The following is a 56,082-nucleotide window of genomic DNA, read 5'->3' as shown; positions in this document are numbered from 1 at the left end:
GAGCTGTTCGTTCAGCCGCGGTTCATCCGGGCGAATGGCCAGCTCCGCGCGCAGGACCCCTGCCGCCTGGCTGTGCAGTTCCAGCGACCGCAGAACGAGCCGACGGCGCTCCGCGCCTTCTGCCCGCTGAGCTTGCGCGCGGGCCTCCACGCCTTGCCGGTAGAGCTCGTACACCGGCGACTGCCAGCCGTCGGCCGACGAAGCCATCGAATCCCCCTGCGCCTCTGGAGGCGCCCACCGTACTCGGACACCCGAGCGTCCAGGGGGCCTTCTGGGATCCGCTCAACGATCTCGATGGAGTCCCGGTGCCCTGATGCGGCCGCGACGGAACCGGCATGCCGGAAAATGCGCGGGAGCCGTGGGCCGGGCGGGCTACCGTGCATGCCACGGTCGTTGGCGCTGTAGGTGAGCTACTGCCGGATGCGGGCCGTTCGACAACGGCCACCGCAGGCAACCGGTCTGCACGGCCGGGCTGGGCACGGAAAGGCGGACATCCCTTGAGCTGGTCGATGTTCAGGTTCCGCGAGCACTGGGCACACGCGCACGATGTCCAGCAAGAGACGTTCATGGCGCTGGCGGCGATGTACGTCGAGGCCAACCCCACCTATCGCGCGGTGCCGTGGCTGCGCGAATGGCAGGCTTTTTGGCTGAGGTCGATCGGGCGGCAGCCCAACGGCCTCACGGACGTGTGCGCCGACGAGTATCTGACCGACGACGGGCGTGTCGCGCAGTTCCGGGAATTCCTTCGCGACTACCGGTCGTGGCTGGTTGCCTCGGAGGGGCCGCTGCACACGGCCGCCGGGCTGGGCGCCGAAAAACTCGTCGAGTTCACCCAGACCGTCGATGCCGTGCTCGCCGGCGACGACGCACACCCCAGTGTTCAGCTCGTCCAGCGGTGAGGAGCCAACCGCCGCCGCCCGGAGAGGGGGTCGCCACGGCCGCGCCGCATAGCGCTTCCGTGAGAGCGCGATATTGATGTGAGCACGGCGGTTTCAACGTGGTGGCCTTTTGCAGGGGCACGCCGGCGCGTCAGCGGGTGCGGGTGCCTGCACGAGGGCGACGAACTGCTCCAGGGCGAGATCGGTGCGCTCGCATTTCCCGGTGGTGGTCAGGTCGTACAGCAGCCCCCAGGCCGAGAACATCGTCCACGGCTGACGTCCACGGAGCCCCGTGTAGGGTGGTACCACCGACGCGGGGTGGAGCAGCTCGGTAGCTCGCTGGGCTCATAACCCAGAGGTCGCAGGTTCAAATCCTGTCCCCGCTACGAAGGAGGGGCCCGGCGCCAGCCGGGCCCCTCTCATGTTTCCTGGCCGCCAGTCTGTCTTGTGCCACCGCCTTCACTGCCATCGCGGCGCCGGAGGGGCTGCGGTGGCGATCGGCTCACACGGTTCTCCTCCGCTTCCGCGCCCACCGCCCCGGCCCGTGCTCGGTGAGCTTCCAGTCGGCATCCTGGAGCTGTTCGGTAACCTCGGGGCCCCTTTGGGGGGGAGGGGGGGGGGCCGATGCCAAGGGGTCGGCGTCGTGAGAGGCCTGCGTCCAGCGGGTGTGGCTTTCGGCCGGCCTTCTGCGTGGGCGCGCACCAACGTGACGTCCGTTTCCTGCCAGCAACCGCCCGTGCGTCGATCCAGCATGGGCACATGACCAGATACACCGTGCTCCCCATTGACACAGCCATCCTGAAGGAACTGCGGGCTGTCGACGACGCGGGCCGTCCCTGCGCCCCGTACACCGCGACCGGCGCGGACGTGGGCTCTCCGCTGCGCTGCTGCCTGCGCCCCACCACGCTCGGCGAGCGGATCGCCCTTGTTTCGTACGCCCCGTTGCGTCGCTGGGCCGCCACGAGGGGTACCGATCCCGGCGCGTACGACGAACAGGGGCCCGTCTTCATCCATGCCGATGACTGCGGCGGGTCCACTCCTGGCGAGAACTACCCCTTCGCTCGGCCGGGCGCCCTGCGAACCGTGCGCCGCTATGACGCCCGGGGCCATATCGCAGGCGGCCGCCTTCTGGAGATTCCCGCCGACGTCACGACCGGCTTCGATGCAGCCTTCGACGACGCCTTCAACGACCCGGACGTGGTGCTCGTACACGTCAGGGCACTGGAATACGGATGCTTCCACTTCGAGGTGCGACGGCCCTCCGCCAAGGAGCAGTAGCAGCCGTACCACCTGAATGATCGACTTCTGGGGATCGGCCGCGCGAGTCCAACACGGGTGTGTGACAACGGAGTTGGGATCAGTGGCCGCACTCTATGTGAAGACCGATGACCTGCTGAAGGCACCACCGCATATCGCCCGTGGCGGCCCGCAGTAGGCATCGTGCCGCAGCTGACCGACGCCGAACTGGTCACTCTCGCCCATGATGCAGGCCATGCTGGGCTTTTCCTCCGACGCCTCCGGCGGCGCAGTTGGTAGCCGTGCAGCGATACCTCGGCCAGGAATCCCAGGATAGCGAGTTCGAGTATGCTGCTACTCTCGCACATCGAAACGAGGTACCTCGAATCGATGTAGGAGGCGGGAATGACGTATACCGAGGAATGGGTGACCGCACGGGCACAGAACGCCTACGAGCACGGCCGGGCATCGTTCGACATACAGCCCGAACAGACGGCGCTGCTGGTCATCGACATGCAGGACGAATTCGTCCGGCCCGGATGGAGCCCCTACTGGGTGCCCGCGGCCACTCGGATGGCACCCCGGCTGCGGCAGTTGGTCGAGGTATGCCGCACCGCCTCCGTCCCGGTGATCTGGACCATCTTCGACGACACCCATCTCGGACTGGACCGGCCGCACGCCCTGCGGTTCCTCCCACACGCCGACACCGACTGGCGTCGGCCCAGCCCTGCCGAGGTATGGGCCCCGATGGACCACCGCCCCGACGAGGCCCTGATCCGCAAGCCCTCCTACGGCGCGTTCTACGACACCCCGCTCGACACGATGCTGCGCAACCTCGCCCGCGACACGGTCATCGTCACGGGAACGCTCACCAACTACTGCTGCGGCACCACCGCCCGTCAGGCATACGAACGTGGCTACAAGGTCGTCGTCGGATGTGACGTCACGGCCACCGACGACGAGTCCCGGCAGGAACCAGAACTCGCCGTCCTACGCAAAGGGTTCGCGCTCGTGCTGTCCGCAGAAGAGATCGCGAACCGACTGACCACAGTCACCCCTGCCTCAGAGGACCGGGACCGGGCGAACGTTGCCTGATGCGGACTACATAGGCAGCTGCGGCTCAACGGCTGCACCCCGGACATGCTCGACCGTGTCATCAACGGCAGGGCCGCCGACCAACTGCTCCGCCAAGGACGTCCTGTCCAGATCGTCATCAACGCCCTGCGCGAGACTCACTCGTCCCACGCGTCCACCTGCACCGCTCGGGCCATCATCGTGTCCGTACCAGTGGAGCGTGCGATCCAACCCGTTCTCTGACGGCCGTCGGCGTCACCCCTGAGAGGGCCAACTTGTAATCGCTCAACGCTGCGACCTGTGACGTAGCTGTCGGTGGTTGTCGGCGTTGCTCGTCGTTGAGGCCCCTGTAACGGCCCCGGGACGGCCCGTCAAGCGGTGCTGTCAGAACAGTGGATGCTCGTGTGGCAGTGGCTCCCGCACGAACTGGGTGCACCGCTCGTCGCATGCCCCTGGCGTGCATGGGGCCCGCCCTCAGGGCCGCGGTTCACGTTGACGAAGGGTTTGGTCACGGCCGCATCCTGGCGAAGCCCCGCTGCCTGCGCATCAAGATATGCAGCCCATCCCTGCTGGATGTGCCGCATCGGCGACCTACGTGCGCACTTGGTACGCCATGTGTACGCTTTACGACACATCAGCGGTGCCTGGCAGGCCGGGCTTGGTGGTGGTCATGTCCATCGCATGCCGATGGCGGCCAGCTGCTCCACGCGGTCGGGGGAGAGGGACGAGGGACGCGGCTCTGGATCGTTGGTTGCTGACCCATGCTCCTAGTCGCAAGTGGTGTTCTTCCGCCCCCTCACATCCGGCGTTACGGTCGTTTCGATGTGGCTTCTTGGTACGTGCCCATTTGTCGGCTTGGCTGCGCCGTGGCCGGGGTTTCTCGTCATCGGCTGCGGTGATCCCGAGGATGTGCTCCAGCATCCATTGCTGCACACCGGTGAGTTTGTCGTAGCCGAGCTGCTGCGTGCGTACCCATCGTCCGAGGTCTTCGCCCTGGCGTACAACCGCACCTGGTGTCGCGGGGAGTGTGCCGCCGCTGATCGCGCCGTTCCTCCGACAGGGCCCCGGCCGACGACTGAACGGGCAGGCCCTCGGCGCGCCGCTGCTCGTCCACTGCCGCTCGCCGAGCTGCGGCCCGCGCGTTCTTCAGGAATTCGCCTACGCGATAACCCCGGTAGGTGGCGTCCCTACGAGCTCGTAACACGATCTTGTTGATGTGTCCTGGTTGGGTGTGACCGATGTGACGATTCGGCCGTTCGGGATGGTGTGAGTACTCGGCCGTGGACCGTCGATGACGACTTGTGGGCACTGATCGAACCCCTGCTGCCGCCCTGGCCGGAGCGGTCGCCGGGGCCGCGGCCGGTGGCGGACCGGCTCTGCCTGCAGGGCGTCCTGTACGTCCTCTACAACGACGTAGCCTGGCAACTCCTGCCCCCGGAGCTGGGGTTCGGCTCCGGGCAGACCTGTTGGCGCAGGCTGGAGCGATGGCAGCAGGCCGATGTCTTCGATCAGTTGCACCGCATCCTGCTCGCCGAACTGAACGCCGCCGGCGAGCTCGACTGGTCGAGAGCGTGTGTGGACGGCTCCCACATCCGCGCGAAAAAGGGGGCCCCGACACCGGCCAGTCGCCGGTCGACCGGCGGAAAACGGGCAGCAAACACCACCTGATCTGTGACGGACGCGGCACCCCGCTCAAAGTCATCACCACGGCGGCCAACGTCAACGACATCACCCAGACCCTCGCCCTCGTCGACGGCATCCCGCCCGTCGCAGGCCGTCCCGGCAGACCACGCCGTTGCCCCGACGCCCTGCTCGGCGACAAGGGCTACGACTCCCAGGCCAACCGCCTCGAACTGCGCAAGCGCCGGATCCTGCCCGTCATCCCCCGCAGAGGAGCACCGAGCGTCCAGGGCCTGGGCAAACTCCGCTACGTCGTGGAGCAGACCTTCGCCCTGCTCCACCACTTCAAACGCCTTGCCGTGCGATGGGAACGCCGCACCGAACTTCACGACGCCTTCGTCTCCCTCGCCTGCAGCCTCATCTGCTGGCGACGGCTTCGGAAGCCCAAGAGCGACTGACCGGTGTCAGGGCAGGCAGGACGCCAGCAGGCTGCTTCAGCACGTTGGTACTCTCCGCATCTACGGCGAGGAGGGGAGATGATCGTGGGAGCAGAGCCGTCGAGTCCTCCGAGCCGCTGGTTCAGAGGAACTGGCTTTGGGATCCTCTTCGGTGGACTGACCGCAGTGATGTCCACTGCTGCCATTGGGAATGCATGGGCTGTATGTGACATCGGCAACGGCGTAACCAATGGCATGACCTTGCTGTTTCTTGTCCCTCTCATATGGATCGCCGCTGCGGTTCCGTGGGTGATCCTGCACAGCACCATTGGAAGACGTCATCGCAGGACAGCCCTGACTGCAGGGCTCATCTTCACCCTGTGGTTCACCTGGTTCCTTGTCACATGGCTCGGCATGCCGGACTCCTACCCTGCACCGTTGTGCCCGGGCAACGTCCCACCTTGGTGGCCGAGCTTCATCCCTGCATGACTCCGGCGAAGCCTGTGAAACTTGGCAGCGGCACCCTACTCAACAGCACCCCCGACCAGCCGCTGCACGCCAGCAAGATCGTGTTACGAGTTCTACGCGATAACCCCGGTAGGTGGCGTCGGTCGGTGCTGCGACGTGCCCGATTCCTTTGCCCATCCGCGGGCGGCGGCGAGTCCTTCTTCCCAGGCGACGTCGTAGTGGGACCAGATCATGCCGAGTTTCTCCAGCTGCGCCACGCGCTCAGGACTCATGTCGCCGCGGGCGTAAGCCCTTCGTGCGTCGGCGGCCCATTGTCCTAGCGGGAACGCGGCGAAGGAGGCCGGCCACCCCTCGCCGCCCTCCACCTCCGCTTCCCGGTCGTCGCCCGCGACGGGCATGCGGGTACCACGCCGGGGAGCCCGAGCCGCCGCCCCGGCCGCCGGGCGTCTCCGCTAGCCTGGCCGCTGCTCGCCCACGGGGGCTGCAACGAGGCTGGGAGAGAAGACGTCGTGGTGAAAGTCCTGATCGCCGGGGGAGCCGGATACATCGGCAGTACGGTCGCCTCGGCCTGTCTGGACGCGGGTATCACCCCCGTCATCCTCGACAACCTGGTCCGTGGCCGCCGCGAGTTCACCGAGGGCCGCACCTTCTACGAGGGCGACATCGCGGACGGCCCCCTGGTCGACCGGATCTTCTCCGACCACCCGGAGATCGCCGCAGTGGTGCACTGCGCGGCGCTGATCGTGGTGCCCGAGTCCGTCGCGGACCCGATCGGCTACTACGAGGCGAACGTGGCCAAGAGCCTCGCCTTCGTACGTCACCTGCACCGCAACGGCTGCGACCGGCTCATCTTCAGCAGTTCGGCCTCCATCTACCAGTCCGAGGACGGCTCACCGGTCGACGAGGACTCGCCGCTGGCGCCGCAGAGCCCCTACGCGCGCACCAAAGCGGTGTGCGAGGAGATGTTCGCCGACATCGCCCTGGCAGGGCCGCGCGTACTGTCGCTGCGCTACTTCAACCCCGTCGGCGCCGACCCCCGGCTGCGCACCGGACTCCAGCTCAAGCGGCCGAGTCACGCCCTGGGCGTGCTCGTCCAGGCTCACCAGGAAGGGCGTCCCTTCCCCATCACCGGGACCGACTACCCCACCCGCGACGGCTCGGGCATCAGGGACTACGTGCACGTCTGGGATCTCGCCGCCGCCCACATCGCGGCGATCGAGCGCTTCGACTCCGTCGTCGCCGGCCCGCGGCGCTCCATCGCGATCAACCTGGGCACCGGCTCGGGCACCACGGTCAGGGAGCTGTGCGCCGCGTTCAACAACGTCGTCAGCACACCCTTGACGACCGTGGACACCGACAGACGGCCCGGTGACGTCGCCGGCAGTTACACCAAGAGCGACCGGGCGGCCGAACTGCTGGGCTGGACACCGAAGCTGTCCCTGGAGGACGGCATCCGCTCCGCCCTGGACTGGATGCCGGTACGCGACGAGTTGCTCAAGGACTGACCCCCTTCCCCTCCGGGGGCGTGCCTCAGCCCGCTGCCGGTACCGCCGACGATCGACCTCGCGGGCGAAGCAGAGCCAAGCCCTGGCGGCGACGTGCCCGCGCAGTGCCGATCCCCGCACCTACGACGAGAAGTACGCGCACGGGTGCGAGCCGTGCCTCCTTCACGAACGAACCCGTCAAGGTCGTCACCCCGCCGAGGAGGATGAGTTCAAGGCGCCCCCGAGCGTCTTGCTGAAGCCCGTGTCCGCAGCGGCGCTTTCGTCGCCGATGGTGTTGTGTGCCGTTCATGGACCGGCGGGGGCCACGTCGTGGGGGCTGAAGGTGCGGCGGTAGGCGGCGGGGGAGACGCCGAAGGCGGTGCGCATGTGGGCGCGCAGTGAGTTCGCGGAGCCGAAGCCGGCCCGGTGCGCGACCAGGTCGATGGGCAGGTCGCTGGTCTCCAGCAACTGCTTGGCCAGTTCCAGGCGTTGAGCGGTGAGCCACTGCACGGGGGTCATGCCCACCTCGTCACGGAACCGGCGGGTGAAGGAGCGCAGACTCATCCGGGCGTGTTCCGCGAGCTGGGTGAGGGTCAGTGGCTCGCCGAGGTGCTCCAGAGCCCAGGCCCGGGTGGCGGTGGTGCTGGCGACGGTGGGCTCCGGGACCGGGCGGTCGATGTACTGGGCCTGCCCTCCGTCCCGCCACGGCGGGACGACGCACATGCGGGCGGCCCGGTTGGCGGCGGCCGCTCCGTGGTCGCGGCGGATCATGTGCAGGCACAGGTCGACGCCGGCGGCCACGCCCGCGGAGGTCAGCACGTCGCCGTCGTCCACGAACAGGACGTCCTCGTCGACCTTGACGCGCGGATAGGCGCGGCGGAACTCCGGGGCCAGGTTCCAGTGGGTGGTGGCGGGACGGCCGTCGAGCAGCCCGGCGGCGGCCAGGACGTAGGAGCCGGTGCAGATGGACACCAGCCGCGTGCCGGGGCGGATACCGGCGATGGCGGCGGTGACCGCCGGCGGCAGTGGGCCGCCACGGCCCAGCTCCGGCATGGCGTGCGTGGGCGGCACGATCACGGTGTCCGCGGCGGCCAGCGCCTCGGGACCGGCCGCGGGCTGCACACTGAACCCGGCGTCGCTGAGCACGGGCGCGCCGTCGGCGGTGCAGACGGTCACGTCGTAGAGCGGGCGGCCCTCGGCGTCCGCGACGCTGCCGAACACGCGGGAAGGGATCCCGAGCTCGAAGGGCGGCACGCCGGGCAGGGCGAGCACGGCGATCCGGTGCCGCCGCCGCGCCCCGCGCGACGCCCGACCCGGCGCCCCTTCGACCCGCTCGGGCGAGCACGACGGCCGTGGGCCGTCCTGCCGCTCCCACCCGTCGCCGATGTCTGTCTCCCGCATTCCGCTCATGGCCAGATCCTGTCACATGGTGGCCAGACGGCCAACACCACGGGCGGCCGCGGTGCCCGATCGTTGACTGCGTCGCCACGGAAAGCGCTGTGGCGGCGACCGAACCGAACCGGCGGCATCGGCTCCGGGCCGATCCGAGCCGATCCCGAAGAAAGACGAGGCAGACAGCATGCGCGCGGTGATCGTGGAGCAGTGGGGCGGACCCGAGACCCTCATCGAGAAGGACGTCGAACGCCCCGAGCCGGGCTTCAACGAGGTCCTGGTACGAGTGCACGCGGCCGGAGTGAACCCCGTGGACTGGAAGACCCGCGCCAGTGGGGCACTGATCGACTGGGGCACCGTCCCCGCGGTCGGCTGGGACGTCTCCGGCACCGTCGAGGCCGTCGGCCCCGGGGTGAGCCTGTACCGTCCCGGCGACGAGGTCTTCGGCATGCCGCTGTTCCCGCGCCAGGCGGGCGGCTACGCCGAGTACGTCGTCGCACCGGCCCGCCACTTCGCGCCGAAGCCGACGGGACTCACGCACGTGGAGGCGGCGGCCCTGCCGCTGGCCGCCCTCACCGCCTGGCAGGCCCTGGTGGACACCGCCGGGGTGCGCCCCGGTGAGCGGGTGCTGGTGCACGCGGCGGCCGGCGGGGTCGGCCACCTGGCGGTACAGATCGCGAAGGCCCGCGGTGCGTACGTGATCGGCACGGCCAGCGCGGGCAAGCACGACCTGGTGAAGGAGCTGGGCGCCGACGAGGTGATCGACTACCGCGCGGTGCGGTTCGAGGACGTGGTGGGCGACGTCGACGTGGTGCTGGACGGCCTCGGCGGTCAGAACGCCGAGCGGTCCCTGAAGATCCTCAAGGCGGGTGGCCGGCTGATCACCCTGCCCGGCCCCGACGACGTCCCCGCCGCCCCGGAAGGCGTCCGTGCGGTCTGGATGCTGGTCGAACCCGACCACCTGGGCCTGCGTGAGATCGCCGCCCTGGTCGAGCGGGGCGCGCTGAAGCCGGTCGTCGACACGGTCCTGCCGCTGGCCGAGGCGGCGAAGGCCCACGAGATCGGCGAGCAGGGCCGCACCACCGGGAAGATCGTCCTGACGGTCGCCTGAGTCCGGCGGCAGCGACCGGCCGGCCCTCGAGCGGGCCGGCCGCCGGCAGCGGGGCGCAGGTGCCGGTTCCGGTGCCGCTGGCGGGGGAGTGGCGCCGACACGCGGGGGGAGCGGGTCGGCACCGGCAGCCGGGGCCGACCGGGGCCGACGACCCAGGCGTGTTCCTCATGGCGGAGAGGGCAGGATTCGAACCTGCGTGGGCCCCAAGGGGGCCCGACCGTGAGCTGTGCTCGTTGGTCCCCGATCAACCACTCCGGGCACCTCTCCTCGCTCCCGATCCGCCCCTGCGGGCGGCCCGTTCACATGGAGAACACTGCCAGGCTCCCCTGACGCATCGCTGACGCCCATCTGACGCAGCCGCCCCGTCCGGCTGTACGCCGCCGCCAGAATCCAGGACCGCCTCGTTAGCCTGGAGGCTCGGCCGACCGTCCGGCGCCCACGCCACTGCCTCGCGTCCTGCGCTGAGCCACGCCGTCGTGCCCCTGCCGCCAGCGGGCATGGAGCGAATCCGACCTGCCGCTTACGCCGTCGAGTGTGCCGCGGCGGATGCCTACGGAAGCCGGTCGTAGGTCCTGAAGGTGTACGAGGCGTCGTAGGACAGCAAGTTGCCGGTGGCCGCCGGCAGGCCGAGGCGTCTGCCGAGGAAGCCTGTCAGCGGTCCGCAGCGTTCGGGAGCGGGCGCGCTGAAGGTGTCGTCGTACGCCGAGAACTCGATCACCGGTGGGTCCTGGGAGACCCACTTCGAGGGCCCCGAGCGCTTCACCTGGAAGTCGACCGGCTCGCCGGCTCCGATGGTGCAGGTCCGCGGCAGCAGCGGGCTCAGCAGACGGAAGCGCAGGCTGAGCCGGCCGGTGTAGAAGTCCGAGCGTCCGCCGTACTCGGGCTGTATCGCAAGGCCGGTGATCGGGGAGTGCGCACCCGTCGGTGTGCCGGTCAGGCCACCTGGTACGGCGGTCGGCGCACTGTGCATCGCGCCCCACACCCCTCCGTCGGTGCCGTCCGGAAGGGGGCCTTCGGCGTGCGTCATGGTGATCGGTGCGAGCGCCAGCGTGATCTTGCCCATGGCCAGCTTCGGCGCCGCCGTGTGCACCTCGCATCTCCAGCGTGCCGGATCCACGCCCTCGGGAAGCGCCGGGCAGTCGGTGTAATCAGTGGCGGACGGGGTGTCTGCCGGCGCGGCGTGGGCGGCACCCGCTGCCCAGACCCCGGCCGCGCCCGCCAGGAGTGCGGCAGCGGTGGCGGGGGCGACGAGACGGCGGAGGAGTGAGGGACCGCGGCGAGCGGCGGTGGTTTCCGACATGTCATCAGCGTGCCGCCCCTGACGCACCGGCCACATCGGTGACTCCCCCCACCTCGACCCGGACATACCCCTGACGGCACGTCAGGGTGTTCCGCCGCTACCAGGGCATGACGGTGGCCGATGCCGAAAACACTTTGTGGGGGCGTACCGTCGCCGCCTACTGTCGGCTCATCGACGTGTAGCTCAGCAGCAGAGCACCGGGCTCTACACCCGGAGGGCGCGGGGGCGGGACCCGCCACGTCGGCTATGAACGACGACGCTGAGCAGCAGCACCTTGCCCAGGCGAACCCCGGATACGCGGCCGGTCAGCTGGCCGCCGCGTTTCGCGCGGCCGTCGCCCACCCGGATCCGGAGACCCGCCGACGCGGCGCCGAACGCGGACGCAGGTGGCGGGCGGTGCTGGACGGGATGGCCAACGGACTGCTGACCATCGGTTCCCGCACGCCCGTGGCCGGACTGCCCGCGTGGGTCACGCCCGAGGTGGTCCGGGGCGGCTTCGCCACCGGCGAGCCGAGCGCGGGCGGCCCGCTGCTCGAACACGAGATCGCCACCGCACGTCGCGTCGATGTGACCGAGAACCGGCGGGCGCTCTTCGCGTACTTCCTGTCCGAGGACGGGCTCGCGCATCTCCACGCCCTGCTCGACAACGGCCGCTACGAGGTGACCGTTCCCGAGGAGGCCGCGCTGCTCACCGTCGCCTGGCTGGTCCGGGCCGGGGAGCCGGACGCCGCGCTCGACCTGGTGCAGGAACTCGCGCCGTTCGCCGACCGGCTCCGTTTCGGCCCGCGGCCGGCCGACCGGCCCGCGCCCCCGCCCGACGCCGTGCACCGCTCCACCGTCGCGGACGCCCGTGCGGCGCTCGCCGCCCGCTGCCCCAGCACGGCCGTCGAGACGCAGCGCGAGGCGCTTGCCGTCTGGCAGCCCTTCGGTGACGAACTGCTGGCGCACTGGCTGGAAGTGACAGACCCGCAGGGCCGCATACGCCTTCCCGGCCCCGCCGACCTCTGGCACCAGCGCTCCGGCGCGCTGCTGCACCGCTACCGCGACCTCGTCCGGCGCCACACGTACTGCACCAAGCACCTGAGGCCCAAGGAGAACCTCGCCGTCCTGCGCGGCGCGCTGGAGGAGGTCGTCGCCGCGGGGGAGCTCGCGCCGCGGCGGCTCGGGCTGCTGCGGCACGCCGTGTCCGCCATGGTCCGCAAGCGCGGGCTGCCTGGCTCCGCGGAGCACTCCGCACTGCGCCGACGGCAGGCCGCCCACGCAGCGCTGCCCTCGCACCACGCGCTGGCCGGAGTCGTACTGGGCCGTCTGTCCGGCCTGCCACGGGACGGTGGGGTCGACGAGGTGGAGCCCCTCCTGGCCCCGGTGAGCGAGCGGGAAGCGCACGAGACCGGTGTGCCCGCGGGCGCCGTCGTCCCCGCCGCCGTGCGCCGGCCCGTGGAGGCGGCGCTCAGCGCGCCCGTCGGCACTCTCGTGGAGCGCGGCGTCGTACCGTCGGCGGAGGTCCTGGCCGAGCTGGTCCCCCAGGTCGTCGCCGCCACCACCGCCGAGCTCCACAGCGACCCGGTTCTGCGGTCACTGGCCGCCGCCCACTACCGCGCCTTCCGCAACCGCCGCTCCCTGCTGCTGCTCAACCTTCAGCGGCAGGTCCGGGTCGAGGAACTGCCTTGGGTTCGGGCTGTGGCGGCCGAACGGACCGGCTCCGGCGCGGATGAGGCGGCGGTTGAGGCGCTGCGGCAGCTCGGCGGACTCGCGGTGCGCGCCTTCCCCGGGACGATCCTGCCCAACCCGCTCGTCCGCGAGCTGGCCGTGCTGACCCGCCAGGCGGAACTGGGCGCGCCCTTCGTCGAGGAACTCGCGGCCGACATCTTCATGGGCACGTTCACCCCGAAGTTCCTCACCGCCGCACGGATCGCGGCCGAACTCCTGGGCGGGGGCTCCCTGTACGAGCGGTACTACGCCATCGACTACGCGGCGGTGCGCAACCTCGCCGTCATCGAGGCGGCCGACTCCTCCCTTCGGCCGGAGAGGGCCCGTACGTCGGCCGGGTTCGCCGCGCTGTGCCGGCAGCGGGCGGCGCAGTTCGCGCCGGGCACGGGGCGGTCCGGTTCCTGGGTCGCGGGGAACGGCACGGTGATCGAGCAGGCGCAGATCCTCACCACCCACAACCTGGCCACCCTGGTCCACCGGGTCGGCATCGATCCCGGAGCGGGCTGGGACGACCTGGCCCTGCGGTGCTTCGACACGGTGTGCCGGCTGACCGGGCGCGTCCACCGCAACCCGCGGCCGCTCGGCACCATCAAGGACGCCGCCTATGCCTGGCGGCAGATGGTGTTCCACCTGTCCCTGTGCTCGCCCGACCAGCAGCGGCACGCCCTGGAGCGTGTGGTGCGCGCATGCGCGCAGCAGCCCTGGCACATCGCCGGACGGCTCAGCCCCGCACTCACGGGACTCCGGCAGGTCCTCTCCGGCGGTCAGGCGGACGACGGTACAGGGCGCCGTCTGCTGGGATGGAGCACGGGCGGCCACTGGCTCAGGGAGGAGCCGGCACCCGGTCCGCACGTACGCCGGGCGGCGGCACGACGGCCGTGACTCCGGGCATGTGGACGCCGGAGGCCGGGGACCTGCCAGGGGAAGGGCGACCGCGGGCCGGATGTCCCGACCACTGAGGGACGTGAACCGGCGCGGCTTGCCCTTGCCGGGATGGTCGGCCGCGGGCGACGGGGTCGAGGAGAGCGGTGTCAGGCATCTGTCGGCGCTGAGCGCGATCTGTCGGTGTCGTGTCGGCGGGGGGTGCGACCTTGGGCGGGTCGGTGCTCCCCCCGTGAGCATGCCGCCCCAGAGCGCAAGGAGCCTATCATCGTGTCTTCGTCTTCCTCGTCCCAGAACCGGCCGTGGGACGTTCACCGGCTGCCGCGCGCCGAGGGCAGGGTCGTCCTGGTCACCGGGGGTAATGCCGGGATCGGCTACTTCGTCGCGGAACAGCTCGCCGCCACCGGCGCCGTCGTCGTCCTCGGCAGCCGGGACCGCGCGAAGGCCGACGCCGCCATGGTCTCGATCCGCTCGCGCGTCCCCGGCGCGCGCGTGCGGCACCTGCGACTGGACCTCGCCGACCTGTCGTCCCTGAAGACGGCCGTGGAGGGGCTGGCCCTCGACCATCTCGACGCGGTGGTCCACAACGCGGGGGTCGCGCTCGACGACCCGCCGCGTCGGGAGACCGAGGACGGCCACGAGCTGATGTTCGGCACCAACCACCTCGGCCACTTCGCGCTGACCCAGTGGCTGGCCCCCCTGCTGTCCGCGGCGCCGGCCGGCCGCGTCGTGACCGTGGGAAGCTTCGCGGCGCGATCCGAGCGACTGGACCTGGACGATCTCCAGTCGACGCGGGACTACCGGCCCAAGCGCACCTACGGCCGATCGAAGCTGGCGCAGATGTGCTTCGGCTTCGAACTCGATCGCCGACTGCGTGCCCTCGGCAGCACGGTGCTCAGTGTGGTCGCCCACCCTGGCGGCGCACTGGACTCACTCACCCCGTCCCGCCCGCCGGTATGCGTGACAACCCCCGGCGAGCGGCTGCGCGCCTTGCCTTCCCGGCTCCTGGTGCAGGGCAAGGACGCTGGAGCATGGTCCGTCGTCCGTGCCGTCATCGACCCCGAGGCGCGGGGCGGGCAGTTGTGGGGACCGAGGGTCTTCGGCCTCCGGGGCGTACCGCGGCTCGAGCCCGTCCCCTCCCACATGGCCGACCCGGTCGTCGCCGCTCACCTGTGGGATGCCGGCGGTGAGCTGGTGGGCGCCGATCCGTACCTCGGCTTCCGGTAGGCGCGCGGCCGCGCCCCGGGCGGACGTCCGGTGGCCGACGGCGACGGTCGGCTCGGACAGCCGGGCTCACTCCCGGTGAAGCGTCGGTCGCAGGGGTGTGACGACGTCGTCGGGCGTGAAAAGGCGTGCCTGGCCGGGGTCGAATCCGGCGTCGGTGCCCGGTAGCACGAGATATGCGCCTCTGCGCTGCTCGTACAGCGGCGCGTAGACGACCGCGTCCGCGTGAGCGTCGCCGTTGACGTCGAGCAACGGTGGCCGGTGGCCGAAGGCGTTCCAGTGAGAGGGGTTCGGGCTTCCGGGCAGTCCGTCGCTCTCGGCGTCGATCTCCTGTTCCCCCTCCAGGGACTGGGCTCCGTCCGTACCGCCGTACAGCAGGGTCACCTTGCCGTCGTGGCGCCGGAAGCCCGGGGTGTTGACCACGACATCCGGTCTGCCGTCCCCGTTCACGTCGCCGACGGTCGGCGTGGAGCCGAAGTCGACACGGCGCCGGTCGGCGGGGCGCGTACCACCGACCACGGTCGGCACGCGGCCGGTGCCCAGACCGGTCTTCGCTCCGTACAGGATGGTCAGAGCACCGCCCGCACCCGGCATGTCCGCCGGCGCTACGGTCAGTTGAGTGGGCACCAGCAGGTCGGTGAGGCCGTCGCCGTCCGCGTCGCCGGCGGCCGGGGCGCGCACACCGTCCTGGGTCGCCGCCAGGTGCTCGATGGCCGCCTCCTGGCGACCGTCCCGTACGAGTCCGTGCTCGCTGCCCTCGTACACGCCGACCGAGTGAAGGCCCGTGGGCACAGTCTCCTCATCGTCCTCCTCGGCGACGTAGGGGTACGTCAGCACCACCTCGGCCCTGCCGTCGCCGTCGAAGTCACCAGTGGTCGCCGTGGCGGGCGTGACACCGCGGCGGCCCAGATCGAGCTCGGCCTGCCTGGCCGATGCCCCGGCCCGGTCGATGGGGCCGTAAAGGATCCGGCCCTCTTGGCTCCGCCCGGTGCTGTCGGGGTCGCCGTGCCCGCCGTCGAGCAGGTCCGCGGCGCCGTCGCCGTCGAAGTCGGCGGCGGCCAAAGGGTGAAAGCCGGCGGGCAGGCCGATCCGGCGGGCGGTGCCCAGCCCGTGCGCGCCGCCGAACAGAGCGAACGACTCGGAGTCGGTCACGCTCACCCCACGGCTGCCGACCAGGTCCGTGAAGCCGTCGCCGTCCAGGTCGGCACGCAGCGGCGGCGACAGGAAGGTCGCGTTCCGTCCGCTGCCGGCCGGCGTCCGCCGTGCCGTGGCCGTGTCCAAGCCCGCTCGCGACCCGTAGACCACGAGCAGATGCGCCGCGTACCGCTCGCCGTCGGCCGCCTTCGATTCCACGACGTCCACGAAGTCGTCGTAGCCGTCGCCGTTGAAGTCTCCTGGGTCAGGGTGCTCGGCGGGCTCACCGGCGGCGGGCCGGGCGACCGGGTGGCCGGCCGTTGGGTGGTGCGCGCCGCTGCCCGCGACCGTGAGCAACAGGGCACATCCCATGACGGAAGCGGACCGGCGGCGCATACGCATGGTGGACTCCAGGAGAACCTGCACGAACAGGGACGGCACCCAAGGGCTTTCGCGGGATTGACTTCCGAAGCACTCACAAGGTTGTCCCGCTGTTACGTCAGCCCGCCGAGCGCCCCTTCTCCGAGGTGTTTCCGAGGCGGGCCCGACCGGGAGCCCACCACGGAGAAGCCCTCAAGCACCCACCCACGAACCGGTAGTGTCCGCGGTGATGGACGGCTCAGGGGGAGAAGCGCAGCCGCCGTGGGATGCCGTGGCCGGGCTGGTGCGGGCGGCGCGGGCGGGTGACGCGTTGGCCATGGACGAGGTGCTGAGCGTGGTGACGCCGTACGTGACCCGGCTGTGCCGGCCGATCGCCCTGACGGATTCCGAGGATGCCGTTCAGGAGGCGCTGACCGCGGTCTTCGTCGGGATGCGGGGGCTGCGCGATCCGCAGGCCTTCTACGGGTGGGTGCGTACGGTGACCGTGCGCGAGGCGGTGCGGGTGGCGCGGCGAACGGCCGTCGAGCGGGCCGTCGATCCCGGCGAAGTCGCCCGCCTGAGCGGCCTCGTCAGTGTCGGTGAGGGCGAGCTGTCGGCACAGGTGCGGGACGTGCTCGCACGCATGCCCGTGCACCATCGGGCCGTGCTCGTCCTGCGGGAGCTTGAGGAGCTTGATGAGCGAACCGCAGCCGAGATATTGGATGTCGCGCCGGGCACGGTCAAGTCCCGCCTGCACCGCGCCCGTTCGGCCTTCCGGAAGGCGTGGCAGCCATGAGCGTTGACGCCGTGACCCGGCTGCGGTTGATGGCCGCGGGCCTGCACACCACGCTGTACGCGGAGGAGCACCTGGACCTGCCGTACGAGAAGGTGTGGGCGGTCGCTTCGGATCTGGCGGGTGAACTGCCGCACTTCGTACCCCTGTTGCGCGAGTTCCGTGTCCCGCCCGGTGACGCGGATCGCAAGCGCGCCCTGGCGGTGGGACCACTGGGCAGCTGTAGCGCTTTCGACGTGCGGCTGGCTCCCGGCTGGTGCCTGATGCAGTCGCGGTTCGTGGTGGGGGGCATGGCCGCCGTACCGGAGAGTGACGGCACGCGCTTCGCCGTGCTCGGCGCGGCGCGTCCCGCCGCCCTGCGGCCGATCCAGAGGGCGTACGCCTTCGGGGTCCGGCGCAGGCGGGCCTTCATCCGGAAGGTCGCAGGGCGGGCGGCCTTGCGCCCCTAGCCGTTCAACGCCTCCTCGCGAACAGCTCCTTCATCGCCTCGGCGACCACGTGGGGCCTCTCTCGGGGCAGGAAGTGGCCCGCGCCCGGCACGATCCGTACGCTGAGGTCGTCCGCGTGGCGCTCGCCGCCGGCCAGCATGGACGGCGGTATCACGTTGTCCCGCTCGCCTCCCAGCAGCACGGTCGGGACGGTCAGCCGCTGCTCGCGCCCCCTGCCGCGCAGCAGCGCCGGGATCTCCCGGACCACGTACTGCCAGAACATGGCCTGCCCGGCATGCGCGCCGGCCTGGGTCGCGGCGCTGAACTCCGCGAGCTCGTCGGCCTGCCACAGCGACCGGTCGGCGACCTGGTGGCGCAGCAGGAAGCGGGTGAACGCCGGCCAGCGGCGCAGCACGGCACGGCCGATCACCGGATACTCGACGAAGGCGGTGTACCACTGCCGCCACAGGTTCGGCAGGACAGCCCGGTGCCGGGCCCACGGGTGCGCCATGTTGAGAGCCAGGTAGCCGCTGAAGCGCTCCGGTGCTCGCAGGCAGAGCCGGAAGCCGACGTGGGCGCCCCAGTCGTGCCCCACCAGATGCACGCGGTCCAGCCCGAGTACGTCCAGCAGCGCGAGCATGTCGTCGGCCAAGCCGTCGATGTCGTATCCGCGCGGGGTCTGCTCCGACCAACCGAATCCCCGCAGGTCAGGGCAGATCAGTCGTTGGCCGGCGGCCACCTGGACGGCGACCCGGTGCCAGGCGAACCAGTGCTGCGGGAAGCCGTGCAGCAACAGGACCGGCGCCCCGCTGCCGTACTCGGCGATGTGCAGCCTGATGTCGCGCACCTCAAGCCGGCTGTGCTTCGCGCCCTCGGCGTGCGGCAGCGGTCTGCCGCCCGCGGGCGCCACCGACGTCGTGCTCGATGTCATGGGAAACACCTCTCACCTTCGGCGGGCCTCCGGAGGGCCCGCTTCGGCATGCCAGGAGGCGGGGCCGAGCGAAAAGGTTCCCCGGCGAATGCGTCGAAAGGTGACCTGTACTCACCCGTCACGGCGTCGCCCGGGACTCCCGATGGCGGTTGTGCCACGCGATGGCGCGTCGGATCTCCGGCTCGTGCAGGCCGGTACGGCACCCGAGTTCCTCCACGGAGAGGACGGGCGGCCCGTGGGTGAGCGCGCGGGTGATCTTGGCGGCCCACAACTCCTCCTGCGTGTAGGGCCGACGCCGGTAGATCTCCCGCAGGACGTCGAGGTGGTCCGGCCCGCACGCCGTGACGAGCCTGAGGCCGTCGAACCAGTCGTTGTGCCGGCTCACCGAGGACGAGTCGGGTACGTGGCGGCGCACCACATCGTCTTCCGGGAAGGTGGCCCCGCACAGATCGCACAGCTCGAGACGGATCACTCGCGCCTTCTCCGGCTGCCGTCTGCGTTTCCTCTTCCTCATCGCCTCTCGCCACCGCTGCGGTCGGGGAAAATCTGTCCGATCCCGTACGTCGTACGACGCGGTCCGGGAGGACAACAGAGGGCTACCCGCGGCCGCCGACGCCGAAGCGGGGACGGGCCGCGGCCACTCTTACGCAGGAGCCAGGAGTCCCAGGCAGCAGAGGACCCGGCTGGGGTGGCTCCTGTTCGCCGGCCCGGTCAGGTGGGCGGTGTGCCGTACACGCGGTAGCGCTCGGCGTCCGGCCATTTGATGTCCAGGCCGAGACCGGGCAGGGAGGGGTCGGGCCGCAGGGCACCGCCGTCGGGGGAGAGCGTGCCGTCGAACAGCAGGCTCTCGAAACGCACATGGTCGTGGAAGTACTCCAGGTGCCGCAGTCGGCGCACGGCACAGAAAGCGTGGGCCGAGAGAGCCGGTGCGCAGTGGGCGGACAGGTCAAGGTGGTGGGCGGCGGACAGGCCGGCTGTCTCCAGCAGGCCGGTGATGCCCCCGCAGCGGGTGACGTCGGCCTGCAGGCAGTCCACGGCACTGCCCTGTACGAGGTTGACGAAGCCCTGTGTCGTGTAGGCGTATTCGCCCGCCGTGATCTCCAGACGCTCGGGCCCCCGCTCGCTGAGCATGCGCAGGCCCTCCAGGTCGGCCGAGCTGACGGGCTCCTCGAACCACCGCACGTCCCACTCCTCGTGGAACCGGTGCGCCCAGTACAGCGCCTGCTTGCGGCCCAGTGCCCCGTTGGCGTCGGTGAAGATCTCCGGCTCGTCACCGATGGCCTTGCGGACGGCAGCGAGGCGCCTCGGGTCGCTCTCAGGGTCCCGGGACGTCTTCAGCTTGACGCGCGGGATGCCTTGTTGGACCCAGCCGCCGAGCTGATCGGTGAGGCGGTCCAGGGAGTAGTTGGTGAAGCCGCCACTGCCGTAGACCGGCACCCTGTCGTGCCAGGACGGGAGGAGACGGATCAGCGGCAGTTCGAGCAGCCGGGCCTTGAGGTCCCACAGGGCCACGTCCACGGCGGACACCGCCATGGCGCCCGCTCCGGGACGGCCGGCGTTGCGGATCTGCCGGCCCATCAGTTCCCAGAGCGCGGCGGGCGAGGAGGCGCTCCGCCCACGTACGACGTCAGCGAGTTCGGACTCTATGAAGGAGGCGACCGACACATCGCCGTAGGTGTAGCCGAGGCCCGTACGGCCGCCGGCGTGCACCCGCACCAGGACCATGGTGGTGGAGTCCCACTCCAGGGTCCCGTCCTCCTCCTTGCCGTCCGGCCCGTCGGTAGGCAGCTGGAAGGCGTGGACCTCGACCGAGTCGATCCGGCAGGACACCGACTCGTCTCCGGTGCCGGCGGCGCTCATCAGCGCCGCCCCGGCAGATGCGCGACCACTCGGGTGAGCTCCTGACGGGCTCCCGGGGTGGTGATGCCCACCCGTTCCGGGGCCTGTGCAACCGCCTCAGCGGCCTTCTTGTCGGCGACCAGCGTCATGACCCGCTCCCTCGGACGCGCACCTCTCGCACCGGTACTGGGTGACCCCTGGCCGGTGCGAGTAAACCGTCGGCGCGTGCATGTCGGGGACGGTCACAGTGGCGCCCACGGTGGACCTCAGCCGGAGCGGGGGCTCACTGCGGGTCCAGCGCTGCCGCGTCCCGGGTTCCCGCCGACGTCGGATCATCGAGGTCGTCGGTCAGGGTCACTTCGAGGCCGCCGCTGAACCGCGCGGTGTAGTTGTTCATGAAGCCGTACAGACAGCCCACGGCCGTGCCCAGGAGGATCTCCAGCGCGATGACCACGGTGCCGACGACCAGCGTCTGCGACGGTGTCGGCCCCTGGCCGGGAGCCACGATGTCGAGGATCACCGACGTGGCGAGCACGGCGCCGAGGACACACACCCCCAGAGCCCCGAGGAAGAGGAAGCACATCAGCGTGACCGCCCAGGGGTTGGTCTCGGATATGCGCATTCGAGTGAACCGCGGGGGAGGGTGCGGGAGGGTGTGATCCCGTGCCGGCGCCGACCCGGGCGACTCGGATTCGGGTGTCGCCACGATGCGGGACGCGATCCTCGACGCCTGCTGACGAGCCGCCGCGCTGAAGGATTTATTGCGTTTCGTTCGCCTCATGTCCACTCCCGTAGCTGGCCCCCACCTGCGACGTTATGCGCAGATGTGCGACCGTGCACCCCCGACGATCACGGTGAGTGACAGGGGCGGGGTTCACCTCCGGCGATGAGTTCACCGTCCTCGGACGGTCTACCGGCGATACGACCGTTTCGACAGGAGTGCCATGTCCACCATTCAGCCAGTGATCCTGACCGCTGACCACGACGCCCTGTTCGGCTTCTACACGAAACTGTTCGGCGCCGAGCAGATCTTCCGGGTCCCGGAGGAAGGGCCGGTCTTCTACCTCGGCCTGCGCATCGGCGACACCGACCTCGGACTGGTGGCCAAGGAGGAGGACCCGGGGGCCGGGGCGACACCACGGATCCTGCTCAGCATCAGTGTCGACGATGTCGACGAGACGCTCGGCCGGGTGGTGGCCCTGGGCGGCTCGGTCCGCGGCGGCCCCAACGACATGCCATGGGGACAGCGTGTCGCCCACATCCTGGACCCCGACGGCAACCCGGTGAACCTCACTCAGCCGATCCCCGCCGGGTGACGGCACCCCCCTGTCGATCTGTGTCGGAGGCAGCCGGCGAGCGGGGTCCGGTCGTGGCGCCGCGGGTCGCGTTGCTCTGTCGTGGCAGGGGCCGGTGCGGTGATCAGTGCGGCTGGGCGAGCGCGGCAGGCTCGCCCAGCTCGGCGGCCGCTGCGCGCCAGGCCGCCGTCACCGCGCTGTGTGCCTTCGCGGTGCTCGCGGCCCGGTCGCCGCCGAGGAGGATCGGTTGCCCGACGTGGACGTGCAGAGCCGGGCGGCGAAACGGCGCGCTCACGAGGCCCGCCAGCTGCTTGGCCGCGTTCCCCGAGGTGATCCGGCGGGCCCCTGCCTGGCCGACGGGGACGACGGGCGATCCGGTGCGCTCGGCAAGCCGCGCCAGGCCGGTGCGGAAAGTGCTCGGCGCGGTCTCGGCGGCATCCTCGCGCGACGGCAGTCCGCCCTCACCGTAGATGAGCACCAGCCGGCCCTCTCCCAGCGCGGCCGCGGCAAGGTCGAGGCAACGACCGGCGCGCCCATCGTGGCGGTGCACGGGTATGTGGCCCTCACGGGCGAGGACGCGGCCCAGCAAGGGCGTACGCCACAGTCCCGCGGCTGCCATGACGACCGGCTCGGCGCCGAGCCGGTGCAGCGCCGCGAGGACGACGGCGGGGTCGGCGAACGAGGTGTGGTTGGCGGCGATGATGCTCCCCGGCGCCAGGACGGCCGCGGGATCCGTGGTCACGGTGAGTCGGCCGACGGCCGGCATCACGGCGTGGGCGAGGCGGCTGAGCATCTGGTCTCCCGGTCCTGACGATGAGGATCTACATCATGCGAGGAAGAATCCGGCCGGGCCTGAGCTCTCGTACTCAACTCCACCCGTGCAAGGCACCCAATCCGGCGGTGTGAGGGCGTGTCTCGGGCGACGCACCTTCACGGACGAGACACGTGCGCCGCCGCGGTCCGGAAGCCGGAGCCGGAGCCGGGGTTGAAGGCGGAGCCGGAGCTGAAGGCGGAGACCAAGCCGTGCGGGCGTCGGCGCGGCACGGATAGCCTGCGCGGATGAAGCGGATCCAGCGGGCCGCCGGCGTGATCGTCGGGTCAGCGGTGGGGGACGCGCTGGGCGGCCCGTTCGAGTTCGGTCCCGAGGGAGCGTTCTCCGCGCGATTCCCCGTTCCCGGTGCCGGCGGCGAGATGTGCGGAGGCGGCGGCTGGGACCCCGGCGAGGCGACCGACGACACGCAGATGGCCGTCCTGGTCGCGGAGTCACTGCTGGAGCGGGAGGGACTGGATCTGCCGGACATCTTCACCCGCTTCCAGCGGTGGGCGGCCTCGGAACCGAAGGACATCGGCTTGCAGACCGAGGACGTCCTGACCAACGGCATGCCCTGGGACTGTGCGGCCGCGATCCACTTCCAGGTCAATCAACGAGCGGCGGGCAACGGCTCCTTGATGCGGGCATCGACCTCCGCGGTCCACTTCGCGGCCGCCGGCCAAGAAGCCACCATGGACGCGGCCCGCCACATCGCTGCCCTCACCCACGGCGACCGCGCGGCCTGGGAAGGCACCGCGATCTTTCACGAGCTCATCCGCGTCGCCCTCCAGGGCACCGAACCTCTCACCGCGCTGCCGGTCGCCCTGGCCCTCGTCCACCCCGACCACCGCGGCCGCTACGCCACCGTCCTCGCACCCGACTGGCACCCCGATCAGGCGACCGAGTTCAACGGTGCCGTCTGGCCCTGCCTGGGCTCCGCCGTCTGGGCCCTGCGCACCACCACCAGCTTCGAGGACGCGCTACGCGCGGCGATCGACCTCGGCGGTGACACGGACACCGTCGCCGCGGTGACCGGAGGTCTCGCTGGGGCGTACTACGGGCTGGACGCGATCCCTGCCCGATGGACCGAGCCGCTCCACGTCCCGCTCCCCGGCTTCGACGGACGGGTGCTGCGCCTGGCAGATCTGCTGCACCTCGCACACCGCCTCGAAGGGCGACGTTTCAGCGGAGGTCGAGGGCTCCGAGGGGCGTGACCGTTCCGACGGCGTCGCCCCCCGGCACCCGTCACCGTAGCGGCCCCTCGCGGTAGCGTCAGTTCAGGTAGTCGGCGACGAGCACGGCGAACTCGTCGGGGGTGGCGAGACGGACGCCGAGGTCTTCGGCTTTGGTGCGCTTGGAGCCGGCGCCTTCGCCGGCGACCACCAGGGTGGTCCTCTTGGAGACGCTCGAGGAGGACCGACCGCCGGCGCGTTCGATGAGTTCGTTCATCTGATTGCGGCCGAGCTTCTCCAGCGGCCCGGTCATCCCGCCGGTGACCACGACCGTCATCCCGGCGAGCGGGCCGGCGGCTGGGGCGGCGGTGGTCTCGGCACCGTCGGCACCCGCGCCCGCGTCCGCGGTCTGCGTGGACGGGGGAGTGGCGCCGGGCTCGGTCATGTTCACCCCTGCTGCGACGAGTTTGTCGATCAGCGGGGCGAGCTCGGCGAGTTCCGCGACTATCGACGGCGCCTTCTCGGGGCCGATGCCGTCGACCTGCTGCAGAGCTTCGGCGTCCGCGGCGCGGACGGCGTCCATCGTGGCGAAGTGCCGCGCGATGCGCCGGGACATGGACCGGCCCGTGCCGCGGACGCCGAGCGCGCACAGCACCCGCGACAGCGGCTGCGCCCTGGCTGCGGCCAGGGCGTTGAGCAGGTTGTCGGAACTTGTCTCGCCCATCCGCTCCAGGGACAGGAGTTGTTCGCGGGTGAGGGCGAACAGATCGGCGAGGTCGGTGACGAGGCCGGCCTCGACGAGTTGCACGACGCGGGTGGCGCCCAGGCCCTCGATGTCGAGCTGGTCGCGGCCCGCCGCGTAGGAGAGGGAAGCCACCAGATGACAGTTGCGGCCCTGCTCGCAACGCCAGCGTTCCTGACCGGTGTCGATGCCGAAGCCGCATCGGGGGCACACCTCGGGGAACACGATCGGCTGTTCAGTGCCGGTGCGCAGGTGGGCGACCGGGGCTTCGATACGGGGAATCACGTCACCGGCGCGGTGGACCATCACATGGTCACCCAGGCGCAGATCACGGCGAGTGATGTCGGCCGGGTTGTGCAGCGTGGCGTAGGTGATGGTGGAGCCGTCGATCTCGACCGGTTCGAGGACGCCGCGCGGGGCGATGATGCCGGTACGGCCCACGTTCCACTCCACTTCGAGAAGCCGGGTGATCTTCTCGACGGCGGGCAGCTTGTAGGCGATCGCCCACCGAGGGGCACGCGATCCGGATCCCGCTGCCTGCTGATCGGCGGCGAGATCGGCCTTGATGACGATGCCGTCGATGCCGAACGGCAGCTCGGCACGCAGCGCGGCGATCTCCGTGACGCGGGTGAGCACGTCGTCAGTGGTGGCGGCGGTGACACCGGGCACCAAGGTGGTGCCGGTCGTGTTGACGCCCAGCTCGGCTGCCAGGGCCATCAGTTCACTGTGCGCGAGGCCGGTGAGACGTACGGCCAGGGCGTCGTCGGTGTCGGGCAGCGGCAGGAGGCCGTAGCCGAAGAAGGTCATCGGCACCGTGTAGGCGCGGTCCTTGGCGCGCAGGGTGCCGGCCGCCGCGTTGCGCGGGTTGGCGAACGGCTGCCCGCCGTGTGCGGTGCGCGCCTCGTTGGCCTGCTCGAACTGGTCGGTGGTCATCAGCACTTCACCGCGTACCTCCACCGTGACCGGCTCCGACAGCCGGTCCGGCAGGCCCTCGATGGTGCCTATCGCGTGGGAGACGTCCTCCCCGGCCGTCCCGTCGCCACGCGTGATCAGCCTGGCGAGCCGGCCCTCGGTGTAGCGGGCGGCGACGGCCAGCCCGTCGAGCTTCGGCTCGACGCTGAAGCGCTCCGTCTCATGGCCGATCCGTCGGGACAGCGAGGCCGCCCATGCGGAGAACTGCTCCGGCGAGAACACGTTGTCCAGGCTCAGCATCGCCACCGTGTGCGGCACGTCGCCCTCGGCCGCTCCGCCGGCGACCTTACCGGTCGGCGAGTCGGGCAGCACCTGCTCGGGGTGGTCGGCCTCCCACGCGGCGATACCCCGCACGAGCCGGTCGTAGGTGTCGTCATCCAGAGATGAGGTGCCGCCCGCGTAGTAGGCGGCCGCGGCCTTGACCGCCTCCTCGACCGCCTGCGCATAGGCGGCGGCATCCACGATCAGCGCGATGGGTGTCGTCATGTCCGCCATCTTGCCTGCCACCACTGACAATGCCCCGGGGCCCGGATCGCCGGGGGAAGGGAGGCCGGAGGCAGCACAGCTTGCAGGAGGGCGGAGCGTGACGGCGTCGGCTCGCCCCCGCGTTCCGGGCCTGGGAGGCTTGGCGCGGCCGCGGGCCCGCCCGTTGGGCCTGAGGAGCTTGACGGTTCGGACGGCGGGCTGGACGGTTCGGACGGGCCACCGAGCCGGCCCGCCGTAGGGAGCCTGCCGGATGGTGCCCTCCGGACGGCGTCGCGAGCGCGCTCGTCGGAGGAGTCCCGGCTGCGCTCTTCACCGCTGCGGCTGTGTGCGGGGCCCGTCGAGAATGAGCGCCAGCATGCGGGGTGAGCGGTCCTCGGGGCCTGATGCGGCGCGCCAGAGTGCACCGGTGAGCTGGAGGAAGTCGCCGGGATCGGCGTCCGTAAGGATGCTTCCGTCCTTCTTTCCGGCGTCGAGGGTCGCCGATCGCGATCGGTGCCATGACCGAGGCGAGCCCGACCGGGGGCATCCTGTCTGGTCCGAAAGGTGAGGAAGACGCGCGACCGCTACTGTCGCGCCCTCCGCACTTGTCAAGCCCCGACTTTCCGTGACGTGAGTCGATGCCGCCGGCGAGGCGTAATGGAGTCGTGAGCACGGCAGAACGCGGACAGACCGTCCACTGTCTCCCCCAGCTCCCCCTGACCCGCAAAGGAACCACTGAAATGAACCGCATGTGCCATCGAGGTTGCGCCTCCGTCCTGGCCACGCCCGACTCGGCGCCCGGTCACCCTCCCTAACCCTGCCGCTGCCCCGGGCGCTTCTTGAAACAGGGGCTGCTCGGCGAGCATCAGATGTCCATCTACGAACTTCTCAGCAGCGGCGCCAGTGCCGCACTCGTCCTTGCCTGCACCGTGGCAGGCTCCTACGTGCTGCTTGTACTGATCGTGCTGATCAGCCCTGGCAGCCTGAGGGGAAAGGCCGCCAGGGACCTCCTGGGCCTGCACCCCTTCTCAAAGAAGGACCAGGACCAGAAGGGCAGCGGCGACTGAACCCGGCGCGACCTGGGACCACGACCCAGCGGGCCTCGGGCACGGTCGTGGAGGCGGGTCCGTATCAGCTTCTGGCTCCAAAGCTCTGGCCACGTGATCATGCGATGCCTCAGCCGCTTTGGGCTCCCACACTGCCCCGATGCGAGGGAACCGCTCAGAGGACGGCGAACGACGTGGTGCGGATCGAGCGGGTGGCTGGCCTGACACCAGATCAACGGTGCCAGGCCGCCGCCCTGGCATGTGGCGGTGGCGTGCGCCGGTCCTTGCGTTCCAACCGGATGAAGAGCGGGGCATCAAGTCGTCCGCGCTGGGGTCGCTGTTCCACTCGGCCGCAGTCCGGCCCGGCGGGGAGTCGAATCGCACCTGCAGGCAGGCACACAGGACTGCTGTACTCATCGACCGGTCGCGAACCGCTCACGCTCTGCGGGTACTTCGGCGGCGACCTCGTCACGACGTTTGCGCCGGCTCCGTACGACCGGTCGTCAGTGATCGTGTCCTGAGCCGTTCGACTCCAGGTGATGGGCGACGGCGATCCTGGGCCCGGGCGATCCCCTGACGTAAGAGGGCCGCACCGCACCCAGGCCACCCTCCCGCGTCAGGAAATCGCTCGCCGCCGACTGCCCACCCTCCGGTTACGGCTGGACTGGTTCCTCGCCCGCCTGGTCGGCCACCACCGTCTGGCACAGTGCCGGGGACACCGTGAACAGCGCGCGCACGGCGCTGCGGACCTGATCGGCGACCACTTCGGGGGTGGACGTGTCGAGTTTTCCGTCGAGGTGCAGGAACGCCAGGCCGTGGACCAGGGCCCACACGGTGGTGGAGAGAACTTCCGCGTCCGAGCCGGGGAAGGCGGCTCGGACGATATTTTGGACGTACTCCGTGATCGCGGCGGTCGCGGCGACCCGCTCCTCGTTGTTCGGGTCGCAGGGTTCGGCGAACATCGCCCGGAACAGGGCGGGATGCTCGAGCGCGAACCGCACGTAGACGACGGCGACGGCGGCCAGGTCGTCGGGGGTGGACGGGGAAGGGTGGGCCGCGGCGAGGGATGCGGCGAGCTCGCGGTAGCCCTCCGCAGAGACCGCGGAGACGAGCGCGTCCCGGTCCGCGTAGTGGCGGTAGGGAGCCGTCGCGGACACCCCGGCTCGCCGTGCCACCGCCCTCAGCGACAGCCCTGCGCTGCCGTCCTCCTCGAGCAGCTCCCGTGCGGCACGCAGACAGGCGGCCCGCAGATCGCCGTGATGGTACGCAGCCGCTTGCGACACAGCTCACACTCCCTCATGTTTGCAGCGCTAACATTCACCGCCTAATGTGAACGGTGCATACATCGTAGACGATCAAAAGGGAAGAGGGGATCTCCGATGTCCAGCGAGCTCTTTTCGCCGCTGCCCCTGCGCTCCGGGCAGGTTCTGCGCAACCGGATAGCGAAGGCGGCCATGGAGGAGAACATGGCAGGCGAAGGCCAGCTCCCCGACCAGGGCCTGCTGTCGTTGTACCGGCGCTGGGCCTCCGGTGGTACCGGGCTGCTGATCACCGGCAACGTCATGGTGCACGCCGAGGCGCTGACCGGCCCCGGAGGGGTGGTGCTGGACGAGCACGCGCCGCTGGAGCCGTTCACGGAGTGGGCCAGGGCCGGCAAGAGCGGCGGTGGGGCGATCTGGATGCAGATCAACCATCCCGGCCGCCAGATCCAGGCCGACATGCCCGGCGTCGTGTGGGGCCCGTCCGACGTCGCCGTCTCGCTGGGCAAGCACAGCAGCCGGTTCGGCCGTCCCGTCGCCATGACCGCCGAGCAGATCGAGGCCACCGTGACCCGGTACGCGGTCGCGGCCCGCCGCGCCGAGGAGGCCGGGTTCGACGGTGTCGAGATCCACGCCGCACACGGCTATCTGCTGTCGCAGTTCCTGTCCCCGCTGGTCAACAAGCGCACCGACGCGTGGGGTGGGTCGCTGGAGAACCGGGCCCGGATGCTGCTGGACATCGTCCGCGCCGTCCGCGCCACCGTTTCCCCGTCCTTCGCCGTCGCGGTGAAGCTCAACTCCGCAGACTTCCAGCGCGGCGGCTTCGACGCCGACGACGCACGCCAGGTGATCGAGATGCTCGCACCGCTCGGCGTCGACCTGGTCGAACTGTCCGGTGGCAGCTACGAGAGCCCCGCGATGTCCGGCCGGCCCGCCGACTCCCGCACCCAGGCGCGTGAGGCGTACTTCCTCGACCTGGCCAGGGATCTGGTCAAGTCCAGTCCGCTCCCGCTGATGCTCACCGGCGGCATCACGCGCCGCGAGACCGCCGAGAAGGTTCTCGAAAGCGGTGTCGCGATCATCGGCATGGGCACCGCCCTCGCCGTCACCCCCGACCTGCCCGACCGCTGGCGCGACGGCCGCGAAGCCGACCACCAGCTGCGACCGGTCACCTGGTCCGACAAGGCCCTCGCCTCCGTCGCCGGCATGGCTCAGGTCCGCCACCAGATGCGCCGCATGGCCCGCAACCGCAGGATCACCCCCAACACCCACCCGGCAGTCGCCCTCATCTCCGAACAGCGCCAGCAGCGCCGTGCCCTGCGCAGTTACCGCGCCTGGCTCTCCGAGACGCGAGGTACTGCCGGCAGGTGAACCGGTCCTCCCACCGAGCGTGACCCGAGACCTGATCAGCAGATCACCGTCCGCAGGTCAGGTCTCGGGTCACGCTCGCCCGCACTGTGCGCGGCGTCCGCGCCGATCGACTCGGCCCTCGTCGGCGGCGGACCGTCGCGGCCACCCCACCTCACCCAGCCCCGGCAAGGCCGGTCCGGGTCTCCGGAGGGGGCAGCCACCGTGCGTGCTAGCCGCTGTGCAGTGCCGTCCGCAGGGCGTCGACGGCGAGCGTGCGCGCGACATCGGCGGCTCGGGTGTCGCGGAGGCTGTCCAGCAGGAGGAAGTCGTGGACCATGCCCGCGACGCGGACGGAGGTGACGTCCGCTCCAGCCTCGCGGAGCTTGTTGGCGTACTGCTCTCCCTCGTCGCGCAGGACGTCGGCCTCGTCGGTGATGACCAGCGTGGTCGGCAGCCCCTTCAACTGGTCGAGGCTGGCCTGGAGGGGTGACGCGTAGTGCTCGGCGCGCTGGGCGGGGTCGGTGGTGTAGGCGTCCCAGAACCACTTCATGCCGTCGCGGGTGAGGTAGTAGCCCTCGGCGAACTGCAGGTAGGAAGGGTGTCGAAGTCGGCGTTGGTCACCGGCGGAACAGGCGGTCGTGGGTCTTGTCGTCGCCGAAGACCCAGCCGGCGCCGTGGATGTAGAACACCACCGGCAGCGGACCGGAGGCTCCCTTGGGACGGATGACGCGGGTACGGACCGTGCCCCACTCGCCGGCGTCCACGTCGACCCACTCCTCGTCGACCTCCGGGCGGGGAACGCTCGGGTCGCTCTGCAGGCCGAGAAGGATGTCACGGCCCTTCTCCGGCGGGACCTCGTAGATCCGGGGGTGCGGATCGGTCGCCTCGGCCAGCTCCCTCGCGGCGGGCTCCAGGTACGGGGTGATCGGCGGGGGAAGGTCGGTCATGCCCACTCCCAAGTCACGAGCACATGCGCGTGCCCTGTTCCTGCGGCCGGACCGGTCGCGCAGCAGGGGGCTCCCTGGCACGTCGGGAAAACCCCGTTCCATCGTTCGCGCCCTGCTCCACGGCCGCAACTTGCGCCCCCGTGGTCCCAAAACGGCACCCGACCCTCATCGGCCGGCCCAGCGAATGTGCCGGTCAGAGCGTGGGGGACCTGCCGGTCAGCCATGACGAGCCCGGGCTCGACGGAGCCTCGGCGGAGTGTCGTGCCAGTTACTCGCGCAGTCCGGCGGCCCGGCGGCCCGGCAGTCCGGCAGTCCGGCAGCCCCCAGCCCGTAGCAAGTCCGGCCGGTGCCCCCTCCCGCTCGGTGCCGGAGCGCCGGCGGCTATCCTTGCCAGCCGGCCGGGGCCGTCCACCGTAGCCAGGGGATCCGGGCCCGCCCCCGATGCCGCACACCGCCAGGCGATCTTGGAATGGATGCCTCCGCCCTGTTGCTGCGTCTCTGTGGGCTCACCCTCTTCCAGGGCGCTTCGGGTCACGACGACCGGCGCGAGGGGGCGGGGAAACCGCGGACGAGTTCGTACCGCACCGCCCCGCACCTGGTCCCGGCCCGTCGTCTTCGAAAGGTTCTCCTGCACCATGCCCTTGGCTCTGCTGGCCCTGGCTGTCGTCGCGTTCGGCATCGGCACCACCGAGTTCGCCACTATGGGGCTACTGCCCCAGATCGCCGACGGGATCGGGGTGTCGGTACCGCACGCGGGCAACGTCGTGTCGGCGTACGCGCTCGGTGTCGTCGTCGGCGCTCCGCTGCTGACGGGCATCTGCGCGCGTGTCCCGCACAAGCGGCTGCTGCTGCTCCTGACGGGCCTGTTCGTGGTCGGCAACACGGCGTCGGCCCTCGCCCCCGACTTCGGCACGCTCTTCGCCGCCCGGTTCCTGGCGGGCCTGCCGCACGGCGCGCTGTTCGGTGTCGGCGCCGTCGTCGCCTCGCGGCTGGTCGCCGCGGACAGGGCGGCACGCGCCGTCTCGAAGATGTTCCTCGGACTCACCATCGCCAACATCGTCGGGGTTCCGGCCGCCACGGCCCTCGGCCAGCACCTGGGCTGGCGCTCCGCCTACGGCGCGGTCGCCGTCATCGGGCTCGTCGCGCTGGCCGCGCTGGCCGCCTTCGTGCCGCACCAGCCGCGCGGCGAGCAGTCCGGCATCCGGCACGAGCTGCGGGCCATGGGCAACAAGCAGGTCGTCATCGGCCTGGCCACGGCCGTGGTGGGCTTCGGTGGCTTCTTCGCCGTGTACAGCTACCTCGTACCGATGCTGACGCACCTGACCGGGATCTCCGACGCCTCGACGACCTGGGTGCTCGCGCTGTACGGCGTCGGTATGACGCTGGGCACCCTGATCGCGGGACCGCTCACCGACCGCGCGCTGCGCCCGACGATGTACTGGGGGCTCATCCTGCTGGCCGCGGCCCTGGTGACGTTCTACTTCGCGGTCCACAGCGCTGTGGCCGCCCTGGTGACGATCACGTTCATCGGCGCGATGGGCTCGCTCATCACCACGCCTGTCCAGATGCTGCTCATGGCCAAGGCCAAGAACGCCCCGACGATGGCGGCGGCCTCCAACCACTCGGCCTTCAACCTCGCCAACGCGGGTGGCGCCTGGCTCGGCGGCCTGGTCATCTCGGCCGGCTGGGGCTGGGCCGCGCCCAACCTGGTCGGCGCGGCGCTCGCCGTGGCCGGTCTGGGCCTCGCCTTCACGGGCGGTGTCATGGACCGTGGACGGCGGACCTCCGAGGTCATCACGCAGGCGTCAGCGGCGGACCAGCGGGAGACCCCGGTCCCCACCGCGGACTGACCGGGGGAGGGGGAACGGGATCCGACGTCCCCCGGCGGGTGGAGCTACTCGAACCCGCCGACGCTCTCGCCGGCTCCCCCTTCCCGTAGAGCGACTTCCGCACGTTGGACAAGTAGCGGGACCTGGCTTCCCGAGCGCGCGGAAGGCGCCCGCATGGGCACCGATGGTCCGGCGCTGCAGGGCTGCCTCGGTGTGCCGCCAGAACCTCCTGCGTCGTCGCAGGCCGTACTTCGAGCTGACGAAACCGGCCTGTCCCGGGCACCTGCCAGGAGCGACGGGTTTCCTGTTGCCCGTCCGGGGGAGCACCGGGAAACCGGCTATGGACTGGGGCTTCGGGACTCGGCGGTCAACTGGGGAGTGGGCTGGAGGCATATCAGGAGCGTCAACTCCTGCCGTGGTCCTCGGGATTTCGGTATCGCTCTCGCACACGTGAAGCAGGCTGGTAGTTCGGTCCCGCGGTCTCGTCCACGCGTGCGAGCAGGAGTTCGCAGGCGGGTTCCAGGCGTTCCGCGAAGCTGACGGAGAAGTCGGTGCCGAGCAACCGCCATGGCAGGGCCGTCAGCTCGTCCGTGGCGTCCTCCACGCGCTGACGCAGTCGCAGAGCCTCAGGAAGGAGTCCGCGCTCCGCCGCCAGTCCCTTCCGCGCCAGGCCGTCCCACCCCTCGTCGATCTCCGTCTCCGTCTGCCCCCGGGATCTGCTCAGCCAGTCGTCCTCGTACCCCAGCCATTCGTTGTGCACGATCGACGCCTCCGAGGACGTCAGACCGGCCGCCGCGAGCAGCGCCCAGTGCGTGTCACCGCGCCACTCGCGGATCGCGTTCACGGCGTGCCAGCCCGACAGCAGGGGGTTCTGTGGACGGGGCATGGACACGGTCGCACCGAACAACACCCGGCCCAGCCTCGGGAGGCGGTCGACGGCGGACCACAGCGCCGGCCCCATCTCGACCAGGGGGTCGACGATGCCGGGCGCGTACCGGCGCAGCCCTTCGTCGACGGCCTCGTCCCGCGTCTGCCAGAAATCACGGAAGGCGGCCGCGTCGCCTTTCAGAAGATCGAAGGTCAGGGCGATGCCGACCGAGCTGATGGAGCCGAACGCGGCCGTCAGCGCCTCGGGCCCGGCAGGGGCGAGTGGCGCTCCTCGGGAGGCGATGTATCCGAGCGGCCCCGGGAGGCCGAGTGCCTCGTACCGCGCCACGGCCCCCGGATCCCAGAAGATCCATCCGATCGTGGTCTGTACGGAGCGGGCGTTGCGGCGGCTCGTCTCGTGCCAGTCGCTGTCTGCCGTGCGGCCGGGCCATCTATCGAAGGTCGTCGTCATCGTCTGCCCTGTCAGCAGTTCCGGGACCAGAGGGTGTACGCGCCGGGCGTGTTCATCCAGTCGAAGGTGGTGGCGCTGGAGTGGCCCTGCTGGGCCAGGTACCGGACGCGCTGGGCCGCGGCGGTGGGATCGGGGTGGGTGTCGTCCAGCACGGGGGAGACGCTCTCCGCCGAGCCTTCGACGGTGAGGTAGTGGTTGCGGCAGTACCACGACAGCGCGTACCCGTCGCTCAGCCAGTGGGTCGCCTGGGTGTCGAAGATGACGAACCAGGGACGTAGCGCGGCCGCATGGAGGAGGCGTGGGTCGCCGTTGGGGCTCGGTTTGGTCATGGCGGGCCACATCGAGGCCTCGTCGAGCCGGCCGGCCGCCGAGAGGTCGGCCACGCGCTGGGCGTATTCCTGTTCGGTGGAGAGGTTGTCCAACTTGTAGTCCGCGAGCCTGTTCTCGATGGTGCCGGTGATCGGGAAGACGATGAACTTCCCCCGGAGCTGGTTCCAGGTGGGCCAGGCTCCGGCCTGGGCCGCGGCGTCCAGGGTCGGGTGGGTGGTCCCGAGCATGTCCGCGGGCGTGAAGAGGCGCCCGGCACCGAGGTGTTTGGCGACCAACTGGTCCAGCTGGGCCGGCCCCATCGCGGCGTTGGAACGGAAGCCCCACTTGAGCTCTAGTTTGAGGTAGACGGGGTCGTGACCGGGATGTGCGTCGCTCCAGGCCCTGAGGTCGTCGAGGCAGGTCCTGAGGCTGCCGTTCTGCCACGTGGTCCTGAAGACGCCTGAACCCGTGGTGTAGGTGCAGTTGTTGTCGTTGACCAGGGGATCGGAGTGGCTGACGACCCATCCGCCGGGATTGCCGTACGTGCTGTACGCGTCGATCTCCAGGAGGTGTGCTCCGCGGTCGAGCCCGGTGGTGATCGACTTCGACTTGCTCCTGTCGTAGGCGTTGTGCAGTCCGGCCACGGAGATCTCGCTCAGCGGGACACTGTCGAAGGCCGATGTGTCACCCGTCGCGTCGGCGACCGTGGCGGCGTGGCCGGGCGCCGTGGAGACCCGGGGCGCGGCCAGGGCGAGGAGTACGGTGACCGCGAGGGCGCATGCTCCGCGGCGCCATGGACGGGCTGTTGCTCTGCCGGAGGGCATCGGGCTCCTAACGTCTGGAACGCCTGGGAAAGCCGTCGTCGGCGTGCCCCGACAGGGGGCACCACCGACCCGGGGTCGGGCGTGCGGGTCAAAACTCGTCGGCGCACCGGTCGCGTGACTCCGTGGCGGCCCAGGCGAAGAGGGACCGGGCCATCAGGGAGGACTCGAACTCGGCACGTGCCTGGTTGATTTCCGCGCGCACGGCGTGCAGCGCGGCGTCGTCGGGGGCTGCCTGAACGGCGAACTCCGCGAGGTGTCCGGCGATCCGCAGCTCGTCAGCGTCGGCGTGGCGCCGAGCCGCGTCGGCCAGGGCCGCGGCACCGCCGGCGAGGTCCGCCAACGCGGTCGCGAGTCGGCTCTCGGGAGCCGGTTTGAGATGCGCGGGGTTTCCGTCGTACCACCCGGCATAGCGCCGCCACAGGTTGCGCACGATGAACTCGGGCTCGTCGTACTTGGCTTGCAGGTAGACGCGGTCGGCCAGATGGGCGGGCGGACGCACGGAGTGGATGAGATCGTCCAGGCGCGCACCGGAGTTGAGCCCGTCCAGCGTCTGCTGGACCAGGCTCTCCAGCCACTCCGCGGTCTCGGTGAGTGCCCGGCGGATCCGGTCGGCGCCGAACACCGGTGCTCCGTGCGAGGGCAGCATGATCTGCGCGTCCAGGGCTGCCATGCGGCGCAGCGCGAGCGCCCACTCGCGTGGATAGCGCTGCGCCTTCTGCGGGTTGCCGCAGTTCGGGCTCAACCAGATGAACATGTCACCGGGGCACAGGATGCGGTGTTCGGGGATCCAGGCGACGGTCGCGTCATCGGTCTCGCCCTCCACGTGGAAGAGCTCGAGGGTCAGCTCGCCCCGCGTCAGGGTGAGCGCGTCGCGATACGTGAGGTCGGGCCTTCGGTACTCGGTCGGCCAGGTCAGGTCCGGTGCCTGGAACTGCCGTTGGTTGACGACGGTGTTGTAGCCGTTCGTCAGGAGGTAGCGGTCGAACCTGTCCCCGACCCTCTCGTGGGCGAGCACGGTCGGGCGTGGCGCGTCCTCGGCGTCGAACGGCCCCATGCCGAAGACGTGATCGATGTGACCGTGGGAGAACACAGCGGTGGTCACCGGCAGCCGGCTCCAGGCACGGACGGCCTGGTGGAGTTTGCCGGCGCCCAACGGGTTGCCGGTGTCGAACAGGATGACCTCGTCGGCGGTGCGGAAGACGACGACGTTGCCGAACCCGGGGTACCAGCCCACGCCGTCGACCACCTCGATGACGCCGGAGCCCGCGCGCCCGCCATGGACGATGCTGTCGTCCACGGCGCCGTGCCAGACCTGGTCCGCGTAGTCGGTGAGGGAGAAGCGCATGCCGCCCATGGCACCGTGTACGCGAGCACGCGGCAATCGGCCGCGAGGCCAGCGGCGGCTCCCTACTGTTGTGACATGTCACAACCAGACGCGGCACGGGAAGGGGCCATCCGGCTGGCCGCACGCCTCAAGCCGCGGGTCAATCACCTGGCCAGGGCCATCGTGGAGCGGCAGCGGGCCGAGATACCCGGCTTCGATCTCCTCCCCGAGGAGATGCGGGACGTGGAGATCGCGGCGACAGCCCGCCACGCCATACGCGGCTTCCTCCGCCATGTGCAGGGCCTGCCGGACATCGACATCGGGGTGTTCAGGGAACGCGCCGCCGAGCGCGCCGAGGAAGGGCTGCCCCTGGTGCAGTTGCTCAGGGGATACCACGTCGGCGCCGAGGTAGTGCTCGACACGCTGGGCGAACTGGCCCGTCCGGGCGAGCACGCGGCGCTGCAGTCCTTGACCCGGATGCAGCTCAGAGCGCTCCAGGCCGTCGTCGAGAGCGTCACCGAGGCGTACCTCACGGGCCTCGCCGACCAGCAGGGGGCGGCTCGGGAGCTGGCCCGTGCACTGGTACGCGGTGACAGGCCCGCCGAAGTCGCCGCCCGTCACGGCCTGTCCCTGGAGTCCGGTTACCTCGTCCTCAGCGTGCGGGCCCCCGAGCCACAGACCCCGGTGGCGGCACGCAGGTTGCTGCGGTGGGCACGCGCACGGCTCGCGCCGCTGGCCGAGGGCCGCGTTCTCAGCCTGCCGGAGGACCGCGGCGGTTGTGTCCTGCTGCCCTCCCGGATCGCACTCGACGCCGTGGCCGAACAGCTCTTGTCGAGTCGCCCGACGGCGCCGATCGTGGGCGCGGCGACCGCCGACTCCCCGGAGGACGTTCCGGCGGCGGCCGAACGGGCCCACCGCATCTCGGCCGTGGCGGACGCGCCGGGGCTGCACCGGTTGCGGGACGTGCTGCTCGAATACCATGTGGCGGCAGCGACGGACAGCGCACCCGAACTGGGCGCCCTGCTGGAGCCACTGGTCCGCCACCCCGGCCTGACCGCGACGGTGGCCGCCTTCCTCGACTGCGACTTCGACCGGCGGCGAACGGCTCACGTACTCGACGTGCACCCGAACACCGTCGACAACCGGCTGAGTCGCGTGACCGAGCTGACCGGCATCGACCCGCGCACCGCCCGCGGCGTCCAGCTCCTCGGCGCCGCACTGACCCTGCACCGGGTGGGCCCGGCGGGACCTCCGCCGGCCGGGTCGGCTCGCCCGTGTCACCCCGCCTCGCCCGCCGGGTCGTAGTACCCCGGTACCACCTGACCCGCGCTCTTCAGCCCCCGGTACCACCGGAACGGGCAGGTCACGGACTTAGCGTGGCTGGTGAGGAGTTCGGGTGTGCCGGGCGCCGTGGTCCGAGAGAGAGAACGCGAATGATCGAGGCACAGCAACTCACCAAGAGGTACGGGGAGAAGACGGCCGTCGACGGTCTGGACTTCACCGTGAAGCCGGGTACGGTGACCGGATTCCTCGGTCCCAACGGTGCGGGCAAGTCCACGACGATGCGCATGATCGTCGGCCTGGACGCACCGACGAGCGGCTCCGTCACGGTGAACGGCCACCACTACGCCCGGCACCAGGCGCCGCTGCAGGAGGTCGGGGCGCTCCTGGAGGCCAAGTCGATCCACCCGGGCCGTTCGGCGTACAACCACCTCCGTGCCCTCGCGCTGACCCATGGGATTCCGGGCCGCCGCGTCGACGAGGTCGTCGAGCTGGCCGGACTCGGCAGCGTCGCCAAGCAGCGGGCCGGCGCGTTCTCCCTCGGCATGGGACAGCGGCTCGGCATCGCGGCGGCCCTGCTGGGCGATCCGCAGACGGTGATGCTCGACGAGCCCGTCAACGGCCTGGACCCCGAGGGCGTCCTCTGGATCCGCAACCTGCTCACCTCCCTCGCGGCCGAGGGGCGCACGGTCTTCGTCTCCTCACACCTGATGAGCGAGGTGGCCCTGGTGGCGGATCACCTGATCATCGTCGGACGGGGCCGGATGCTGGCCGACACGACCGTGCGGGACCTGGTGCGCGAGGCGGGCGGCGACACCGTGAAGGTCGCGACGAACGACCCCGCGCGGCTGCGGGACGTACTGGCCGGGCCCGGCGTGGAGATCACCGGCCGCGTCGGCACGGAGGAACTCCAGGTGACCGGGGTGTCCGCCCGGGAGATCGGGCTGAAGGCGGCCGAGCACGGGATCCCCTTGTTCGAGCTGACCGGCAAGGCGGTGTCGCTGGAGGAGGCCTTCATGGAACTCACCAGGGATGCCGTGGAGTACCACGGCACCACGACCGGCATCGAGACCCCCGGGAGCGCGGCATGAGCACCCTCACGGCATCCCCCGAGACCCCCGGGACCGCCCCGGCCGCTCCCGCCCGGCCCGCCTACCGGGTGACGGGACGGCGCGTACTGGCCTCCGAATGGGCCAAGCTCTGGTCGCTGCGCTCCACCTGGATCACCCTCGGCCTCGGGCTCCTGTTCCTCGTCGCCTTCGGCATCATCGCCGCGAGCCACTACAAGTCCAATCTCGACTCCGGCCGGCACCTCGACCGCGACTTCGCCACGTCGACGGCCGTGAGCCTGTCCCTGTTCGGCACCAACTTCGCGCAGCTCGCCCTCGGCGTCCTCGGCGTACTGGTCACGGCCGGCGAGTACTCCACCGGAATGATCCGCTCCACCCTCGCGGCCGTACCGCGCAGGCTGCCCGTGCTGTGGTCGAAGGCGGCGGTGTACGGGCTGGTCGCCCTGCTGGTCGCCACCGCCGGCGCGTTCGTCGCCTTCCTCGTCGGCAGCCGCATCGTCTCCGGCACGCTCGCCGCCATGGGCCTCGGCCACGCCGGCGTCGTACGCAGCCTGCTGGGCGCCGGACTCTACCTCGGCCTGGTCGGCGTGATCGGCACCGCCCTGGGCGCGCTGCTGCGCTCCGTGGCCGGCGGCATCTCGGTCCTGGTCGCCGCCCTCATGCTGGTGCCCGGACTGGTCTCCCTGCTGCCCACGTCGTGGCAGGGCGACATCGACCCCTACCTGCCGAGCCATGCCGGCGAGTCGATCTTCGCGCTCACCCACGACTCGACCACCCTGTCGCCCTCCGCCGGGCTGCTGGTCTTCCTCGCCTGGACGGCACTGGCGCTGGCAGGGGCGGCGTACCGGCTGCTGCGCAGCGACGTCTGAGCGTCCGAGTGTCCGTGCTCGGTGCGTCTGTGCGTCTGTGCGTCTGAGCGACCGCGTCCGCGGTACGGGCGCGCATCATGGGCGGGTGAGTTCCATGACCGACGACGATTTCAGCGGGATGGGGCCGCTGGTCGCCCGGCTCGGCCGGATCGGCCAGCGGCTCCGCAACGCCGACCGGGCCCGCCCGTGGGTGCTCGACACCGCGGTCGTGGTGCTGGTCGTCCTGCTGTTCTGCCTCCCCGACCTCCTGCACGCGGTCGACGCGATCGGCGGCGACCGTGACGGCGACGGCCCGCGCCGTTTCCGCCTGGCGTTCACGACCTTGCCGGTGGCGGCCATGCTGGCGCTGCAGGCCGGGCTGGTGCTGCCACTGCTGTGGCGGCGCCGGGCACCCGTCGTCGCCTTCGGCGCCGTCACGGCCGTGTTCGTCCTCCAGTGGTCCCTCGGAGCCGCACTCCGTGCGGACGTCGCCCTCTTCGTCGCCCTGTACAGCCTGGCCCTGCACGGGCGGCTACGGCAGCTGCCGTGGGCCTGCGCGGTCACGGCGGGCGCGCTGGGCCTGGTCGCGGCGCGGGTGTCGGCGGCGGTGTCCGTCTGGGACGCGCTCTTCTTCCTGCTCAGCACGGCGACCGCGGCCCTCGCGCTCGGCCTGGTGATCCGCATCCGGCGAGCCCAGCTGGCCGTCCTGCGCGATCGAGCGGCCCGGCTGGAGGTCGAACGCGACCAGCGCGGCAGGCTCGCCGTCGCCGCGGAACGGGCACGGGTGGCCCGCGAGATGCACGACATCGTCGGCCACAACCTGTCCGTCATCATCACCCTCGCCGACGCGGGCGCCTACGCCACCGTCTCCGCACCGGAACGGGGCGAGGAAGCACTGCACCTCATCGGCGACACCGGCCGCCAGGCGCTGAGCGAACTGCGCCGGGTGCTCGGCGTGCTGCGCGAGACCGACGGCCCGCGCGACGAGCCCGAACTCAGCCCGCAGCCGGGTCTCACGGACATCGACGCGCTGTGCGAGGGGGTACGCGCCGCCGGACTGGACGTCGTCTACCGTGTCGCCGGTGACGTCGACACCCTCGACAGCGGAGTCCAGCTCACGGTCTACCGCATCGCGCAGGAAGCCCTGACCAACACCCTCAAACACGCCGGTGCGGGCACCCGCGCGAACCTGTCGATCGCCGTGGAGGGCGCACGGCTGACGATCACCGTCCAGGACTTCGGCCCACCCTCACCGGCCGAACGTCCGGACACCACGAACGAGGAAGGACACGGCCTGGTGGGCATGCGCGAGCGAGCGGCTCTCTACGGCGGACACGTCAGCACGGGACCGGCCGGCCCGGGGTGGACGGTACGCGCCACGCTCGACCTGGCTCCCCAGGGCGGCGGCGCCCGGTGACCACCGTGCTCGTCGTCGACGACCAGCCGCTCCAGCGCTACGGCTTCCGCATGCTGCTGGACTCCGTAGCAGAGACCGAGGTGGTCGGCGAGGCCGCGCACGGAGCCGAAGCCGTGCGCAAGGCCGCCGAACTCCGCCCGGACGTCGTCCTCATGGACGTCCGCATGCCCGGCATGGACGGCATCGAGGCCACGCGCCGGATCGCCGCCGCAGGCGACCGCTCACGGGTCCTGGTGCTCACCACGTTCGACCTGGACGAATACGTCCACGCGGCCCTGCGCGCCGGAGCCAGCGGCTTCCTCCTCAAGGACGCCCGGCCCGAGGAACTCCTCGCCGGCATCACGCGCCGTGGCGGCCGGCGACGCGGTGATCGCGCCCGCGCTCACCCGGCGTCTGCTGCACGAGTTCGCCCGGCTCGTACCACCCCCTGACGGCGGCCCGGCACAGGATCCGCGCCTGAACGCCCTCACCGAACGCGAACGCGAGATCCTCGTCGCCATCGGCAAAGGCTGGACCAACGGCGAGATCGCCGCGCGCTTCGTGCTGTCGGAGTCCACGGTGAAGACCCACGTCGGCCGTGTCCTGTCCAAGATCGGGGCCCGCGACCGCATCCAGGCGGTCATCTTCGCCTACGACCACGGCCTGGCCAGGCCACACGCGGGCTGAGCCTCGACGTTCACCCACTCGCGGCCCGAATCCCGAAGGGCGCAACTCCGGATCCGGGGCGGCGGAATACTCGGGTGCAACCGAGGCCGGTCCGCTCATAGGATCCGCGTTCAGGGCGCTGACATGGCGCCCTGCCGACCGCTGGCACTCAACGGACCGAGGACGCGTGGCGCAATGAGCAGCCGACTCTTCGCAATTTCCTTCGACGCGCACCGGCCCGAGCGCCTGGCGCAGTTCTGGTCCGGCGTCTTGGGCCTGGAGAGAGCCGACGACCCCTGCGACGGTGTCGCCCTGCTGTCCGGGAACGACGCCGGCTACCGCCTCGGCTTCCGTCCGTCCCACAAGCCGAAGGTCGCTCAGAACCGGCTGCACTTCGACCTGACCAGCTCCTCCCCGGAGGACCAGCAGGAGACCGTGGCGAAGGCGCTCGCCTTGGGCGCGCAGCGCGCTGACGTCGGCCAGGGACCGGACGCGTCCCACGTGGTACTCGCCGACCCCGAAGGCAACGAGTTCTGTGTCATCGAGCCGGGCAACAATTTCCTCGCCGGCTGTGGCTTCGTCGGAGCGCTCGCCTGCGATGGTTCGCAGACCGTGGGCTACTTCTGGAGCGAGGCGCTGGGCTGGCCGCTGGTCTGGGACCAGGACGAGGAGACCGCCATCCAGTCGCCGGACGGCGGTACGAAGATCACGTGGGGTGGTCCGCCGCTCATGCCGGACCCCGGCAAGGACCTGCACTTCGACCTCGTACCGGACGGCGATCAGCGAGCGGAGGTCGAGCGCCTGCTCTCCCTCGGGGCGAAGCGTCTCGACTCCGGCGACGGCGGAGACGGCGCGGTGCTGCTGGCCGACCCCGACGGCAACGAGTTCCGCGTGCTCGCGCGCCGGTGAAGCGGGAGCCGCGGCAGGCGGTTGCCGCTGCGTGGAGCGCGGCAGAGAGTGGGGCGGGCACCCGTCGCCCAACGAGCTCAACGCGTCCCGCGAGGAGAGAGCCGCGCCCAGCGCTGCGTCGAGCAGCGGAGTCCCGGATATCCTGCCTCGTCGCGAACAGGCCAGGGAGGTCCCGACCATGAGCACCACCACGTCCACGTCGTCCTTTCCCGAGCGGATGGAGCTCTCGGGGGAGGGCCTGGTCCTCCGCGACTGGACGGAGGCGGACCTGGCCGCGATGCCGGAGCTGCTCGACCACCCGGACGTCGCCTACTGGACGCCCATCGTCTCTCCCTTCGACGAAGCGGCCGCCCGCGCACGGCTGGCCCGGGCCCGGCAGTTGCGGGCGGACGGCACGACCATCCTCCTCGCCATCACCGTCGACGGCGGCGCACCACTCGGCGAGGTGATGCTGCGGCGCGACTCCGAGAGCACGGAGCTCGGCTACGCGATCGGTCCGGCGCACCGCGGCCAGGGGCTGGCGGCACGGGCGGTGCGGGTCATGGCCGGGTACGCCTTCGAGGAGTTGGGTGCGAGGCAGGTGATCCTGGAGCTGGAGGCCGAGAACGCCCCCAGCGTCGCCGTGGCCACCAAGGCGGGCTTCACCCTGCTCGACCGGCCACTGATCGAGGGCGAGGAGAAGGGGCGGCCCTACGCACTGCAGACGTGGGGCCTGGACCGCCCCTGACCTCACGTACGTGCGGCATGTCGGATGAGCCAGGCGCTGGCCAGGCCGATCAGGGCGCCGGCGGTGACGTCACTGGGGTAGTGGGCGCCGCTGTGGACGCGTTCGACGGCGACCAGGGCGGCCGGGACCGTGCACACCAGGCCCGCCGCCGGCCAGGCGGGAAGGACAGCGCAGCAGAACGCCGTCGCGGCCGCGGTGTGTCCGGAGGGGAACGACGGCGACGCGGGTCGCTCCTCGACCTTGTCGTGCGGGATCCATTCCTTGGGCGGCCGTGGCCGGTCGGCCACCCGCTTGCCCACCCCGTTGCCCACCAACTGGGCCAGCGCCATGGCCGCCACGCCCGCCCCGGCCGCGCGCCGCCCTCGCCGACCGCCCGTCGCGGCCATCACCACGGCCGCCGAGCACCACAGTTTCGTACCCTGGGCGCTGGCTTCCGCCACCGACAGCACCCGGTGGACCACGGGCGACCTCCACGCCGCCACCCGCTGGGTCAGACGCCGATCACTGGTCCGCAACGCCCCGAGCACTCCCATGAGCTGCAGGTATCCCCGCGATCACCACCCCATGCCTGCCGGACTGAACGCGACGTCGGACTGGACGGGACACCGGGAGGCCGTGAAGGAAGACTGCCGCCTGGGTGGGCGGCGTGCGGTGAACCGCGTGGACTGGCAGCATCAGGAGGGTGTCCGTGATGAGCAAGTTGCAGATCAAGCCCGGTCAGAGCGTTCTGGTTCTGGGGAGGCCCGACGACCTGGACCTGGATTCGGAGGTCGGGGCGGAGTCGGTGGGGGAGGCGGTCTCGGCCGATGTGGTGGTCGTCTTCGTGACCACCTCCGCCGATCTTCTCGGCGCGGAAGCGCAAGCGGCCCTCGCCGCCGCGCGGCGCGATGCTCTCGCCTGGGTCGCCTACCCCAAGGGCGGAAAGCTGGGAACGGACCTGAACCGTGACCGCCTGGCGGCCGCGCTGTCCGAGCGGGGCGTGCGCCCGGTACGGCAGATCGCCGTCGACGACACCTGGTCGGCGCTGCGGTTCCGCCCCGCCGACTGACCGCCGCGGCCACTCGGCCGTCATGCACGCGAACCGCCCGGCCGCGCACACGCAGGACGGTGACAGAAGTCGCCTGTCCGGCAAGCCGGGCCCGCAGGGCCTGTACGTGGTGCGGGCGAACGCGTTTGCGGGCCGGGGGAGGGGCAACGCGCAGTCCATGACTGAACCGAAAACCGGAACGAACGACAAGCAGGCCGCCTCCCGTACGGCCGCCGACAAGGCGCGCCGTACCGCGGACAAGGCGACCGCGCCCGCCGCCAAGGCTGCGAAGGGCGCCGCGGACAAGGCGGATGACGCCGCGTCGGCGACGGCGTCGGTGGCCATCTCCGGAGTCGAGCGCTCGGCCGAGACGGTTGGTTCGGCGGCGCAGGGCATGGCCCGCGCGGCCGAGGCGGGTCGTCAGACGCTGGTGGCGGCGACCGGGCAGGTCGCGGCGACGGCCAAGGCGGCCTCCGGGCAGGTCGCCGGCACGGCGAAGACGGCTCTTGCGGTGATCGCCCACCGCAAGCTGATCGCCGCCGGTGTCGGTGCGGGTGTGACCGCGTTGACGGCCGCTTCCTATGCGGCGGGCCGCCGTTCGGGCCGTCACAGCCACGGTCCGATCACGCGGCTGACCGGCGGCCGTATCTGACGCCGCGTACGGGCGGTGGGCCGACCGGTCCACCGCCCGGCGCCCCCGCCCTCGCGCCGGTCGCGTCCGGCCCCGCCCCGCGCGCTCGCCCGTCTCCGCGTCACCGGCGCAGTGCTTCGAACGCCTGCCGTGCGGCGATGCCGATCGCCAGGTCGATGTCCGGCGCCTGCGCCGCCCGCCGGTCCGCCCGGGTGAGCGCGGCCACGGCCACACGCGCCCCGGAGTACGCCTCGATCACGCCGATCTCGTGTCGTAGGTGCAGGAACGTGCCCGTCTTCCCGCTCAACCGCAGGCTGTCGACGCGTAGTTCACTCGCCAGCCTCTGAGTGAAGACCTGGTGGCCCATCAGCCGCCGCAGCTCGGCCGTGGCCCGGGGATGCGCCACCTCGTCGCGCCACACCCGCTGCAGCAGGGTCACCAGCGCCGCGGCGGTGCCCAGGTTCGCGTGCGCGGGGTCCAGCGTCTCGATGGTGTGCCGGCCCGCCCGTTCGTCGCGGACGGCCAGCTCCAGGGCGAGGGAGAAGTCGTTGCCGGCGGCGCCCGCGGCGCACTCGTACATGTGGTTCATCCGGTGCCGTACCCGGATGCCGGCGCAGCCCCACGCGCGCAGCCGGGCATCGACGTCGGCCACCGGCACCTGGTCGAACAGCGCGTCGGCGGCGGCGTTGTCGCTCACCGAGAGCATGAGCAGGAGCAGGTCGCCGACGGCCACCGTGACCGGATGGCGGAACGCCGCGACGCCGGTGGGGCCGACACTGCTGGTGGCCGGGTCGACCGTGACCGGGAGGGCCGGGTCGAGGCCGCCGTCCGCGATCAGGTCCAGCACGACGAGGGCGAGCGGCACCTTCACCACGGACGCGAGGGGGACGGGCTCCTCGGCGTCGAAGCCGAGCTGCTCGCCGGTGTCGATGTCGCGGGCGAGGAACGAACCACGGACACCGAGCGCCGACCAGTCCCGGGCGATCGCCTCGGCGACCTCCAGCAGGAGGCCGTCCCCGTAGAACTGGGCCGGACGGCGCGCCGCGTCGCCGGTCATCCGTGTGCCGCCAGCCGGGTGGTGGTGTCCGCCGGCTCCGCCCGCCTCACGGCCTGTGCGGCGGTGCCGGCACCGGCCGCCGCCGCCAGCATCTCGGACAGCCATTGCGGCACGTCACCGCCTGGCTGACGCGGGGTGGCCCGCACGTCGTACCCACGGTGCAGCGAGGCGTCGGCCAAGGGCGCCCAGTCGGCTCCGTGCCGCCGTGCGAAGGGCTCGCCGCACAGCAGCACCGCCCGGCCCGCAAGCGTCTCGGCGAGGGCGGTGGCCGCCGGGCCGCCCGGCCGTACCAGTTGCTCGGGCAGCCCGGAGCGGGCCGCCGCGCGCGCCAGCCTGTCCCGTGCGTACGGCACGTCGTCCTCCGTCAGGGTCAGGATCGGCAGGGGAACGGTCCGGGCACCGGTGGCGGCGCCGGAGGCGGCACCAGCGGCGGCACCGGTGCGGCGAGGCCGCAGGTCCTCCAGATGGACCGGGCGCCCGCGGCGGGCGTCCGTCAGGGGGCGCGCGTCGAGGGGAGGCGCGGTGGCAAGGCCGAGCGGCACCCGGTGCCCGGCGCGCTCGGGTGGAACGCGAAGCAGAGCGTACGCGAGCGTGCCGTCCGCCAGCCGCGCTTCCCGCTCTTCGGGCGGCAGTTCGCGCACACTGAGCGTGGTGCCGCGTTCCGCCCCCGCGCGGATGACCTGGGCCAGCGCGGCCGGCGCACAGTCGGCGGGCACTCCCACTGCCCTGGCCCGGGACCGCTGGGCCGACCGGGCGACCTGGTCGAGCCGCTGGGCCCGGTCCAGGACGTCTCGCGCGTAGGGGAGCAGCAGCATGCCGAGTTCCGTCGTCGCGACCTGCCGCCGGGAGCGGTCGAACAGCAGACCGCCGAAGCGGGCCTCCAGCGTCTTGATGCGGCGGCTGAGCAGTGGCTGGGCGATGCCGAGCCGGTCGGCGGCGCGCGAGAAGCTCGTCTCGTCCACGGTGGCGACGTACGCCTCTAGGTGTGCGAGCAGATCCATCCAGCAGTCATACCAATCTGGTATGGGATCTTCAAAGTTCACTCTTGGACATGAGCGGAGTCGTGCTGTTTCGCTGTCCTCGTCGAAGATCCACGAAGCCGACGCCCGATCACCGACGACCTGGGAGAACTCCGCACATGACCAGTGCCGACCCGATGCCGCGCCGCCGCCTGTTCAAGGCCGGCCTCGCCCTCACCACCGCCGTCGCGACGGCCCCCGCCCTGGCCTCCACCCCCGCCTCGGCGGTTCCCGACGCTGAATACGTCGACCTCGGCACGGAGTTCGGCGATCTCGAGCGGCGTTACGGCGCCCGGCTCGGCGTCTACGCCCGCAACGTGCGCACCCGCCGGACCGTGGCGTACCGCGCCGGGGAGCCGTTCGCGATGTGCTCGACGTTCAAGGCGTTCGCCGCCGCGGCCGTGCTGCGCGACCACGGCGACCGCGCGCCCCTGGACGCAGTGATCCACTACCCGCCGCGGGACATCCTCGACAACTCGCAGCACTCCGAGGCCCACCTGACCACGGGGATGACGCTGGGCGAAGCGTGCGCGGCCGCGATCCAGTACAGCGACAACACGGCGGGGAACCTGCTGCTGCGTCAGATCGGCGGTCCGCAGGGCCTCACCCGGTTCTTCCGGTCGCTCGGCGACCGGGTGAGCCGACTCGACCGCTGGGAGACCGACCTGAACACCGCTGTCCCCGGCGACCCGCAGGACACGAGTACACCCGAAGCCCTCGGCAGGAGCTTCGAGCGGTTGACCCTCGGCCGGACCCTGGCCCGCGCCGACCGCGAGCAGCTCGTCACGTGGCTGAAGGGCAACACCACCAGCGCCGAGCGGTTCGGCGCCGGGCTGCCGCGGAACTGGGTCCTCGCGGACAAGACGGGCACCGGCAGCTACGCCACCGCCAACGACATCGGCGTCGCCTGGACGACACGGCGGACGCCGCTGCTGCTCACCGTGCTGTCCACGAAGGACGCCGAGGACGCGTCCGTCGACAACCGGCTGATCCGGGACGCGGCCGCGATTCTGGCAGCCACACTCGCGCCCGGCGAGTAGCGCACCGTCCGGCTCCCTCGCCTGGAAAGCGCCGGCGAACGCCCGTGGGTCAGGGGTGCTGAGAGTCTCAGCGCGAACCCACGGGCCCGACACCGGGAGTCAGGCCGATCCGTCCACGAGTCCGGGTGAGACAGCGGGATGCCGAGCGATCCGACGGCCTCACTGGGGGTCCTGCGCATCACGAGCGTGCACGCCGTATGGCGCCCTGGATCCCGGTCACCGTCGTGCCGGCATCGGCCGCCACCGCCGCGATCGAGACGTTCATGACAGAGCTGTCGAGCGCCATCAGGAACGGACCGGCGGCGAGTGCCGGCAGGACGAGCCGCGCTCCGGCCGAGCTCTCGGCCGTGCCGGCCCCGGGAGCCACACACGCAGCATCCCAGCCGACCCCGCGGGGCTTCCTCGGCCACGCCACACAGATCGACCGCTTGGCGGGTACGGAGTCGGTCGGTGAACCCGTGCGCCGGGCAGCGAGGGGGCTTGCGACCCACCGGGGAAAGCGGCCAGACGCCGCCGGGACCGCCTCGGTCGCCGCCGTGGCGGCGCGGAACGATCACGCCTTGCGCCTCCCGCTCCGCCTCGGAACCCGGCCGGCCGTCCCTCCTGGACGTCACCCGTATGCCGCGCGCACCCGGCGCGTGTGGACGGATGGGCGGCACCGTAGAGGCACGAGAAGCGCGCGGGACGCGAGTGTTCAAGGACGACGATCCAGGCGTCACCGGCGGACGAGGCGACGGCTGGCGTGAACGTAGCCGCCACGGGGCGTGGACCCGTCCGAGGGCCCGGACCGGTTCCTGCGGGCCCGAGACCGACGGGAGTGACCATGTCCGACCCGCACTGGCTGTTCGGTGACCAGCTCGGCCCGCACTTCCTCACCCCCGGCGACGACGGCGGACCCACTCGCGATACGCCCGTGGTGATGATCGAGGCCCGCTCGGTGTTCCGGCGGCGCCGCTTCCACCGGGCCAAGGCCCATCTGGTGCTCTCCGCGATGCGCCACCGTGCCGCCGAGCTCGGCGACCGCGTCCGCTACGTGCGCGCCGAGACGTACCGGGACGGCCTGCGCGAGGCGATAGGCGACGCAGCCCTGACCGTCCACCACCCCACCTCCAGGGCCGCCCTTCGTCTGGTGCGCTCGCTGGACCAGGTGCGGGTACTGCCCGCGCGCGGCTTCCTGCTGCCCCACGACGCCTTCCGCGCCTGGGCCGACGGACACGACGCGCGACGGCTGCGCCAGGAGGACTTCTACCACTGGGTACGCCGCGAACTGGACCTCCTCATGGACGGCGACACCCCGGCCGGCGGACGCTGGAACCACGACCACGCCAACCGCGAACCCCCACCCAGAGGAACGCCCACGCTCGGCGCACCCAAGCCCTACCGGCCGCGTGAGGACGAGATCGACGCCGAGGTCCGCGCCGACCTGGAGCGCTGGGAACGGGACGACGGAGTCCGCTTCGTCGGCCGGGACGGCCCCCGCCGCTTCCCCGCCACCCGCCGCGAGGCCCTGAGCGCGCTGCGCCGCTTCACCGAGCACCGGCTGGCCGGGTTCGGTGCGCACGAGGACGCCATGCTCGCCGCCGACCCGGTGATGAGCCACAGTCTGCTGTCCTCGTCGCTGAACCTCGGTCTGCTCGACCCGGTCGAGGTGGTCACCGCCGCCGAGAACGCGTGGCGTGCCGGCCGGGCACCCGTCAACAGCGTCGAGGGCTTCGTCCGGCAGATCGCCGGCTGGCGCGAGTACGTCTGGCAGCTCTACTGGTACTTCGGCGAGGAGTACCGGCACCACAACGCCCTGGACCACCGCACCCGGATGCCCGCATGGTTCCTGGACCTGGACGCCGACGCCGTCACCGCCCGCTGCCTGACCACCGTGCTCGCCCAGGTGCGCGACACCGGCTGGACCCACCACATCCCGCGGTTGATGGTCCTCGGCAGCTTCGCCCTGCAGCGCGGCTGGGACCCGCGGGCGGTCACCGACTGGTTCCACCGCTGCTTCGTCGACGGCTACGACTGGGTGATGCTGCCCAACGTCACCGGCATGTCCCAGTACGCCGACGGCGGCCGGATGACCACCAAGCCGTACACCTCGGGCGGGGCGTACATCCACCGCATGAGCGACCTGTGCGACGGCTGCGCCTACCGGCCCGGCGACCGCACCGGGGAGCGGGCCTGCCCGTACACGACCGGGTACTGGTCCTTCGTCCACCGCCACCGCACGCTGCTCGCCGCCAACCAGCGCACCTTTCGCGCCGTACAGGGCCTGGACCGCCTCAACGACGTGGAGGACGTGCTGAGCACGGACCTCCGGTGGGACGAACGGCCGCCCTGACACCAACGCCGACGCCCCTGGTTCACGCCCGCCCGGAAGACCACCCGCACGAACTCGCATCGGCGAGCGGTACGGAGGCACCCTCCAGGTGTAGGCCGGGTACGGCGGCGGCCGGTGACATCGCCGAGACCCCGCGGCCCGGGCAAGCCCGGCCCCGGTCCCTCGACGGCGGAACGCATCCACGGCAACGGCAGCGCCGTCCCGTCACAGCACTGCACCCCTCAGGAAGAGAGACGACTGCATGGACACCGTCCTCGGCAGCCCCGTACCCGCCGCAGCCCCTGCCGGCTCACCCCTGCGGGGGCGGACCGCCGTCGTCACCGGAGCCGCCCGAGGGGTGGGTGAGGCCCTCGCGCGACGCCTGTCCGAGGCGGGCATGCGGGTCGCCCTGCTCGGTCGCGAAGGGCAGACGCTGCGCAGCGCCGCGGCCGGCCTGGTCTCCCCGAGCCTCTGTGTCGAGGCGGACGTCACCGACCGGGCGGCGCTCGACAGCGCCGCCCGGCAGGTGGAGGACCGGCTCGGGAGCGCGTCCGTCGTCGTGGCGAACGCGGGGATCGCCGTCGGCGGCCCCTTCAGCCGCACCGACGCCGACCTGTGGCAACGGGTCATCGACGTCAACCTCGTCGGAGCGGCCAACACCGCCAGGGCCTTCCTGCCCCAGCTCACCCGCACCCACGGCTACTTCCTGCAGATCGCGTCGACCGCGGCCTTCGGCTCGGCACCCATGATGAGCGCGTACTGCGCGTCCAAGGCAGGCGCCGAGTCCTTCGCGCAGGCCCTGCGCGGCGAGGTCCAGCCCGACGGTGTCGCCGTCGGTATCGCCTACCTGCACTGGACGGGTACCGACATGATCACCGGCATCGACGACCACCCGGTCCTGCGCTCGTTGCGCGAGAACCAGCCGTGGTTCGCACGGCGCGTCCACAGCCCGGCACAGGTGGCCGACTGGCTCGCGACCGGCATCGCGCACCGCGCCCACCATGTCTACGCGCCGCCGTGGCTGCGCTGGTGCCAGCCTTTGCGCCCACTGCTGCCGGCATTGGTGGGCCGGGTGGCACGGCGCGAACTGCGCCGCACGTCGACCGACGAACTCGCCTCCGCCACCGAGGTCATGGGAGCGGGAGGGCGTGCGGACTGGGAGCTGTTCACGTCCACGCAACGCCGCCGCGCCGACCCGTGAACCCGTGACCGGCATGGGCCGGCCGGCCAGGCCCATGCCCGAGCTCGCGCCGGCGCCCGCGCCGAAGGCGAGCTGCCCCGGAGAAGTCGTACGCGGGGGCACTGGACTGCTCCTGGTGCCAGGGGGCGGGCGATGGGCGCACTGTTTCAGCGCCGCGCCGTCGCCGTCGCCTCGGCGATGTCCTGCCGTACCGGGGCCTGCGCCTCGCCCGTGCCGTGGGCGACGACGCGGGTCGTCCCGCGCCTGGCGGCGATGGCCAGGGCGATCAGCGGCAGCAGGGTCAGGCCCGCGAAGACGGCGCCGACCAAGGCGGGTCCGGTGACGCCGAGGGGTGAGGCGAGGGCCTGCCCGGCGAGGGCGGAGCCGGCGGCGATGCCCGTGTTGTACGCGGACGTGGTCAGCGCGGAGGCCAGGGTGGGCGCGTCACCGGCGGAGCGGACGGCGAGGGCGGTTACGACCGGGTTGATGGTGAACCCGGCCAGGGCCATGAGGAAGATCAGGGCGACGGCGGCGGCCGGAGTCGTGGACAGCGGGACCAGCGCGAACAGAGCCAGCGTGGTCGTGGCGGCGGCCGGGATCGTCGTGGCCATCGGCCGGCGGTCGCCCAGCCGGCCGCCGATCGCCGTGCCGCCCAGCGCACCCGCGCCGAAGGCGACCAGGACCAGCGGCACGGCGTCAGCCGGGACGCCGGCCCGGACGGTAAGGAGCGGCGCGATGTACGTGTAGGTCGCGAGGACACCGCCCATGATCAGGACGGCCGCGGCCAGCGCCAGCCACAGACGGCCCTGCCGCAGGGCCCGGATCTCGCCGCGCGCGGACACCTGGGCGCGCCGCTGTGTCCGGGGGACGAAGTGCCCGATCACGACGGCCGCGAGGACGGCGAGCACGGCCAGGGCCAGGAACAGGCCGCGCCAGCCGATGACGCGCCCGACGAGGGAGCCGGCGGGTACGCCGACGACGTTGGCCAGGGTCAGGCCGCCCATCATCACGCTGACGGCCCGGGTGGCGTTCGCCTGCCCGGCGGCGCCGGTGGCGATGACGAAGCCGACGGCCCAGAACGCACCCGTGGCCAGTGCGGTGACGAATCGGGCGGCCAGGACCACCGTGAAGGAACCGGTGACGGCCGCGACGACGTGACCGGCGGCGAAGACCGCCAGAGCCAGGACGAGGGTGAGGCGCTGGGGCAGGCGCAGGGTAGCCAGAGCCATGGTCGGACCACCGACGATCATGCCTACGGCGAAAGCGGTGATCAGCAGTCCGGCGTGGGAGACGCCGGCGCCCAGGTCGAGGGCTATGTCGGGGAGAATCCCGGCGACGACGAACTCGGTGGTGCCCATCAGGAAGGTGCCGGCGGCGAGCACCCACACCACCAAGGGCATCTTGCCCGACGCGGAAGCGGCGGGGTGGGACATGAGAGGGCTTCTTTCCTCGGGATGGGGTCGCGGCCTCGATGGTGATCCGCTCGGCCGACCGGGACGAAGACGAGCGCGGCCGCAGTGCGTGCAGCGTCCCTCGTGACGCGACCGGGCGGACCGGGGCCGCCACGCTACGAGCGCGGTGGCCCCCGGGGAGTGACCGCCTGCGGGTGGGCGGCCCGGCGTCTCAGCCGGTGGCCGGGGCGGCGGCGTACTCCTCGTCGGTGACGGGGGTCAGCCAGTGCACGACGTCGTGGGTGTCGTCGCCCTCGTTGATGGCCAGGTGGACCATCAGCCGGTTCGGTGCGGCGCCGTGCCAGTGCTCCTCGTCTGCCTCGAACAGGACGCGATCGCCGGGCCGGATGACTTCCACCGGCCCGCCGCGGCGCTGGCACAGGCCGACTCCTTCGGTGACGAAGACCGTCTGGCCCAACGGATGGCGGTGCCAGTGGGTGCGGGCGCCGGGCATGAAGTGCACCAGGGACGCGGTGACCCGGGACGGGGCCGGGGCCGCGGCGACGGGGTCGATGTAGACGTCGCCGGTGAACCAGTCGGCGGGTCCTTTGAGGGTGTCGATCGAGCTGCGGGTGATCTGCACGGTTGCTTGCTCTCCTTGCTCCGTGTTCCTTGCGCGTGCGGGGGTGGGTCAGGGCTTGAGGAGGGCCTTGACGGCGCGACGCTCGTCCATGGCCCGGTAGCCCTCGGCGACCTGGTCCAGGGGCAGGGCGAGGTCGAAGACCTTGCCCGGGTCGATACGGCCGGTCACGACGAGTTCGATGAGGTCAGGCAGGTAGCGGCGGACGGGCGCGGGGCCGCCGCGCAGGCCGACGTGGGAGAAGAACAGCTCCTGCCCGTCCACGGCGACGTCGTGGGGGACGCCGACGAAGCCGACGTTGCCGCCGGGCCGGGCGGAGCGCAGGGCCTGCTGCATGGCCTGAGCGGTGCCGACGCACTCCAGCACGCTGTCGGCACCGATCCCGCCGGTGAGCTCCCTGATCCGGGCGACACCCTCGTCACCGCGCTCGGTGACGACGTCGGTCGCGCCGAACTCCCGGGCGAGCTTCTGCCGGGGCTCGTGCCGGGACATGGCGATGATCCGCTCCGCGCCCATCTCCCTGGCGGCGATCACCGCGCACAGGCCGACGGCGCCGTCACCGACGACCACGACGGTGGAGCCGGGCTTCACCTCGGCCGCGTCGGCGGCCCACCAGCCGGTGCCCATGACGTCGGAGACGGCCAGCAGGCCGGGCCACAGTTCCTCGCCGGGCACCTCGGCGGTGGCGACCAGGGTGCCCTGGGCGTTGGGGATGCGCACGTGGTCGGCCTGGCAGGTGGACATGAACTCGCGGTGCAGGCAGTTCGACTGGAAGCCGTTCTCGCAGTTGGCGCAGGTGTTGTCCGAGGTGGCGAAGGAGCCGACGACGAACTGGCCCGGCCGGACGGAGGTGACCTCGCTGCCGACCTCCTCGACGAAGCCGACGTACTCGTGACCCATCGGATGCGGGTCACCGATCGGCTCCGCGCCGCGGTAGGGCCACAGGTCGGATCCGCACACGCAGGTCACGGCCGTGCGGATGATCGCGTCGGTGGGATGGAGGATCTTCGGGTCGTCCAGGGTCTCGAAGCGGATGTCGCGGGGGGCGTGGATCACTGTGCCGCGCATGAGAGGGGTTCCTTTGCGTGCCGAGGCGTGGAAAGCCGGACGCGGATGTCCGGGGCCGTCGCCGAGCGAGGCCAGGTGCACGCCCGTCGGGAGGCCGGGCGGAAAGCACCACGTCATCCAGGTAACCCCGTCCCGGCACGCGTAACGAGACACCGTCGAAGGGTGTACCGGCGGTACATCCCTCCGACTGCGAGCAGGACGTACCGTCGAAGGCGTGGACAACCAGGCAGAGGTCCGCGAGTTCCTCACCTCGCGGCGCGCGAAGATCACTCCCGAGCGGGCGGGGCTGCCCTCCGGCAGCCGTAGGCGCGTGCCCGGCCTGCGCCGCAGCGAGGTCGCCGCTCTGGCCGACGTGAGCGTGGAGTATTACGCCAAGCTGGAGCGCGGCAATCTCGCCGGTGTCTCTCCGGCCGTCCTCGAAGCCGTCGCCCGCGCCCTCCAGCTCGACGACGCCGAACGCGCCCACCTCCTGAACCTGGCGCAGACCGCAGACGGCTCCGACGTCCTCACCCGTCCCCGACGTCGCGCCGCACGGCCATGGACGCCGCACCGCAGCCTGCAATGGGTCCTGGACGCCATCACCGCCGGCCCGGCCTTCGTCCGCAACGGCCGCATGGACATCCTCGCCGCCAACCAGCTCGCGCGCGCCTTCTACGCCGACCTCTACGCCACGGCCGGCAACCAGGCGAACCTGGCCCGGTTCAACTTCCTCGACCCCGCCTCGCGCCGCTTCTACCCCGAATGGGACCAGGCCGCCGACGTAGCCGTCGCCATCCTGCGCACCGAGGCCGGCCGTGACCCCCACGACAAGGACCTGCACGACCTCGTCGGCGAACTGTCCACGCGCAGCGATGACTTCCGCACCCGCTGGGGCGCGCACAACGTCCGCCACCACGGCACCGGCACCAAACGCTTCCACCACCACGCCGTCGGCGACCTCACCCTCGCCTACGAAGGCCTGGAAATGGCCGCCGAACCCGGCCTCACCCTCACCATCTACACCGCGGAACCCGGCTCACCCTCGGAGGAAGGGCTGCGGCTGCTCGCTTCCTGGGCCGCGACGCAGGAAGCCGACGCGTCGGCAAGGCAGTTGTGAACGGACGGACGGGCCGTCATACGGGCTGGCAGCGCATCCCACGACGCCCGTAGCGACCGGCTCGCTGTCGAGCGCGGCCCACATCTGCTCGCGCAGGCCACGGAGGTCGATCTGAGCACCGGGGACCGGCAGGGGCCGGCTTGCCGGCCGCGGCGGAGAGGACCGGCAGAAGTAGGGCGGCCTGCACTCCTGCCGGGAGAAGTTCCTGGTACGGCGGCGCGTGCCGATGGTCGACTGGTTGCAGGGCGCCGGCCGCGGGCGGGCGGGGCCCCACCAGGCGCGGTGTCGTCGGGCAGCGTACCGACAGACCGGACACCGCACAGACCGAGGGGAACGGACATGGGGATGGGACACGGGGAACGGATGAGCAGGCGCCAGGTGCTGGCGGCCGGTGCGCTCACGGGCGCGGCGCTCGCGGGCAGCACGCTGTGGGCACCGGCGAAGGCCTCGGCGGCAGCGGCTCCGGCGATCTTCTACTCCCCGCACCAGGACGACGAGGCCCTGGGGCTGGCGGGTTCCATCCTGGAGCACAAGGCCGCCGGCCGGCCCGTCTACCTGGTTCTCGTGTCCAAGGGCGAGAACGACCAGCTGGCGAAGAAGATGAACCAGGACCCGTGCCCGCTGACCATCGGGGACTCCCGCCACCCGTGCGCAGCCGGCGGCCACCACGGTCTGTCGTGGCCGACGGACGGGGCGAGCATGATCGTGCCGGCCCGCACCGCGGAGTTCATGGCCTCGGC

52 protein-coding genes, 1 tRNA gene and 3 pseudogenes (2 of these 56 only partly in view) are annotated in these 56,082 nt (G+C 71.5%); 31 read left to right on the top strand and 25 right to left on the bottom strand.

What is annotated here, in order from left to right; translation table 11 throughout:
- Window positions 1-207 carry the 5' portion of a hypothetical protein gene (locus PV343_RS04905; RefSeq protein WP_319145510.1) on the bottom strand. It extends 1,152 nt beyond the left edge of the window, so the window shows 207 of its 1,359 coding nt (coding positions 1-207); its start codon is at window positions 205-207; its stop codon lies beyond the left edge, outside the window.
- A 290-nt stretch (window positions 208-497) separates the two neighbouring features.
- Here PV343_RS04905 and PV343_RS04900 point away from each other — a divergent pair, with 290 nt between their 5' ends.
- The 6 genes from PV343_RS04900 to PV343_RS04870 all read left to right on the top strand — a co-directional run bounded on the left by PV343_RS04900 (window position 498) and on the right by PV343_RS04870 (window position 5,734).
- Entirely contained in the window at window positions 498-899 is a 402-nt protein-coding gene (locus PV343_RS04900) for a hypothetical protein (protein ID WP_319145509.1), read from the top strand.
- Window positions 900-1,190: 291 nt separating this feature from the next.
- A tRNA-Met gene (locus PV343_RS04895) sits at window positions 1,191-1,264 on the top strand.
- Between the two features lie 373 nt (window positions 1,265-1,637).
- Window positions 1,638-2,156, top strand: coding sequence for a DUF1203 domain-containing protein (locus tag PV343_RS04890; RefSeq protein WP_319145508.1), 519 nt, complete (start codon window positions 1,638-1,640; stop codon window positions 2,154-2,156).
- 363 nt (window positions 2,157-2,519) lie between these two features.
- Window positions 2,520-3,209: an isochorismatase family cysteine hydrolase gene (locus PV343_RS04885; RefSeq protein ID WP_319145507.1), complete on the top strand. Its 690-nt coding sequence runs from the start codon at window positions 2,520-2,522 to the stop codon at window positions 3,207-3,209.
- Window positions 3,210-4,454: 1,245 nt separating this feature from the next.
- A protein-coding gene (locus tag PV343_RS04875; protein WP_319145506.1) for an IS5 family transposase occupies window positions 4,455-5,266 on the top strand; the annotation gives its coding sequence in 2 pieces (ribosomal slippage) (window positions 4,455-4,772 and window positions 4,775-5,266; 810 coding nt in all).
- 78 nt (window positions 5,267-5,344) lie between these two features.
- Window positions 5,345-5,734 carry a hypothetical protein gene (locus tag PV343_RS04870; protein WP_319145505.1) on the top strand — a complete coding sequence of 130 codons (390 nt, stop codon included), beginning with the start codon at window positions 5,345-5,347 and terminating at the stop codon, window positions 5,732-5,734.
- 92 nt (window positions 5,735-5,826) lie between these two features.
- Here the strand turns inward: PV343_RS04870 and PV343_RS04865 are convergent, their stop codons facing one another.
- Window positions 5,827-6,111 carry a Helicase associated domain protein gene (locus PV343_RS04865; protein ID WP_387954659.1) on the bottom strand — a complete coding sequence of 95 codons (285 nt, stop codon included), beginning with the start codon at window positions 6,109-6,111 and terminating at the stop codon, window positions 5,827-5,829.
- A gap of 111 nt (window positions 6,112-6,222) precedes the next feature.
- Here PV343_RS04865 and galE point away from each other — a divergent pair, with 111 nt between their 5' ends.
- Window positions 6,223-7,218 carry a UDP-glucose 4-epimerase GalE gene (gene galE / locus PV343_RS04860; protein ID WP_319145504.1) on the top strand — a complete coding sequence of 332 codons (996 nt, stop codon included), beginning with the start codon at window positions 6,223-6,225 and terminating at the stop codon, window positions 7,216-7,218.
- A gap of 285 nt (window positions 7,219-7,503) precedes the next feature.
- On the opposite strand, the gene PV343_RS04855 is transcribed toward galE, so the two are convergent.
- On the bottom strand, window positions 7,504-8,607 hold the full coding sequence (locus PV343_RS04855) for a GlxA family transcriptional regulator (protein ID WP_319145503.1): 1,104 nt from the start codon (window positions 8,605-8,607) through the stop codon (window positions 7,504-7,506).
- A 169-nt stretch (window positions 8,608-8,776) separates the two neighbouring features.
- Between PV343_RS04855 and PV343_RS04850 the strand changes: the two genes are divergently transcribed.
- A complete protein-coding gene (locus PV343_RS04850) occupies window positions 8,777-9,700 on the top strand; it encodes an NADP-dependent oxidoreductase (protein WP_319145502.1) in 924 nt (307 codons plus the stop codon).
- A 168-nt stretch (window positions 9,701-9,868) separates the two neighbouring features.
- Here PV343_RS04850 and PV343_RS04845 read toward each other — a convergent pair.
- A pseudogene (locus PV343_RS04845) lies at window positions 9,869-9,967 on the bottom strand.
- Between the two features lie 283 nt (window positions 9,968-10,250).
- Window positions 10,251-11,000, bottom strand: a complete 750-nt coding sequence (locus tag PV343_RS04840; protein ID WP_319145501.1) for a hypothetical protein — start codon at window positions 10,998-11,000, stop codon at window positions 10,251-10,253.
- A gap of 246 nt (window positions 11,001-11,246) precedes the next feature.
- On the opposite strand from PV343_RS04840, the gene PV343_RS04835 reads away from it, so the two are divergent.
- Window positions 11,247-13,592, top strand: a complete 2,346-nt coding sequence (locus PV343_RS04835) for a hypothetical protein (RefSeq protein WP_319145500.1) — start codon at window positions 11,247-11,249, stop codon at window positions 13,590-13,592.
- A gap of 270 nt (window positions 13,593-13,862) precedes the next feature.
- A complete protein-coding gene (locus tag PV343_RS04830; RefSeq protein WP_319145499.1) occupies window positions 13,863-14,819 on the top strand; it encodes an SDR family NAD(P)-dependent oxidoreductase in 957 nt (318 codons plus the stop codon).
- 66 nt (window positions 14,820-14,885) lie between these two features.
- Here the strand turns inward: PV343_RS04830 and PV343_RS04825 are convergent, their stop codons facing one another.
- A complete protein-coding gene (locus PV343_RS04825) occupies window positions 14,886-16,322 on the bottom strand; it encodes an FG-GAP and VCBS repeat-containing protein (RefSeq protein ID WP_319145498.1) in 1,437 nt (478 codons plus the stop codon).
- A 226-nt stretch (window positions 16,323-16,548) separates the two neighbouring features.
- Here PV343_RS04825 and PV343_RS04820 point away from each other — a divergent pair, with 226 nt between their 5' ends.
- A complete protein-coding gene (locus tag PV343_RS04820; protein ID WP_319145497.1) occupies window positions 16,549-17,106 on the top strand; it encodes an RNA polymerase sigma factor in 558 nt (185 codons plus the stop codon).
- On the top strand, window positions 17,103-17,552 hold the full coding sequence (locus PV343_RS04815) for a hypothetical protein (protein ID WP_319145496.1): 450 nt from the start codon (window positions 17,103-17,105) through the stop codon (window positions 17,550-17,552). The genes PV343_RS04820 and PV343_RS04815 overlap by 4 nt, the downstream gene beginning before the upstream one ends.
- A 4-nt stretch (window positions 17,553-17,556) precedes the next feature.
- Here PV343_RS04815 and PV343_RS04810 read toward each other — a convergent pair whose 3' ends face one another.
- The 5 genes from PV343_RS04810 to PV343_RS04790 form a co-directional block, all read right to left on the bottom strand.
- Entirely contained in the window at window positions 17,557-18,462 is a 906-nt protein-coding gene (locus PV343_RS04810; RefSeq protein ID WP_319145495.1) for an alpha/beta hydrolase, read from the bottom strand.
- Window positions 18,463-18,580: 118 nt separating this feature from the next.
- On the bottom strand, window positions 18,581-18,976 hold the full coding sequence (locus tag PV343_RS04805) for a hypothetical protein (protein WP_319145494.1): 396 nt from the start codon (window positions 18,974-18,976) through the stop codon (window positions 18,581-18,583).
- 197 nt (window positions 18,977-19,173) lie between these two features.
- Window positions 19,174-20,322 carry an enolase C-terminal domain-like protein gene (locus tag PV343_RS04800; protein ID WP_319145493.1) on the bottom strand — a complete coding sequence of 383 codons (1,149 nt, stop codon included), beginning with the start codon at window positions 20,320-20,322 and terminating at the stop codon, window positions 19,174-19,176.
- Entirely contained in the window at window positions 20,322-20,450 is a 129-nt protein-coding gene (locus PV343_RS04795) for a hypothetical protein (RefSeq protein WP_319145492.1), read from the bottom strand. The genes PV343_RS04800 and PV343_RS04795 overlap by 1 nt, the downstream gene beginning before the upstream one ends.
- A 134-nt stretch (window positions 20,451-20,584) precedes the next feature.
- Window positions 20,585-20,923: a DUF3566 domain-containing protein gene (locus PV343_RS04790; RefSeq protein ID WP_319145491.1), complete on the bottom strand. Its 339-nt coding sequence runs from the start codon at window positions 20,921-20,923 to the stop codon at window positions 20,585-20,587.
- Window positions 20,924-21,245: 322 nt separating this feature from the next.
- Between PV343_RS04790 and PV343_RS04785 the strand changes: the two genes are divergently transcribed.
- Window positions 21,246-21,617 (top strand): VOC family protein, encoded by a 372-nt coding sequence (locus PV343_RS04785; protein WP_319145490.1) that lies wholly within the window; start codon window positions 21,246-21,248, stop codon window positions 21,615-21,617.
- Window positions 21,618-21,720: 103 nt separating this feature from the next.
- Here the strand turns inward: PV343_RS04785 and PV343_RS04780 are convergent, their stop codons facing one another.
- On the bottom strand, window positions 21,721-22,389 hold the full coding sequence (locus PV343_RS04780; protein ID WP_319145489.1) for a lysophospholipid acyltransferase family protein: 669 nt from the start codon (window positions 22,387-22,389) through the stop codon (window positions 21,721-21,723).
- Window positions 22,390-22,655: 266 nt separating this feature from the next.
- Here PV343_RS04780 and PV343_RS04775 point away from each other — a divergent pair, with 266 nt between their 5' ends.
- On the top strand, window positions 22,656-23,621 hold the full coding sequence (locus tag PV343_RS04775; protein ID WP_319145488.1) for an ADP-ribosylglycohydrolase family protein: 966 nt from the start codon (window positions 22,656-22,658) through the stop codon (window positions 23,619-23,621).
- A 58-nt stretch (window positions 23,622-23,679) separates the two neighbouring features.
- Here the strand turns inward: PV343_RS04775 and ligA are convergent, their stop codons facing one another.
- Window positions 23,680-25,779, bottom strand: coding sequence for an NAD-dependent DNA ligase LigA (gene ligA / locus PV343_RS04770; RefSeq protein WP_319145487.1), 2,100 nt, complete (start codon window positions 25,777-25,779; stop codon window positions 23,680-23,682).
- Window positions 25,780-26,627: 848 nt separating this feature from the next.
- Here ligA and PV343_RS04765 point away from each other — a divergent pair.
- Window positions 26,628-26,825 carry a hypothetical protein gene (locus tag PV343_RS04765; protein WP_319145486.1) on the top strand — a complete coding sequence of 66 codons (198 nt, stop codon included), beginning with the start codon at window positions 26,628-26,630 and terminating at the stop codon, window positions 26,823-26,825.
- Window positions 26,826-27,457: 632 nt separating this feature from the next.
- Here PV343_RS04765 and PV343_RS04760 read toward each other — a convergent pair.
- The gene (locus PV343_RS04760) at window positions 27,458-28,087 is read right to left on the bottom strand and encodes a TetR/AcrR family transcriptional regulator (RefSeq protein WP_319145485.1); all 630 of its coding nucleotides are present in this window, start codon (window positions 28,085-28,087) and stop codon (window positions 27,458-27,460) included.
- 96 nt (window positions 28,088-28,183) lie between these two features.
- Here PV343_RS04760 and PV343_RS04755 point away from each other — a divergent pair, with 96 nt between their 5' ends.
- Entirely contained in the window at window positions 28,184-29,434 is a 1,251-nt protein-coding gene (locus tag PV343_RS04755) for an NADH:flavin oxidoreductase/NADH oxidase family protein (protein ID WP_319145484.1), read from the top strand.
- Window positions 29,435-29,642: 208 nt separating this feature from the next.
- Here the strand turns inward: PV343_RS04755 and PV343_RS04750 are convergent.
- Window positions 29,643-30,360, bottom strand: a pseudogene (locus PV343_RS04750) (alpha/beta hydrolase fold domain-containing protein).
- A 635-nt stretch (window positions 30,361-30,995) separates the two neighbouring features.
- Here PV343_RS04750 and PV343_RS04745 point away from each other — a divergent pair.
- Window positions 30,996-32,210 (top strand): MFS transporter, encoded by a 1,215-nt coding sequence (locus PV343_RS04745; RefSeq protein ID WP_319145483.1) that lies wholly within the window; start codon window positions 30,996-30,998, stop codon window positions 32,208-32,210.
- Window positions 32,211-32,592: 382 nt separating this feature from the next.
- Here PV343_RS04745 and PV343_RS04740 read toward each other — a convergent pair whose 3' ends face one another.
- From PV343_RS04740 to PV343_RS04730, 3 genes are all read right to left on the bottom strand, one after another.
- Window positions 32,593-33,528, bottom strand: a complete 936-nt coding sequence (locus tag PV343_RS04740) for an SCO6745 family protein (protein ID WP_319145482.1) — start codon at window positions 33,526-33,528, stop codon at window positions 32,593-32,595.
- An 11-nt stretch (window positions 33,529-33,539) separates the two neighbouring features.
- Window positions 33,540-34,661, bottom strand: coding sequence for a Ca2+-dependent phosphoinositide-specific phospholipase C (locus PV343_RS04735; RefSeq protein ID WP_319145481.1), 1,122 nt, complete (start codon window positions 34,659-34,661; stop codon window positions 33,540-33,542).
- Between the two features lie 88 nt (window positions 34,662-34,749).
- A complete protein-coding gene (locus PV343_RS04730) occupies window positions 34,750-36,006 on the bottom strand; it encodes an alkyl sulfatase dimerization domain-containing protein (RefSeq protein ID WP_319145480.1) in 1,257 nt (418 codons plus the stop codon).
- A 75-nt stretch (window positions 36,007-36,081) separates the two neighbouring features.
- On the opposite strand from PV343_RS04730, the gene PV343_RS04725 reads away from it, so the two are divergent.
- From PV343_RS04725 to PV343_RS04695, 7 genes and pseudogenes are all read left to right on the top strand, one after another.
- The gene (locus PV343_RS04725; protein WP_319145479.1) at window positions 36,082-37,290 is read left to right on the top strand and encodes a PucR family transcriptional regulator; all 1,209 of its coding nucleotides are present in this window, start codon (window positions 36,082-36,084) and stop codon (window positions 37,288-37,290) included.
- Window positions 37,291-37,418: 128 nt separating this feature from the next.
- Window positions 37,419-38,357: an ABC transporter ATP-binding protein gene (locus tag PV343_RS04720; RefSeq protein ID WP_319145478.1), complete on the top strand. Its 939-nt coding sequence runs from the start codon at window positions 37,419-37,421 to the stop codon at window positions 38,355-38,357.
- Window positions 38,354-39,205 (top strand): ABC transporter permease, encoded by an 852-nt coding sequence (locus tag PV343_RS04715; protein ID WP_319145477.1) that lies wholly within the window; start codon window positions 38,354-38,356, stop codon window positions 39,203-39,205. Before PV343_RS04720 ends, PV343_RS04715 begins: the two co-directional genes overlap by 4 nt.
- Window positions 39,206-39,299: 94 nt before the next feature.
- Complete coding sequence (locus PV343_RS04710; RefSeq protein ID WP_319145476.1) at window positions 39,300-40,601, top strand: sensor histidine kinase; 1,302 nt, start codon at window positions 39,300-39,302, stop codon at window positions 40,599-40,601.
- Window positions 40,598-41,267, top strand: a pseudogene (locus PV343_RS04705) (response regulator). The gene PV343_RS04710 and the pseudogene PV343_RS04705 overlap by 4 nt, the downstream one beginning before the upstream one ends.
- A gap of 174 nt (window positions 41,268-41,441) precedes the next feature.
- Entirely contained in the window at window positions 41,442-42,155 is a 714-nt protein-coding gene (locus PV343_RS04700) for a VOC family protein (RefSeq protein WP_319145475.1), read from the top strand.
- A gap of 178 nt (window positions 42,156-42,333) precedes the next feature.
- Window positions 42,334-42,882, top strand: a complete 549-nt coding sequence (locus PV343_RS04695) for a GNAT family N-acetyltransferase (protein ID WP_319145474.1) — start codon at window positions 42,334-42,336, stop codon at window positions 42,880-42,882.
- Window positions 42,883-42,884: 2 nt separating this feature from the next.
- On the opposite strand, the gene PV343_RS04690 is transcribed toward PV343_RS04695, so the two are convergent.
- Window positions 42,885-43,343 (bottom strand): phosphatase PAP2 family protein, encoded by a 459-nt coding sequence (locus PV343_RS04690; protein WP_319145473.1) that lies wholly within the window; start codon window positions 43,341-43,343, stop codon window positions 42,885-42,887.
- A gap of 230 nt (window positions 43,344-43,573) precedes the next feature.
- Here PV343_RS04690 and PV343_RS04685 point away from each other — a divergent pair, with 230 nt between their 5' ends.
- Together PV343_RS04685 and PV343_RS04680 are read left to right on the top strand one after the other, a co-directional pair.
- The gene (locus PV343_RS04685) at window positions 43,574-43,930 is read left to right on the top strand and encodes a hypothetical protein (RefSeq protein ID WP_319145472.1); all 357 of its coding nucleotides are present in this window, start codon (window positions 43,574-43,576) and stop codon (window positions 43,928-43,930) included.
- 22 nt (window positions 43,931-43,952) lie between these two features.
- On the top strand, window positions 43,953-44,561 hold the full coding sequence (locus PV343_RS04680; protein WP_415923452.1) for a hypothetical protein: 609 nt from the start codon (window positions 43,953-43,955) through the stop codon (window positions 44,559-44,561).
- 100 nt (window positions 44,562-44,661) lie between these two features.
- Here the strand turns inward: PV343_RS04680 and PV343_RS04675 are convergent, their stop codons facing one another.
- On the bottom strand, window positions 44,662-45,597 hold the full coding sequence (locus PV343_RS04675; protein WP_319145471.1) for a serine hydrolase: 936 nt from the start codon (window positions 45,595-45,597) through the stop codon (window positions 44,662-44,664).
- On the bottom strand, window positions 45,594-46,598 hold the full coding sequence (locus tag PV343_RS04670) for a LysR family transcriptional regulator (RefSeq protein ID WP_319145470.1): 1,005 nt from the start codon (window positions 46,596-46,598) through the stop codon (window positions 45,594-45,596). The genes PV343_RS04675 and PV343_RS04670 overlap by 4 nt, the downstream gene beginning before the upstream one ends.
- A 137-nt stretch (window positions 46,599-46,735) precedes the next feature.
- Between PV343_RS04670 and bla the strand changes: the two genes are divergently transcribed.
- A complete protein-coding gene (bla, locus tag PV343_RS04665) occupies window positions 46,736-47,656 on the top strand; it encodes a class A beta-lactamase (protein WP_319145469.1) in 921 nt (306 codons plus the stop codon).
- 178 nt (window positions 47,657-47,834) lie between these two features.
- Here bla and PV343_RS04660 read toward each other — a convergent pair whose 3' ends face one another.
- Window positions 47,835-48,023, bottom strand: a complete 189-nt coding sequence (locus PV343_RS04660; protein ID WP_415923451.1) for a hypothetical protein — start codon at window positions 48,021-48,023, stop codon at window positions 47,835-47,837.
- A 456-nt stretch (window positions 48,024-48,479) separates the two neighbouring features.
- On the opposite strand from PV343_RS04660, the gene PV343_RS04655 reads away from it, so the two are divergent.
- Window positions 48,480-49,988, top strand: a complete 1,509-nt coding sequence (locus tag PV343_RS04655) for a cryptochrome/photolyase family protein (RefSeq protein WP_319145467.1) — start codon at window positions 48,480-48,482, stop codon at window positions 49,986-49,988.
- A 241-nt stretch (window positions 49,989-50,229) separates the two neighbouring features.
- On the top strand, window positions 50,230-51,168 hold the full coding sequence (locus PV343_RS04650) for an SDR family oxidoreductase (RefSeq protein ID WP_319145466.1): 939 nt from the start codon (window positions 50,230-50,232) through the stop codon (window positions 51,166-51,168).
- Between the two features lie 146 nt (window positions 51,169-51,314).
- Here PV343_RS04650 and PV343_RS04645 read toward each other — a convergent pair whose 3' ends face one another.
- The 3 genes from PV343_RS04645 to PV343_RS04635 all read right to left on the bottom strand — a co-directional run bounded on the left by PV343_RS04645 (window position 51,315) and on the right by PV343_RS04635 (window position 54,246).
- The gene (locus PV343_RS04645; RefSeq protein WP_319145465.1) at window positions 51,315-52,580 is read right to left on the bottom strand and encodes an MFS transporter; all 1,266 of its coding nucleotides are present in this window, start codon (window positions 52,578-52,580) and stop codon (window positions 51,315-51,317) included.
- 190 nt (window positions 52,581-52,770) lie between these two features.
- A complete protein-coding gene (locus PV343_RS04640; RefSeq protein WP_319145464.1) occupies window positions 52,771-53,181 on the bottom strand; it encodes a cupin domain-containing protein in 411 nt (136 codons plus the stop codon).
- A gap of 48 nt (window positions 53,182-53,229) precedes the next feature.
- Complete coding sequence (locus PV343_RS04635; protein WP_319145463.1) at window positions 53,230-54,246, bottom strand: zinc-dependent alcohol dehydrogenase family protein; 1,017 nt, start codon at window positions 54,244-54,246, stop codon at window positions 53,230-53,232.
- 214 nt (window positions 54,247-54,460) lie between these two features.
- On the opposite strand from PV343_RS04635, the gene PV343_RS04630 reads away from it, so the two are divergent.
- Both PV343_RS04630 and PV343_RS04625 read left to right on the top strand, forming a co-directional pair.
- Window positions 54,461-55,342 carry a helix-turn-helix transcriptional regulator gene (locus tag PV343_RS04630; protein ID WP_319145462.1) on the top strand — a complete coding sequence of 294 codons (882 nt, stop codon included), beginning with the start codon at window positions 54,461-54,463 and terminating at the stop codon, window positions 55,340-55,342.
- A 363-nt stretch (window positions 55,343-55,705) separates the two neighbouring features.
- A protein-coding gene (locus PV343_RS04625; protein WP_319145461.1) for a PIG-L deacetylase family protein crosses the window boundary here: on the top strand, window positions 55,706-56,082 show its start. 499 nt of this gene lie beyond the right edge of the window; 377 of the gene's 876 nt are visible here — the first part of the coding sequence; it begins with the start codon at window positions 55,706-55,708; the stop codon falls past the right edge of the window.

It is taken from the genome of Streptomyces sp. WI03-4A (assembly GCF_033792105.1).
GTDB classification, from domain to species: Bacteria; Actinomycetota; Actinomycetes; order Streptomycetales; family Streptomycetaceae; genus Streptomyces; species Streptomyces collinus_A.
Note: the sequence above shows the minus strand (reverse complement) of the source record. Positions and strands in the feature narration are given on the sequence as shown.

Coding starts and splice junctions, on each gene's coding strand:
- PV343_RS04890 (WP_319145508.1), top strand. CDS start 1,638: ATGACCAGATACACCGTGCTCCCCATTGACACAGCCATCCTGAAGGAA.
- PV343_RS04885 (WP_319145507.1), top strand. CDS start 2,520: ATGACGTATACCGAGGAATGGGTGACCGCACGGGCACAGAACGCCTAC.
- PV343_RS04870 (WP_319145505.1), top strand. CDS start 5,345: ATGATCGTGGGAGCAGAGCCGTCGAGTCCTCCGAGCCGCTGGTTCAGA.
- PV343_RS04865 (WP_387954659.1), bottom strand. CDS start 6,111: ATGCCCGTCGCGGGCGACGACCGGGAAGCGGAGGTGGAGGGCGGCGAG.
- PV343_RS04855 (WP_319145503.1), bottom strand. CDS start 8,607: ATGAGCGGAATGCGGGAGACAGACATCGGCGACGGGTGGGAGCGGCAG.
- PV343_RS04850 (WP_319145502.1), top strand. CDS start 8,777: ATGCGCGCGGTGATCGTGGAGCAGTGGGGCGGACCCGAGACCCTCATC.
- PV343_RS04840 (WP_319145501.1), bottom strand. CDS start 11,000: ATGTCGGAAACCACCGCCGCTCGCCGCGGTCCCTCACTCCTCCGCCGT.
- PV343_RS04835 (WP_319145500.1), top strand. CDS start 11,247: ATGAACGACGACGCTGAGCAGCAGCACCTTGCCCAGGCGAACCCCGGA.
- PV343_RS04825 (WP_319145498.1), bottom strand. CDS start 16,322: ATGGGATGTGCCCTGTTGCTCACGGTCGCGGGCAGCGGCGCGCACCAC.
- PV343_RS04815 (WP_319145496.1), top strand. CDS start 17,103: ATGAGCGTTGACGCCGTGACCCGGCTGCGGTTGATGGCCGCGGGCCTG.
- PV343_RS04810 (WP_319145495.1), bottom strand. CDS start 18,462: ATGACATCGAGCACGACGTCGGTGGCGCCCGCGGGCGGCAGACCGCTG.
- PV343_RS04805 (WP_319145494.1), bottom strand. CDS start 18,976: ATGAGGAAGAGGAAACGCAGACGGCAGCCGGAGAAGGCGCGAGTGATC.
- PV343_RS04800 (WP_319145493.1), bottom strand. CDS start 20,322: ATGAGCGCCGCCGGCACCGGAGACGAGTCGGTGTCCTGCCGGATCGAC.
- PV343_RS04795 (WP_319145492.1), bottom strand. CDS start 20,450: ATGACGCTGGTCGCCGACAAGAAGGCCGCTGAGGCGGTTGCACAGGCC.
- PV343_RS04790 (WP_319145491.1), bottom strand. CDS start 20,923: ATGCGCATATCCGAGACCAACCCCTGGGCGGTCACGCTGATGTGCTTC.
- PV343_RS04785 (WP_319145490.1), top strand. CDS start 21,246: ATGTCCACCATTCAGCCAGTGATCCTGACCGCTGACCACGACGCCCTG.
- PV343_RS04780 (WP_319145489.1), bottom strand. CDS start 22,389: ATGCTCAGCCGCCTCGCCCACGCCGTGATGCCGGCCGTCGGCCGACTC.
- PV343_RS04775 (WP_319145488.1), top strand. CDS start 22,656: ATGAAGCGGATCCAGCGGGCCGCCGGCGTGATCGTCGGGTCAGCGGTG.
- ligA (WP_319145487.1), bottom strand. CDS start 25,779: ATGACGACACCCATCGCGCTGATCGTGGATGCCGCCGCCTATGCGCAG.
- PV343_RS04765 (WP_319145486.1), top strand. CDS start 26,628: ATGTCCATCTACGAACTTCTCAGCAGCGGCGCCAGTGCCGCACTCGTC.
- PV343_RS04755 (WP_319145484.1), top strand. CDS start 28,184: ATGTCCAGCGAGCTCTTTTCGCCGCTGCCCCTGCGCTCCGGGCAGGTT.
- PV343_RS04745 (WP_319145483.1), top strand. CDS start 30,996: ATGCCCTTGGCTCTGCTGGCCCTGGCTGTCGTCGCGTTCGGCATCGGC.
- PV343_RS04740 (WP_319145482.1), bottom strand. CDS start 33,528: ATGACGACGACCTTCGATAGATGGCCCGGCCGCACGGCAGACAGCGAC.
- PV343_RS04735 (WP_319145481.1), bottom strand. CDS start 34,661: ATGCCCTCCGGCAGAGCAACAGCCCGTCCATGGCGCCGCGGAGCATGC.
- PV343_RS04730 (WP_319145480.1), bottom strand. CDS start 36,006: ATGCGCTTCTCCCTCACCGACTACGCGGACCAGGTCTGGCACGGCGCC.
- PV343_RS04725 (WP_319145479.1), top strand. CDS start 36,082: ATGTCACAACCAGACGCGGCACGGGAAGGGGCCATCCGGCTGGCCGCA.
- PV343_RS04720 (WP_319145478.1), top strand. CDS start 37,419: ATGATCGAGGCACAGCAACTCACCAAGAGGTACGGGGAGAAGACGGCC.
- PV343_RS04715 (WP_319145477.1), top strand. CDS start 38,354: ATGAGCACCCTCACGGCATCCCCCGAGACCCCCGGGACCGCCCCGGCC.
- PV343_RS04710 (WP_319145476.1), top strand. CDS start 39,300: ATGACCGACGACGATTTCAGCGGGATGGGGCCGCTGGTCGCCCGGCTC.
- PV343_RS04700 (WP_319145475.1), top strand. CDS start 41,442: ATGAGCAGCCGACTCTTCGCAATTTCCTTCGACGCGCACCGGCCCGAG.
- PV343_RS04695 (WP_319145474.1), top strand. CDS start 42,334: ATGAGCACCACCACGTCCACGTCGTCCTTTCCCGAGCGGATGGAGCTC.
- PV343_RS04685 (WP_319145472.1), top strand. CDS start 43,574: ATGAGCAAGTTGCAGATCAAGCCCGGTCAGAGCGTTCTGGTTCTGGGG.
- PV343_RS04680 (WP_415923452.1), top strand. CDS start 43,953: ATGCACGCGAACCGCCCGGCCGCGCACACGCAGGACGGTGACAGAAGT.
- PV343_RS04675 (WP_319145471.1), bottom strand. CDS start 45,597: ATGACCGGCGACGCGGCGCGCCGTCCGGCCCAGTTCTACGGGGACGGC.
- PV343_RS04670 (WP_319145470.1), bottom strand. CDS start 46,598: ATGGATCTGCTCGCACACCTAGAGGCGTACGTCGCCACCGTGGACGAG.
- bla (WP_319145469.1), top strand. CDS start 46,736: ATGACCAGTGCCGACCCGATGCCGCGCCGCCGCCTGTTCAAGGCCGGC.
- PV343_RS04655 (WP_319145467.1), top strand. CDS start 48,480: ATGTCCGACCCGCACTGGCTGTTCGGTGACCAGCTCGGCCCGCACTTC.
- PV343_RS04650 (WP_319145466.1), top strand. CDS start 50,230: ATGGACACCGTCCTCGGCAGCCCCGTACCCGCCGCAGCCCCTGCCGGC.
- PV343_RS04645 (WP_319145465.1), bottom strand. CDS start 52,580: ATGTCCCACCCCGCCGCTTCCGCGTCGGGCAAGATGCCCTTGGTGGTG.
- PV343_RS04635 (WP_319145463.1), bottom strand. CDS start 54,246: ATGCGCGGCACAGTGATCCACGCCCCCCGCGACATCCGCTTCGAGACC.